This is a genomic window from Williamsia sp. Y721, from assembly GCF_059683565.1.
The window spans coordinates 1784653-1842323 of the sequence record NZ_JCASNH010000001.1 but is presented as its reverse complement, the minus strand read 5'-3'; the positions used below and the strand labels follow the sequence as shown (position 1 = coordinate 1842323).

The 57671-nt window shown below is 61.4% G+C and carries 47 protein-coding genes, 2 pseudogenes and 1 riboswitch (1 of these 50 running past the window's edge); of the genes and pseudogenes, 25 read left to right on the top strand and 24 right to left on the bottom strand.

Annotation, left to right across the window (positions count from 1 at the left end):
• Positions 1 to 520: 520 nt before the first annotated feature.
• Positions 521 to 901: a thermonuclease family protein gene (locus AC56PL_RS08220; protein WP_496327945.1), complete on the bottom strand. Its 381-nt coding sequence runs from the start codon at positions 899 to 901 to the stop codon at positions 521 to 523.
• Between the two features lie 1174 nt (positions 902 to 2075).
• Here AC56PL_RS08220 and AC56PL_RS08215 point away from each other — a divergent pair.
• The 3 genes from AC56PL_RS08215 to AC56PL_RS08205 all read left to right on the top strand — a co-directional run bounded on the left by AC56PL_RS08215 (position 2076) and on the right by AC56PL_RS08205 (position 6090).
• Complete coding sequence (locus AC56PL_RS08215) at positions 2076 to 2669, top strand: hypothetical protein (protein ID WP_497153490.1); 594 nt, start codon at positions 2076 to 2078, stop codon at positions 2667 to 2669.
• A gap of 97 nt (positions 2670 to 2766) precedes the next feature.
• Entirely contained in the window at positions 2767 to 2976 is a 210-nt protein-coding gene (locus AC56PL_RS08210; RefSeq protein WP_497153489.1) for a hypothetical protein, read from the top strand.
• A gap of 2001 nt (positions 2977 to 4977) precedes the next feature.
• Positions 4978 to 6090, top strand: coding sequence for a hypothetical protein (locus tag AC56PL_RS08205; RefSeq protein ID WP_497153488.1), 1113 nt, complete (start codon positions 4978 to 4980; stop codon positions 6088 to 6090).
• A 621-nt stretch (positions 6091 to 6711) separates the two neighbouring features.
• Here AC56PL_RS08205 and AC56PL_RS08200 read toward each other — a convergent pair.
• Together AC56PL_RS08200 and AC56PL_RS08195 are read right to left on the bottom strand one after the other, a co-directional pair.
• Positions 6712 to 7620: a DUF6924 domain-containing protein gene (locus AC56PL_RS08200; RefSeq protein WP_497153487.1), complete on the bottom strand. Its 909-nt coding sequence runs from the start codon at positions 7618 to 7620 to the stop codon at positions 6712 to 6714.
• A gap of 1337 nt (positions 7621 to 8957) precedes the next feature.
• Positions 8958 to 9407 (bottom strand): DUF2716 domain-containing protein, encoded by a 450-nt coding sequence (locus AC56PL_RS08195; RefSeq protein WP_497153486.1) that lies wholly within the window; start codon positions 9405 to 9407, stop codon positions 8958 to 8960.
• 214 nt (positions 9408 to 9621) lie between these two features.
• Between AC56PL_RS08195 and AC56PL_RS08190 the strand changes: the two genes are divergently transcribed.
• Positions 9622 to 10104, top strand: a complete 483-nt coding sequence (locus tag AC56PL_RS08190) for a hypothetical protein (RefSeq protein ID WP_497153485.1) — start codon at positions 9622 to 9624, stop codon at positions 10102 to 10104.
• A gap of 1133 nt (positions 10105 to 11237) precedes the next feature.
• Here AC56PL_RS08190 and AC56PL_RS08185 read toward each other — a convergent pair.
• Complete coding sequence (locus tag AC56PL_RS08185) at positions 11238 to 11894, bottom strand: DUF2716 domain-containing protein (RefSeq protein ID WP_497153484.1); 657 nt, start codon at positions 11892 to 11894, stop codon at positions 11238 to 11240.
• 221 nt (positions 11895 to 12115) lie between these two features.
• Here AC56PL_RS08185 and AC56PL_RS08180 point away from each other — a divergent pair, with 221 nt between their 5' ends.
• The 3 genes from AC56PL_RS08180 to AC56PL_RS08170 all read left to right on the top strand — a co-directional run bounded on the left by AC56PL_RS08180 (position 12116) and on the right by AC56PL_RS08170 (position 14611).
• The gene (locus tag AC56PL_RS08180) at positions 12116 to 12778 is read left to right on the top strand and encodes a hypothetical protein (protein WP_497153483.1); all 663 of its coding nucleotides are present in this window, start codon (positions 12116 to 12118) and stop codon (positions 12776 to 12778) included.
• Positions 12775 to 13311, top strand: coding sequence for a hypothetical protein (locus tag AC56PL_RS08175; RefSeq protein WP_497153482.1), 537 nt, complete (start codon positions 12775 to 12777; stop codon positions 13309 to 13311). Before AC56PL_RS08180 ends, AC56PL_RS08175 begins: the two co-directional genes overlap by 4 nt.
• A 172-nt stretch (positions 13312 to 13483) precedes the next feature.
• Positions 13484 to 14611, top strand: a complete 1128-nt coding sequence (locus tag AC56PL_RS08170; RefSeq protein ID WP_497153481.1) for a hypothetical protein — start codon at positions 13484 to 13486, stop codon at positions 14609 to 14611.
• A gap of 263 nt (positions 14612 to 14874) precedes the next feature.
• On the opposite strand, the gene AC56PL_RS08165 is transcribed toward AC56PL_RS08170, so the two are convergent.
• A complete protein-coding gene (locus tag AC56PL_RS08165) occupies positions 14875 to 15339 on the bottom strand; it encodes a hypothetical protein (protein ID WP_497153480.1) in 465 nt (154 codons plus the stop codon).
• 125 nt (positions 15340 to 15464) lie between these two features.
• Here AC56PL_RS08165 and AC56PL_RS08160 point away from each other — a divergent pair, with 125 nt between their 5' ends.
• On the top strand, positions 15465 to 16079 hold the full coding sequence (locus AC56PL_RS08160) for a cold-shock protein (protein WP_497153479.1): 615 nt from the start codon (positions 15465 to 15467) through the stop codon (positions 16077 to 16079).
• Between the two features lie 351 nt (positions 16080 to 16430).
• On the opposite strand, the gene AC56PL_RS08155 is transcribed toward AC56PL_RS08160, so the two are convergent.
• The 4 genes from AC56PL_RS08155 to AC56PL_RS08140 all read right to left on the bottom strand — a co-directional run bounded on the left by AC56PL_RS08155 (position 16431) and on the right by AC56PL_RS08140 (position 21088).
• Positions 16431 to 17018, bottom strand: a complete 588-nt coding sequence (locus AC56PL_RS08155) for a hypothetical protein (RefSeq protein WP_497153478.1) — start codon at positions 17016 to 17018, stop codon at positions 16431 to 16433.
• A gap of 195 nt (positions 17019 to 17213) precedes the next feature.
• On the bottom strand, positions 17214 to 17864 hold the full coding sequence (locus AC56PL_RS08150) for an SMI1/KNR4 family protein (protein WP_497153477.1): 651 nt from the start codon (positions 17862 to 17864) through the stop codon (positions 17214 to 17216).
• Between the two features lie 1239 nt (positions 17865 to 19103).
• The gene (locus AC56PL_RS08145; RefSeq protein WP_497153476.1) at positions 19104 to 20339 is read right to left on the bottom strand and encodes a DUF6924 domain-containing protein; all 1236 of its coding nucleotides are present in this window, start codon (positions 20337 to 20339) and stop codon (positions 19104 to 19106) included.
• A 215-nt stretch (positions 20340 to 20554) separates the two neighbouring features.
• Positions 20555 to 21088: a DUF6461 domain-containing protein gene (locus tag AC56PL_RS08140; RefSeq protein ID WP_497153475.1), complete on the bottom strand. Its 534-nt coding sequence runs from the start codon at positions 21086 to 21088 to the stop codon at positions 20555 to 20557.
• A gap of 326 nt (positions 21089 to 21414) precedes the next feature.
• A riboswitch (ZMP/ZTP riboswitch) is annotated at positions 21415 to 21491 on the top strand.
• A 19-nt stretch (positions 21492 to 21510) separates the two neighbouring features.
• Between AC56PL_RS08140 and AC56PL_RS08135 the strand changes: the two are divergent.
• From AC56PL_RS08135 to AC56PL_RS08125, 3 genes and pseudogenes are all read left to right on the top strand, one after another.
• Positions 21511 to 22358 (top strand): annotated as a pseudogene (locus tag AC56PL_RS08135) (bifunctional 5,10-methylenetetrahydrofolate dehydrogenase/5,10-methenyltetrahydrofolate cyclohydrolase).
• 247 nt (positions 22359 to 22605) lie between these two features.
• Positions 22606 to 23427 (top strand): MerR family transcriptional regulator, encoded by an 822-nt coding sequence (locus AC56PL_RS08130; RefSeq protein WP_497153474.1) that lies wholly within the window; start codon positions 22606 to 22608, stop codon positions 23425 to 23427.
• Positions 23424 to 24284 (top strand): hypothetical protein, encoded by an 861-nt coding sequence (locus AC56PL_RS08125; RefSeq protein ID WP_497153473.1) that lies wholly within the window; start codon positions 23424 to 23426, stop codon positions 24282 to 24284. Before AC56PL_RS08130 ends, AC56PL_RS08125 begins: the two co-directional genes overlap by 4 nt.
• 338 nt (positions 24285 to 24622) lie before the next feature.
• On the opposite strand, the gene AC56PL_RS08120 is transcribed toward AC56PL_RS08125, so the two are convergent.
• The 3 genes from AC56PL_RS08120 to AC56PL_RS08110 all read right to left on the bottom strand — a co-directional run bounded on the left by AC56PL_RS08120 (position 24623) and on the right by AC56PL_RS08110 (position 26692).
• Positions 24623 to 25090 (bottom strand): hypothetical protein, encoded by a 468-nt coding sequence (locus AC56PL_RS08120; protein ID WP_497153472.1) that lies wholly within the window; start codon positions 25088 to 25090, stop codon positions 24623 to 24625.
• 463 nt (positions 25091 to 25553) lie between these two features.
• A complete protein-coding gene (locus tag AC56PL_RS08115; RefSeq protein ID WP_497153471.1) occupies positions 25554 to 26030 on the bottom strand; it encodes a hypothetical protein in 477 nt (158 codons plus the stop codon).
• 20 nt (positions 26031 to 26050) lie between these two features.
• Positions 26051 to 26692 carry a hypothetical protein gene (locus AC56PL_RS08110; protein ID WP_497153470.1) on the bottom strand — a complete coding sequence of 214 codons (642 nt, stop codon included), beginning with the start codon at positions 26690 to 26692 and terminating at the stop codon, positions 26051 to 26053.
• Between the two features lie 94 nt (positions 26693 to 26786).
• On the opposite strand from AC56PL_RS08110, the gene AC56PL_RS08105 reads away from it, so the two are divergent.
• The gene (locus tag AC56PL_RS08105; RefSeq protein ID WP_497153469.1) at positions 26787 to 27419 is read left to right on the top strand and encodes a TetR/AcrR family transcriptional regulator; all 633 of its coding nucleotides are present in this window, start codon (positions 26787 to 26789) and stop codon (positions 27417 to 27419) included.
• A gap of 738 nt (positions 27420 to 28157) precedes the next feature.
• Positions 28158 to 29657, top strand: a complete 1500-nt coding sequence (locus tag AC56PL_RS08100) for an alpha/beta hydrolase (RefSeq protein WP_497153468.1) — start codon at positions 28158 to 28160, stop codon at positions 29655 to 29657.
• Positions 29658 to 30265: 608 nt separating this feature from the next.
• Here AC56PL_RS08100 and AC56PL_RS08095 read toward each other — a convergent pair.
• The 4 genes from AC56PL_RS08095 to AC56PL_RS08080 all read right to left on the bottom strand — a co-directional run bounded on the left by AC56PL_RS08095 (position 30266) and on the right by AC56PL_RS08080 (position 35664).
• On the bottom strand, positions 30266 to 31630 hold the full coding sequence (locus AC56PL_RS08095; RefSeq protein ID WP_497153467.1) for an FAD-binding oxidoreductase: 1365 nt from the start codon (positions 31628 to 31630) through the stop codon (positions 30266 to 30268).
• A gap of 65 nt (positions 31631 to 31695) precedes the next feature.
• Positions 31696 to 33273: an alpha/beta fold hydrolase gene (locus AC56PL_RS08090; protein ID WP_497153466.1), complete on the bottom strand. Its 1578-nt coding sequence runs from the start codon at positions 33271 to 33273 to the stop codon at positions 31696 to 31698.
• A 56-nt stretch (positions 33274 to 33329) separates the two neighbouring features.
• A complete protein-coding gene (locus AC56PL_RS08085; protein ID WP_497153465.1) occupies positions 33330 to 34040 on the bottom strand; it encodes a helix-turn-helix domain-containing protein in 711 nt (236 codons plus the stop codon).
• A 388-nt stretch (positions 34041 to 34428) separates the two neighbouring features.
• Positions 34429 to 35664: a hypothetical protein gene (locus AC56PL_RS08080; RefSeq protein WP_497153464.1), complete on the bottom strand. Its 1236-nt coding sequence runs from the start codon at positions 35662 to 35664 to the stop codon at positions 34429 to 34431.
• A gap of 590 nt (positions 35665 to 36254) precedes the next feature.
• Between AC56PL_RS08080 and bla the strand changes: the two genes are divergently transcribed.
• Positions 36255 to 37181, top strand: a complete 927-nt coding sequence (bla, locus tag AC56PL_RS08075) for a class A beta-lactamase (protein ID WP_497153463.1) — start codon at positions 36255 to 36257, stop codon at positions 37179 to 37181.
• Positions 37182 to 37585: 404 nt separating this feature from the next.
• Here bla and AC56PL_RS08070 read toward each other — a convergent pair.
• Positions 37586 to 38393 (bottom strand): annotated as a pseudogene (locus AC56PL_RS08070) (helix-turn-helix transcriptional regulator).
• 149 nt (positions 38394 to 38542) lie between these two features.
• On the opposite strand from AC56PL_RS08070, the gene AC56PL_RS08065 reads away from it, so the two are divergent.
• The gene (locus tag AC56PL_RS08065) at positions 38543 to 39322 is read left to right on the top strand and encodes an NAD(P)H-dependent oxidoreductase (RefSeq protein WP_497153462.1); all 780 of its coding nucleotides are present in this window, start codon (positions 38543 to 38545) and stop codon (positions 39320 to 39322) included.
• Positions 39323 to 39739: 417 nt separating this feature from the next.
• On the opposite strand, the gene AC56PL_RS08060 is transcribed toward AC56PL_RS08065, so the two are convergent.
• Entirely contained in the window at positions 39740 to 39886 is a 147-nt protein-coding gene (locus tag AC56PL_RS08060) for a hypothetical protein (protein ID WP_495515806.1), read from the bottom strand.
• A gap of 263 nt (positions 39887 to 40149) precedes the next feature.
• Here AC56PL_RS08060 and AC56PL_RS08055 point away from each other — a divergent pair, with 263 nt between their 5' ends.
• The 4 genes from AC56PL_RS08055 to AC56PL_RS08040 all read left to right on the top strand — a co-directional run bounded on the left by AC56PL_RS08055 (position 40150) and on the right by AC56PL_RS08040 (position 44931).
• The gene (locus AC56PL_RS08055) at positions 40150 to 40683 is read left to right on the top strand and encodes a hypothetical protein (RefSeq protein ID WP_495515805.1); all 534 of its coding nucleotides are present in this window, start codon (positions 40150 to 40152) and stop codon (positions 40681 to 40683) included.
• 1663 nt (positions 40684 to 42346) lie between these two features.
• Positions 42347 to 42778: a DUF6924 domain-containing protein gene (locus AC56PL_RS08050; RefSeq protein WP_497153461.1), complete on the top strand. Its 432-nt coding sequence runs from the start codon at positions 42347 to 42349 to the stop codon at positions 42776 to 42778.
• A gap of 21 nt (positions 42779 to 42799) precedes the next feature.
• Positions 42800 to 43963, top strand: coding sequence for a hypothetical protein (locus tag AC56PL_RS08045; protein WP_497153460.1), 1164 nt, complete (start codon positions 42800 to 42802; stop codon positions 43961 to 43963).
• A gap of 248 nt (positions 43964 to 44211) precedes the next feature.
• Complete coding sequence (locus AC56PL_RS08040; protein ID WP_497153459.1) at positions 44212 to 44931, top strand: hypothetical protein; 720 nt, start codon at positions 44212 to 44214, stop codon at positions 44929 to 44931.
• Positions 44932 to 45110: 179 nt separating this feature from the next.
• On the opposite strand, the gene AC56PL_RS08035 is transcribed toward AC56PL_RS08040, so the two are convergent.
• Positions 45111 to 45626, bottom strand: a complete 516-nt coding sequence (locus AC56PL_RS08035) for a hypothetical protein (protein ID WP_497153458.1) — start codon at positions 45624 to 45626, stop codon at positions 45111 to 45113.
• Between the two features lie 851 nt (positions 45627 to 46477).
• On the opposite strand from AC56PL_RS08035, the gene AC56PL_RS08030 reads away from it, so the two are divergent.
• From AC56PL_RS08030 to AC56PL_RS08020, 3 genes are all read left to right on the top strand, one after another.
• On the top strand, positions 46478 to 46936 hold the full coding sequence (locus AC56PL_RS08030) for a hypothetical protein (RefSeq protein WP_497153457.1): 459 nt from the start codon (positions 46478 to 46480) through the stop codon (positions 46934 to 46936).
• 230 nt (positions 46937 to 47166) lie between these two features.
• Complete coding sequence (locus AC56PL_RS08025; RefSeq protein ID WP_497153456.1) at positions 47167 to 48687, top strand: hypothetical protein; 1521 nt, start codon at positions 47167 to 47169, stop codon at positions 48685 to 48687.
• A complete protein-coding gene (locus AC56PL_RS08020) occupies positions 48684 to 50213 on the top strand; it encodes a hypothetical protein (RefSeq protein ID WP_497153455.1) in 1530 nt (509 codons plus the stop codon). Before AC56PL_RS08025 ends, AC56PL_RS08020 begins: the two co-directional genes overlap by 4 nt.
• Before the next feature lie 42 nt (positions 50214 to 50255).
• Here the strand turns inward: AC56PL_RS08020 and AC56PL_RS08015 are convergent, their stop codons facing one another.
• Positions 50256 to 50654: an ABC transporter permease gene (locus AC56PL_RS08015; protein WP_497153454.1), complete on the bottom strand. Its 399-nt coding sequence runs from the start codon at positions 50652 to 50654 to the stop codon at positions 50256 to 50258.
• A gap of 92 nt (positions 50655 to 50746) precedes the next feature.
• Here AC56PL_RS08015 and AC56PL_RS08010 point away from each other — a divergent pair, with 92 nt between their 5' ends.
• Positions 50747 to 51091 (top strand): hypothetical protein, encoded by a 345-nt coding sequence (locus AC56PL_RS08010; RefSeq protein WP_497153453.1) that lies wholly within the window; start codon positions 50747 to 50749, stop codon positions 51089 to 51091.
• Positions 51092 to 51285: 194 nt separating this feature from the next.
• On the top strand, positions 51286 to 51795 hold the full coding sequence (locus AC56PL_RS08005) for a hypothetical protein (RefSeq protein ID WP_497153452.1): 510 nt from the start codon (positions 51286 to 51288) through the stop codon (positions 51793 to 51795).
• Positions 51796 to 52507: 712 nt separating this feature from the next.
• Here AC56PL_RS08005 and AC56PL_RS08000 read toward each other — a convergent pair.
• Complete coding sequence (locus AC56PL_RS08000; protein ID WP_497153451.1) at positions 52508 to 53440, bottom strand: alpha/beta hydrolase; 933 nt, start codon at positions 53438 to 53440, stop codon at positions 52508 to 52510.
• A gap of 76 nt (positions 53441 to 53516) precedes the next feature.
• On the opposite strand from AC56PL_RS08000, the gene AC56PL_RS07995 reads away from it, so the two are divergent.
• A complete protein-coding gene (locus AC56PL_RS07995) occupies positions 53517 to 54047 on the top strand; it encodes a TetR/AcrR family transcriptional regulator (RefSeq protein ID WP_497153450.1) in 531 nt (176 codons plus the stop codon).
• A 289-nt stretch (positions 54048 to 54336) separates the two neighbouring features.
• On the opposite strand, the gene AC56PL_RS07990 is transcribed toward AC56PL_RS07995, so the two are convergent.
• From AC56PL_RS07990 to AC56PL_RS07980, 3 genes are all read right to left on the bottom strand, one after another.
• Entirely contained in the window at positions 54337 to 55293 is a 957-nt protein-coding gene (locus AC56PL_RS07990) for an SDR family NAD(P)-dependent oxidoreductase (RefSeq protein WP_497153449.1), read from the bottom strand.
• A gap of 720 nt (positions 55294 to 56013) precedes the next feature.
• The gene (locus AC56PL_RS07985) at positions 56014 to 57081 is read right to left on the bottom strand and encodes an NAD(P)H-dependent amine dehydrogenase family protein (protein ID WP_497153448.1); all 1068 of its coding nucleotides are present in this window, start codon (positions 57079 to 57081) and stop codon (positions 56014 to 56016) included.
• Between the two features lie 135 nt (positions 57082 to 57216).
• A protein-coding gene (locus AC56PL_RS07980) for a mycofactocin-coupled SDR family oxidoreductase (protein WP_497153595.1) crosses the window boundary here: on the bottom strand, positions 57217 to 57671 show its 3' portion. Its footprint extends 385 nt past the window's final position; the window shows 455 of its 840 coding nt (coding positions 386-840); its start codon lies off the right edge, out of view; its stop codon occupies positions 57217 to 57219.

The window sequence follows — 57671 nt, the reverse complement described above, 5'->3', positions numbered from 1 at the left end:
TTGCCGCCGCCGTAACCGATCTGGTGAGCGACAAACCTTGAGCGCCGTGACCGGACTGCCGACGCCACTCAGCACGAATCGAGCCCCCCGCTCCGCGCCCATCACGCCACTGAACGGATTTCTCACGGGCAGAGTTGTCCTGTGCCGAAAAGCCGAGGTTGGCCACATGACGGACCCCGGTCACCGACCCGCCTCCAAATCAGCCCTCGACAGGTCCGTGAGACCAAGAAGGCAATCACGCACAGCCGACGCCAGCCGCCCGATCCCCTAGCGTAAGCGGAGCACCGATCACCATTCGGCGAACCGCGACAGAATGCGACTGAGGCAACAAGCACATACGAAACCGGAGGCGAACGGATTCAAGGCGGCGCTGACGGGATGTGAGTTCTCTAATTCCGAGGCGACGTGATATCTCTTGTCGGCACGCGAACCAGATTGCATATCAACAGGTTTCGCGGGCTGGCGACGTAATCGCACTGCGCACTCAATTTGCTGCCGAGATCCCTGTGGCGTGCCCAGGTCAGCCGGGGGATCTGCATAGGCGCTCGTCCCACATCCCTACGTGGCTCTGTTTCGCTTCGTTTTCGTCGCTGACGTAGTTGAGTTCCTGTTTGTGGTAGTCGCCGCGATGAATCGTTTCGGCGTAGCCTGCGCGCAACTGTTCCGCCCCGGCCTGCGAGCCCGTGGCCAGGAGCCGCACGTGTGCAAACCGCCTGCCTTTGTCGTCCGTCCGCGATTGACTTGGGTCGAAGAAGAGGCGAACTCCGCCGCCTGCCTCCTTGTCCCGAAGATGCGCAGTCGACAGCCTCCCGAGACACTGCTCGACCGCATCGACCGCATCGACGCGGGGCGCCTTTATACCGATGATCGCAACCTCAACGTCGTCACCGTCGACAGTCACACGCAACGTATCCCCTGAAAGCACTTTCGAGACAGTCAGCGCGTCTGGGTCTATGCGAGCCCACTCACCCGACGCCGACGGGGACGCCGCCGGTGATGCCGGCTGCCGCGGCGGCTCACCTTGACTCGACGAGGTGCATCCGCTTACCAGAAAGCCAACTGTTAGAAGCACCAAAACGCGCTTTGTGCCCATGTTCTTCCCTACAAATCCAGGAACCCCAACCACAGTGTGCAATAGCTAGAACCACCCACACCTGAATGCTTAGTCAATCTTAGCAGCGTTAACCCGAGAATCCCTATCGTCGAGAATGGGTGTCCCCATTATTGGGGACACTAAGCAATAGTCGTGCGCCGCACTGTAACCCATGGCGACGGCGCTTTTTTAGATCGCCGTCCTCGATCCGAAAACCCTCATCCGCGGCTACAAGCTGGCCTCACTCCCCCGATGGCCGTTCCTTACGTCAACCAAAACACTGCATATTGCATCCGATGCATCACCGGGAGGATCATTCGCCCACGTGGCAAAAGCCCTGAGCTACATTTGCTGTGCAATGGTTTTGCGCATGGCCGCGAAGCCCTACAGGTGTCAATTGACTTACCAGGACGACTGCGGCTCCACATTGCGGCGACCTGCTGAACTGGGGTCTTGACGCCGGATTCGTCAGGCCGGACGCTCCCGAGGAGTTCGCCACACTCGTCAACGCTCTTCGCTGCGTCGATCGCCCCGAAAGCATTCTTACGTGGACGCGTTCGGAGAAAGTGCAGACCCTTCTCATCGCTCTGTCGACCGGCAGCACACCGATCACGCTGCGCAGCCCTGGCACGCCTACCCGGCGAGAGATCAAACCACGTCGGAACAGATCGGGTAGCCGTCACCCCCACACGACAACGGCGCCGGGCCTCGCCAGCCACGGTCGGCATCATGTGCAACCCGAATGTCCGGGATTCCCCGATGGTCGCCACGTAGCGTTCTTGATGAACACAGCGGCCTGGCACTTACTCCGGGCCGCGCCCTACACCTCCACCCACCAGCTGCATCGGCGTTCGTCCCGTCCTCCTGCGTGCGTAGACGCCGCAAATCAACTGCTAGATGCAGCAATCGAATACGCAGGGTTATCAAGTAACCCACTCAACAAGGGATGGCGCGGCGCCCTGGTCCGGCGCATAGTCGTGACATGCTGCGTTTTTGTGCCGATATGTCGCCCGCGGACTGGATCACGCGAAGTCATGACGCGTGGACGTCACTTGCGCTGTTCGGCCCTCCCGGGTTCGAGGCGTATGCGCGGGTTCGTTTCGTGCCGGATCCAGACCATCCTCGCCAGAGTTATCCCAGCGAAGACCTCACACAGACCGTCTATGCAGGATACGAACACGCCATCGTCGCAAGGGCGTGCAAAGCCCTCGCTGCGGCGACGCGCAGCTCCGACGCGTGCTACTTCGCGATCTGGGCAGGCTACTCAGGTGTCGTGTCTCCCCTACCGGGTGGACCCCGAATGCACATCCCCAACCGCGACTACCACCTGTATACCGGCACACTGTCCGACATCAAGGAGTGGGAAAAACCTTGGACGTCTGAGACTCCTGCGCTACTTCACAACCCGCCGGCCTTCGTATGGCCCGCCGACCACGCCTGGTGCTTAACCAGTGACACCGATCCACACTGGGCCGGGATCGGAGCCGACGCGGCCACCATCCGCGCTCTCACCACCCGCGACGACATCGATGTTGTAGCCGCAGACCGTCACGGCCGCCAACCGTTCTACGACTGACCCGCCGGTGCCCGACGCTTCACCGACCAAACCCCGCTCACTGGCCGTAGGTGTATCGCAGATTTGCGTTGATCAGTGTGCCGATGCGCTGACATAGATGACGGAGCTGACGATCATCCGGGGAGGGCTGCTCGGTGAGCAGCGTCCACCGCAGATCGGTACCACCGCGCCCGCCGCTCAGCTCCAAGACGACCTGAGCGTCCGGTCGCTTCGTCCACAACGACGACCACACCACACGCGTGGGTCGATCCGACTCGAGGACACTCGGCGCAATCTCATCGTCCAGAAGGTGAAGCCAAAGGCGTGAAGGTTGCCGATCTGGGCTGACGAGGTCATCGAAAACCACATGCGGCGGCGCCGGTTGGTTCTTCTCTTTTGACGCGACAGCTTCCACACGACAACACTCTCAATGCTTCGCGGTGCGATGCAACCTGAATATGCAGCGATGGAATATGCAGGGTTACCAGTAGGGTTGCAGACCGGCAAGACCTGCCCTGCCAGAGCGACGCCCTCACGGCCGATTCTGCCTCATTGAAAATGCAGCCCGGTACGCAGAGGGTACGCAGCAGCACCGAAACCTCCCACACTGGCTCAACATCGCAAACACGAATACCGCTCCCCCACTGCATCATTCGCAAACAGTCAACACCGCCAGCGATCTGCAAACATCCACGACCGCAGGTTCAAAACCCGTCCAGTGTCAGTTCGAGTCTGACCGGGGGCACAAAACCGCAGGTCACAGCAGTGCTTAGTCTGGCTAAGATAAAAGCTATACAGCCGGTACGCAGTGGGTACGCAGGAGATTCAGCAGTCAGCCCTGCCTCGGCGGCCAGATTTGCGATTCAGCGAGCGGCCATACCTCGGGGCGAATACGCCTCCTGGGCCGGATACGGCCGGGAAATGACGCCGCCGCAACCGATCTGGTGAGCGACAAACCTTGAGCGCCGTGACCCGACTGCCGACGCCACTCAGCACGGACCGAGCCCCGCTCCGCGCCCATCACGACACCGAACGGATTTCTCACGGGCAAAGTTGCCCGTGTGCCGAAAACCGAGGTCCGCCACATGACAGACACTGGTCACCGACCCCGCCTCCAATCAACCGGCGCCAGGTCCGCCACACCGAGACGCCAGCCAAGTACACCCAACACCAGCCGGCCGATCCCCTGGCTCACGCGGAGCAACGATCACCATTCGGCGAACCACCACAGGATGCAACTGAGGCAACAAGCACATCAGAATCCGACTTCGACCGGATTCAACGCAGTGCCGACGGGACGGGAACTCTAGCTTCCGGGGCGCCGTGGGGTATCTTATCGGCGTACCCATTTGCCGCACAACATATTTCGTCACCGATGACGAAATGTGCGGGAGTCCGCGAGAGTTGATGGCATGCTGAGGCCGCCTGACAATCAGATTCCCATCCGGGTACTCATCGACGGGCCTTATGGCACGAGCTGCGTGACGTTTTCCGTAGAGGCGACAGTAAGTTGGCGAAGCTCTTGCAGCCCTTTGATGGTGCTCACACCGCATCTGTCCAGAGGTTCGCGTGGGACCAGGCCAAGCCCGTCGACATTGATCAACCACACTTCGGGCCCGCGCCTGGCTGCAGCTGTGCACGAATCGTCGGGACGCTGGTCCCGTCCGGCGAATGCCTTGAGTGCGGCTGTGAAGTCGCCGCGGTACCGCGTTTCGGTGTAGGGCCCGGACGCGTGCCGGGGCGGTCCATTCTTCGCATCTGCGCACACGAGGGCCTCGACAGGAACAAAACTCCTCGGTACCAGGACATGTACGGGCGCTGGATTGCCTGTACACGCAGGCGGCGCTAATGCTACTGGCGTCGTCTGAGGTGGTGGATCAACATCTTCCGAACACCCGACGATAGAAGCTAACGCAGCAACGCCACATAAAACCGCCGCGACATGTTTCAACACCTTCCGGGGAAAAGGTCCTCGCTCGGTCACCATGCGCCTGTCCTTCCGCCCCACGCGCATTCCACGCAGCGAGTCGTACCAGCCTAACGAACTGGATTCATGACGGGGTGGTACAGGCAATAGTGTGGCTCGCACGTTCCCCAATCCTTCTGCGGTATAAGCGATACTGGCATTGTTAAACTGAGCGACCCACCCTCAATATTGAGGGACCGGCTCAGCGTGTGCCTCATCAGCAATACACAAGCAATACGCAGAATCGGAGAGCAGGATCACTGCAAGGCTGGTTCTAGACCAAATCGCGCGTGATCAACGGCGATGGCTTCCTCGTACGCGCCAACCAAAGAAGGACACCAACACCTAGTGGCTATAAAACGAATGCGCGTCACTCAGCCCCAGTACGTCGCGCTGCGGGCTCTGCCTGATGGGTGGCAGCCCGGACAGCTGCTGACGATCGGAGGGGCCTCAAAACGAGACACCACACCGTATGAGGGGTACCCACCTGATCATCCAATCTGGCAGCAACTGCCTGAACAGGGCCGACGGTACCTGGTGGTCGTGATCGGGGAAGAGCCCGATGAGGTCGACATCGAGGTCACAACCCATCAGGCCGCACCGCCCCTCGACCTCGACAGCTGGGACAGCATTGAAGAAGCCGGCGCCGAGTTCGAGCCAGAGACGATCGAAGCCCACAACCAGCTCGGTCTCGACTTCACCGAAGAACTACGCGACGTCCTCACCACGATCCCCGCCGGTTGGAATATGGTCCGTGTCAGCAAACGCCGCGTGACCCAACCGCCCATCGTGGATGTCCACATCGACATATGGCCCATCGACGGCCCCGCGGACCTGAACCGCATCAAACATCAACCCAAACCCCGCCGATCCCGAAAGGCCCACAGATCAGGCTTCGACGTCGAAACGCACTGGTGGCGCATCACTGGCATTCTGCAACGTGCCGGTGCAGCAACGCCCCTGGACTCTTCCCCCAATCCTCGACGCCAGAACCCCGGACACGTCCAAGACATCGCTGCGAGCACCGGTCAAAACTGGCCGCAAGAACTCACCCAGTGGTTCACGACCCTCAGCGGCTACCCCGACGATCGATGGACCACCCTGTTCCCTAGCTACAACCTCCTGACCGCAGAACAGTCACTACACAGCCGAAACACCTCACTGGCGGTAATGAGCCCCAACGACATTGACTACCCCTCCACTGCCGGCGAACCCGCCTACACCTTCATCCCCGAGTACATACCCATCGGCGAACGCGACGGCTACTCGCTCGTCTGCGACACACGCCCCGGACCGCGCCACGGCATCATCCTCACGTTCGACAAAGTCGACGCCGACGACGACGCCACCACATGGAAGAGCATCTCCCACTTCCTCGGCGACCTCGCAGACGCACTAGAGGACCGCCAACCCTTCCTGGGCTACAAACCCGAATTTCCCAAAAACACGCTGACATGGACCTACAACCGACACTGAACAGCCCCAGGCCCACTGGTTTTCACGCACGAGCAGCCGGGTGCCACCAGCGAGATCAGTTCGCAAGTCACGAAATTCAACAACCGAATGGAGTTACGACAAGACGGCAAGAGCATCTGCAGAAGAATCAGCGTCAGTATCGCCGCCGTCGCGTAGACGTTCGCGGTGGGCGCCGGAGATGCCTCCGCAGCTACAAAAATCAGCTGGGTTGCCCTGCTCGCCAGGGCAAGAGGGCAAATCGGGAATTGGCCTGCCGACTAATCGAGTTGGTCGACTGATCCTGCCCGTTACGCAGAGGGCACGCAGCAGCAGCGAAACCACCCACACTCGTCCAACGGGCGAACATGAATACCACTCCCCCACTGCATCATTCGCAAATCGCCCACAACGCCAACGCTCTGCAAACATCCACGACCGCCGGTCCAAAACCCACCCAGTGTCAGTTAGAGTCTGACTGGGGGGCACCACATTTGCGCATTTCACACGTAGTTTCACCACTTCGAATGTCATCTGAACGGTTCAAATACCACCCCCACGCTACCCACCGGTGTGGGCGCGTCTATTTGCGCCGCGCCCGAACTAGTTAGACTCCGCTACAGAGCGGCTCAATTCCTTGCGCAGCTACTGCTGCGGTGGAGGGGCTGGCATTTGCACCAGCATCGCGGCGAGGGGGCGGAGTGTGTCTTCGTCTACCAGGATCTGCCAGTGCCCTCGCGGCACAAAGAGTATGAACCACAACGCGGAATCAGCGGTCGCAGCAGCCGACAGATAGTCGTGACGGCCGATCACGTCAGCTCCGCCGGCATCATATTCGCTGATGTTCTTGTGGTGTTGAGTCAAGTCTCTCACCCGGCCTAGAGACCAGGTGAGATTCGCATCGAGCTCTTGCACTGTGTGGTGCAGGCGGGCCAGGGCTTCGGTGGACGTGTTCTGTGCGACGGCGTCGATGAGTTCAGCTGTAGTCAGGATGCGGGCCGGCGGCCTGGGTTTGGGTAAACCGCGGTACACCCCGTCGGGATCGGTGCCCCGGACGAAGTCATCGAAACCCGCATTGCTGATGGACAGGTTGTTTTCGATCGACCACATCTGTTCGGGAATGACCCGGATCGTTTGCCCACGTACGTGGGTGGTGTCCTCGGCCCATTCCTCTGGACTGGTGTCGACGGCGACGATGGGGTGTTCGGGATTGACGATGGTTTCGTGGTCTACCAGGAACACGTAGTGGGGCGGGCCGGAGCCGATCAACTCGAGAAGCTTGGGCAGGGTCAGGCCGTCGTTGTCAGGGTGGTCGATACATGTCAGATTGGCTCGAAACTCGGTGGCGGCGTCGAGGTCGTCGGGTTGCGGGGCCACGGCCGCTAACGCTGTCGCGCGCCAGGCAGCGTCGTCGGTGAAGTCGGTGCGGACCAACAGCGACGCGTACGTGCCGAGGTAGTCGCGGAGTCTGCGGCCAGTGCCTAGCGCGGCGGTCTCCTCGGCCTCCTTGGCAGCGAGTCGTTCGCGTTCGAGTTCGGCGCGTTGACGTTTCATTTCTCGACGGTATAGGCCACAGCCGTTGGGCGGCAATGCAGAATTGGCACAAAGCGCGGAAGACAGGAAAGCCTGGTCCCGGTGCTCGCGGTTGAGGGGGTGCGAGCACCCGTATGCGACGGGGGTGGCGCACAGGACCAGGCTCGGTGGCGAACGTTCGCAGCGTGTACGGATGTTGCGTCGTCGACCACTCAGTTTCGGCTCGTAGGCGGTCGGGACAAACGCCTTGGCTCTGCAATGTCAGCACGATTAGTCACGTGCGGGTACGCAGCTTGCTCCCGGTGGCGTGTCCCCAGTAGATGCATTACCGGCTTTAGAGTCCTTGCCACCCCACTGCCGAGAATTGCGAGAACGATAGGCATCGCCTCGGAGCCCGGCTTCTGCCGACGAACGGGCGTGGTCGGGTATCGGCGTGCCGACTAATGGAGTTAGTCGACTGATCCTGCCCGGTACGCAGAGGGTACGCAGCAGCACCGAAACCGCCCACAGTGGTTCAACGCGACAAACACGAATATCGCTCTCCCACTGCATCATTCATAAACCATCCGCAATGTCAACGATCTGCAAACATCCACGACCGCAGGTTCAAAACCCGTCCAGTGTCAGTTCGAGTCTGACCGGGGGCACAAAACCGCAGGTTACAGCAGTGCTTAGGATGGCTAAAGTAAAGGCTGTGCAGCCGGTACGCAGTGGGTACGCAGGAGATCTAGCAGACGGGCCGTCCGCCGCGGCCAGATTTGCGATTCAGCGAGCGGCCTTGCCTCGGGACGTGTACACCCTTTGGAGCGGATACGGCCGGGAAATCGCCACCGCTGTAACTGATCTGGTGAGCGACAAACCTTGAGGGCCGTGACCCCGACTGCCGACGCCACTCAGCACGGATCGAGCCCCTCTCCGAGCTCATCGCGCCGACTGAACGGATTTCTCACGGGCAAAGTTGCCCGTGTACCGAAAACCGAGGTTCGTCCACACGACGGAGACTGAACACTGACCCCTCCAATTCAGCCTTCGACAGCTCCGCGAGACCGAGGAGGCAACCAAGTACACCCGACACCAGCCGCCCGATCCTCTGGCGTACGCAGAGCAACGATCACCATTCGGCGAACCACCACAGGATGCAACTGAGGCAACCAGCACACCTGAATCCGACTTCGCACGGATTCAAGGCAGTTCCCGACGGGACGGGAATCCTAGCTTCCGGGCGATGGAAGGTATCTTATCGGCAGTAAATATGTTGCGCCACAATGCTTTTCGTCATGAGTGGCGAATTTTTCGTCGTCGTCCGCGGTTCACCGGGGGACTCCCAGTCATGTGGTCTCGAAACTCGACCCTGGCATCTAGACCGATTGGCCGTTGATCCGCTTCGTGGGCAACCATGTCGACAACGTACGTCCCAAAGTCTCGACCAGACGCGGTCCGAACACACACAACGTCCCCTCCCAGGGATGGCCGAGCGTGCCCTCGCTGAAATCGAGCCTGGCGAACGTGTAGTAGTCGCCATTGGGAAAGACCGGCACCCTCCACTCTGTGTCACGGGTGCTCGCGTGCACTGCGGCGTCAAGGCGATATCCGTCGTGCCGCCAATCCAAGACCACCCACCGCGGATCATCCTCAAACTCTTCGACGAAACACCGCAACGCCTCTGCGTTCACAGCGTCGATCCGAGCCGCAACGCTCTTCCCACTGCGCCCCAAATCAAATGTCACCGATGGAGACGGCTCAACTATCGCGGGCCAATCCTTCGAGTCCATTCCCGGCCTCAGTTCGCCAAATTTAGCAGCGAACATCGCCCACGATTCCGCACGATCAGCATCAGAGAGCACACTCCACCCAGCTGGAAGCGGATTGCCAAAGTCCCAAGGTTTCGCGCATCATGCCCGTCATCATGTCGCAACCCCGCAGCGGTTGCGGGCACAGACGTCATAGCGTGGGTGCCCCGCTCGGCGTCCCCCTCAGCGAATCATGTGATGAACTCAGACACTCGACAGTAAGGATGTCAGTGTGTGGTTTGTAGAGGACGAAACGATCGAGTTCGGCGACGTTCATCAGGCCGGCGGTCAGGAAAACGCCGTCTACTGGAGTGCTGACTCGCTGGGGCGGGCGTGGATCACCACATCGTGTCGGGTACAGCCGCACACCATGCACAACCTCGACTACTTCTCATCGTCGCCGGGGATGATGCTTCAAATTGCGGCCGCCTCGAGCTTCCCCGGTGTGCCAACGCCCCCCGAAATCGAGTCCGCTGCCAACACGACGCAGACGTCCGTCGATGCCGCGCGGATGCTTGCCGCGCCCCTAATTATTGATGGAACAATCTTTGCAGGGTCCTCGATCCAGCTCGACCACTATGTCTTTGTCGCCACCGTCTTCAGGGACAAATGGGTGGGCGCTCTACATCCGAAGACGATGTACCCGACCCGTCTACGCAGCGATCTCCACACATGGGGCTTCGAGGCCGGGTTCGAGACCTTGAGCTTTCACTGATGAAGGTGCCGACCGCATTGCGGTTCTTGCTTCAGTAGGCGGCACTTGGGCTCCTGATGGGTGTCCTGACGGCCCTTGGGTGGCGTTACGCCGTTCCGCGAATCCTCGTCGATACGACCCCACTGGCGTGTCCCCGGTAGATGAGGGAAGAACGATAGACATCGCGCCTCGAAGCCCGGCCACTGCCGGTGAACCGGCGTACTCGAGTATCGGCTTGTCGGCTGATCGAGTTAGTCAACTGATCCTGTCCGGTACGCAGAGGGTACGCAGCGGCACCGGAACCCTCCATACTGACCCAACGCCACAAACTCGAATACCTCTCCCCCACTGCGTAATTCGTAGACCGTCAACAATGCCAACGATCTGCAAACATCCACGACCGCAGGTTCAAAACCCGTCCAGTGTCAGTTCGAGTCTGACCGGGGGCACAAAACCGCAGGTCACAGCCGTGCTTAGGCTGGCTAAAGTAAAGGCTGTTCAGCCGGTACGCAGTGGGTACGCAGGAGATTCAGCAGTCAGCCCTGCCTCGGCGACCAGATTTGCGATTCAGCGAGCGGCCATACCTCGGGGCGAATACGCCTCCTGGGCCGGACACAAGTGGGAAATTGCCGCCGCCATAACCGATCTGGTGAACGACAAACCTTGAGCGCCGTGACCCGACTGCCGGCGCCACTGAGCACGAATCGAGCCCCCTCCGCGCCCATCACGCCACTGAACGGATTTCTCACGGGCAAAGTTGCCCGTGTGCCGAAAGGCCGAGGTCCGCCACATGACGGACACTGGTCACCGACCCGCCTCCAAATCAGCCCTCGACAGGTTCGTGAGACCGAGAAAGCAACCAAGTACACCCGCTCGTACTCTGGCGCACGCCGAGCGACAATCACGATTCGTCGAACCACCACCGACAGCTGAGGCAACGAGCACATCTGCAACCGACGTCAAACGTCTTCGAGGCAGTCCCAACGGGACGGGAACTCTATTTCCCGGGCGACGACGTAAGGTATCTTTTCGGCGTAGGACTAGGACGAGTTCATACAGATGAAAGTACTCGTCTCACTACGCCTTTCGCGCATCTCCGATCTTGCCTACGCTCGACGACTCCGAATCCCTCGGACCCGACGCTCGACTGACTTCTATACCGGTTGACCGTTGATTCGTTGTACCGGCAGCCAGGTCGCTAGGGTGCGTCCCAGAGTCTGCACCAGTTGCGGTCCGAACACGCACAGGGTCTGCTCCCAGGGGTGTCCGAACGTGCCCTCGCTGAAGTCAGGTCTGGCGAACGTGTAGTAGTCGCCGTCGGGAAAGACCGGCACCCTCCACTCTGTGTCAGGGGTGTTCGCGTGCACTGCGGCGTCAAGGCTATATCCGTCGTGCTGCCAATCCAAGACGACCCACTGCGGGTCATCGTCAAACCCTTCGACGAAGCACCGCAACGCTTCTGCGTTCACAGCGTCGATCCGAGCCGCGATACTCTTGCCGTCGCCGCGCCTTAGATCGAAGGTGATCGACGGAGACGGTTCAACGATCGCCGGCCAATCTTCCGAGTGCAGTCCCGGTCTCAGCTCACCAAACTTGGCATCGAACATCGCCCACGACTCCGCGCGGCTGGCATCGGAGAGCACACTCCATCCTGCTGGAAGCGGATTGCCGAAGTCCAAGGTCGCACGCATCATGCCCGTCATCATGGCGCACCCGCAGCAGTCGCGGACACGTACGCGGGCGGTTGATGAAGACATGGAAAGACTGCCCGCACAAGTATTTGCGCGCCCACGCTGGACGGCCGTGGCCACCGGACGTACAGTCGTTGTTCAGGTGCACTGGGACCCGCTGCCTTCGCGCTGCGGATCGTCGATCTCCCGGTGGATTCGTGACACTGCCCCCGCCGCCCTCGCTGACCGTTCGAGTAGCCCCGTTCGAGTACGGATGCTGCCGCACACCACCCGAGGTGGGCGCCGCAATATCTGGCACCCTGCTCGCCCACCCCACCACACCTGACCAATCTCCTGTCCGCGTGACAGATTGGGACCGCAAGCGAGACCTTGTCGTTGTTCACGGCGGCCAGGCGCGATGGGATCCGAGCTATGGCGACCCCTTCGAGCGGCCTGTCGGGATCTGGCTGTCCTGGCACGGCGACGGGGCGCCCGGTGTCGAGGTAACGGCGACCATCGACAGGCTCGACCAGATCTATCTCCGATCGCCGGCCGACCCAACCTCCGGAGAAACTTTCGTCCCGGCTGAGCGGGTCGAGAAGTTCCCTGAGCCATTCCTGACCCCCGAAGGGTTATTCGAACCCGGCGGTGCCGTTCTCACGCTGACCAACCTGCTACTCGTCGCGCCGACCGCTCAGCAAGTCGCGGACTTCCGCATGCAGCAAGAACGCGCGCGGCGCACCGTTCACATCACGGCTCCCCCGATACTGTTCGGACTCACCGTCCCCCAGGTCGGTGACCGCATCACCGTCGACCTCGACGAGCCGGCCACGACCATCAGCAATGGGCCGGCCGAGGCGCGCGGGATTGTCACCGGCGTCGTCACGCAAGTGAGCCAGGCGTTTCCCCACGCAGGGTTCGGCCTCGTCGGGATCACCACCTACAGCTACGTCGAAGCCCGCACCCCCGCCGCCGACATCGACCGGGACCTGTTCGTCGTCCTCGTGCTCGACGAGCCGCTATGACCCAGCTGTGGCTCCTCGAAGATCTCGAGCCGTTTCCTGACCGCCCCGAACCCGGTGACCTGTTCACGCCCACGACCTTCTGGGTCGATTCACGCAACGCCATCCTCGACAACCAACCACTACCCGCAGCAGTGTGCTCACACGTCCCAGCTGTCATCCGCCCAGCCAGCGACAACGGTCCCGTGGAATGGGTCGCCCACCTCGGCGACGGCTTTTCTACGATGCTCCCCGGCGACCACGCAGCTGGCCAGGCGATCCTGCACGGATGCTTAATGTGGGATCGGTACCTGTGGCTGGACTACCGCACACAACCCAACGGTCAGGTCCGCCTCGTCCACCGCGCCGGACACATCATCCAGCGCCGACACCACACACCCACCGCACAACCCGGATGGTTCAGCATCCACTACAGCGGATCACCGCTCCACACCCCCGCCGGCGACATCCCCGATGAACACGACATCCGATTCAACACCCTCACCGTCGACACTAAAACTGTCGACCAGAAAGCAGGACCCTATTTTTCTGCATAAAACGTTGTGTCACCAATTAATTCGTCACCAAAGACGGAGCATCCGGGTATCAGCCGCCGGGCGTGGGATCGATGCGCGCAGGATCACTGCAAGGATGGTTACACCGGATCGCGCGTAATCAACGGTGCCGGATTCCTTGTACACGCACCCTAGAGAGAGGACACCAACACCTGTGGCTATAAAACGAATGCGCGTCACTCAACCCCAGTACGTCGCGCTGCGAGCTCTGCCTGATGGGTGGCAGCCCGGACAGCTGCTGACGGTCGGAGGGGCCTCGAAACGAGACACCACACCGTATGAGGGGTACCCACCTGATCATCCAATCTGGCAGCAACTACCAGAACAAGGCACGCGCTACCTGGTGGTCGTGATCGGGGAAGAGCCCGATGAGGTCGACATCGAGGTCACAACCCATCAGACCGCACCACCCCTCGACCTCGACAGCTGGGACAGCATCGAAGAAGCCGGCGCCGAGTTCGAGCCAGATGCCATAGAAGCCCACAACCTCCTCGACATCAACTTCACCGACGACCTACGCGACGTCCTCACCACGATCCCCGCCGGCTGGAACATGGTCCGTGTCAGCAAACGCCGCGTGACCCAACCGCCCAGCGTGGATGTCCACATCGACATATGGCCCATCGACGGCCCCGCGGACCTGGACCGCATCAAACATCAACCCAAACCCCGCCGATCCCGGAAGGCCCACAGATCAGGCGTCGACGTCGAAACGCACTGGTGGCGCATCACTGGCATTCTGCAACGTGCCGGTGCAGCAACGCCCCTGGACTCTTCCCCCAATCCTCGACGCCAGAACCCCGGACACGTCCAAGACATCGCTGCGAGCACCGGTCAAAACTGGCCGCAAGAACTCACCCAGTGGTTCACGACCCTCAGCGGCTACCCCGACGATCGATGGACCACCCTGTTCCCTAGCTACGACCTCCTGACCGCAGAACAGTCACTACACAGCCGGAACACCTCACTGGCGGTGATGAGCCCCAACGACATTGACTACCCCTCCACTGCCGGCGAACCCGCCTACACCTTCATCCCCGAGTACATACCCATCGGCGAACGCGACGGCTACTCGCTCGTCTGCGACACACGCCCCGGACCGCGCCACGGCATCATCCTCACGTTCGACAAAGTCGACGCCGACGACGACGCCACCACATGGAAGAGCATCTCCCACTTCCTCGGCGACCTCGCAGACGCACTAGACGACCGCCAACCCTTCCTGGGCTACAAACCCGAGTTCCCCAACAACACGCTGACATGGACCTACAACCGACGCTGAACCGCCCCAAGGCCCATTGGATTTCACGCACAAGCAGCCGGGTGCCACCAGCGAGATCAGTTCGCAAGTCACGAAATTCAACAACCGAATGGAGTTACGACATGACGGTCAAGAGCATCTGCAGAAGAATCGGCGTCAGTATCGCCGCTGTCTTGCTAGCGTTCGCGGTTGGCGCCGGAGACTCCCCCACGCTTCAGTCCATGCTGACGTAATCGATATTCCCGGCGATAGCCCAGCTGTAGGAACCGGGCCGTTCCTAACTCTTAATCGCGCACGAGTACATCGGCGCGGCGAGTGGCTACGCTGATCGCCGCCGAGCCAAGGACGGCGAAGGTGACCGCGATCGCGAACGGGACGGCAGTGAGGAAAAGTCCGAACCCGGGCATGCACAGCTCGGCCTCACACTGGAATTGGTCGCCGTATTCGAAGATCTGGGATACAGAGTAAGCGAGTGCGATCACCCACATGACCGCAAAAGGGACGGTCGCGGCGACACTGCGCCCGGAAAGGCGCAGCCGCACCGTACTCAACAGCAGTACACCTGCGGCAGTCGCCGCCATCGTGTGGAAGTCCGCAACAAGGTCGGCTTCTCCCGTAATCGTTGGCGGCTGCGATCCCCAGTAGTAACCAGCCAGCAGCCACGGAACCGTGACGGTCGCCGCCACGTGCGCCACCTGCCACACCCGAAGGGGCGTCACCCCCAGGCGCTCACGGTCGTGGTCCTCCATAGGCGCATCCTGCCACGATGTTGCCCCGACGGTCGATGGAGCGCGCGTGCCGCTACGCGGGCGTCTGGCACCGCCTCCGGGTGCACCATAGGCTCAGGTTGGCCCCCAGCGGTTACTGTTGCGTCATGTCGTCAACCGGAGTTGTGCGGGTATGGCATTTCAGTGAGGAGTGGGGGGTCCTCGACTCGGATGACACCCCGGGCGGGGCATACGCCACGCGATTCTCGCTCAAAATCGAAGCTGTGGCTGATCTAAGCCGACCAGGAGCGTCGATGGGCTTGCGGCCGGGTACCGAAGTCGAGTTCGAGTGGTCGGAAGTTGTCGAACCGATCGAGGGTCTGCGCTACTCCGTACAGAAGGTATGGCCGCGGGGCGCGGCTACTGCGCCGCTGTCCCAGCCGACCCGGGCATTTTCCACCAGCTTGTGGGACAGCGTTGGCGATCCCGGCCCCGACGGGCTGACAGTCATGCGAGAAGTAGTCCGCGACAACGCCAAAACACCAACCATCGAACCACCGGACCTATACACCACCGTCGGCACGGTGCGGCTCTGGGCCGATGAAGAAGGCTGGGGGGTGCTCGATTCCGACTCGACCCCGGGTGGTACCTGGACGCACTATTCGGCAGTCGTCGGCACAGGCTACCGCCGACTCGATCCCGGACAGGCCGTCGAATTTACCTACGAGCAGGCCAAACAGGACGGGTATGAGTTCCGTGCAGTCTCGGCCCACAGTCTATGACGCCGACCGAGCCACCCCGATCAGGATGAACAGGAACAACATCACCGGAAGGCAGGGGCTTTTCGTTCAAAAGTTCCGTCGATGCGGAGACAACGTTAAGTCCCCATCAGGGTCGGTGAACGTCGCGTCTGCCATGGGGCCCGGCCTGGTTCTTGTCGGACGCGGGATTTGCTCGCAGACATACTTTTATCAAGAGCACTGCGCGAATCTGCCTCTCTTACAGGCGTTTCGCGCTTCCACCGGACAAGACTGTTACCCATATTCGGGTTATTGGTTCGCGGAGACGTCGACGGGGCTGCGAGCTATGCGAGGCGGCGGACTCCGAGGCCAACGTAGGCGAAGGGTAGGCCGCTAATTGGATGCAGAAGCGCTGGTGGCATTGGACTCCTCGGCCTGAGGGCACAAGATCGTTCTAGCCTTGATGTAGATTCGGCGGTAGGTATCTTGAACCTTCTTCATGTTGCCCACGTTCGCTTCATCGGACGAATGGCGCTCGATCGCGCAATCATTGTAGCCGAAACCCAGTGCAGCGGTGACTAGTTCAGGCGACTCTAGAATGCCCAGCGATGCAAGGTCGGAGCAGACCTCGTAGGCGAATTCTGCCTGTGCCCCGGGCGGGCTCACCTCAATGAACGTGCGATGGAGCGCGAACTCGGCTTCTGCAAGCTGGGCCGGGGAGACCGGCGAGTATGCCGGTTCAGCTCGCCGGTACTCGATTCGTGCGAGCCTGTCCTCTTCTGCGGACATATTGGCACCGAGTTTGGCGTCGGCACATTCACTGGCATACGCGTTACCGGCATCCGATTCGGTGGCGCCACCGGTTGCTCCCTCATTGCCGCCGCATGCAACCATCAGCGAGGCGAGAGTTGCAAGACCCATTCCGAGCACGCTGGGTCGCATCACCTGATAGCTGTTCGGGGTCGCGGCGGCAGTCGCCATTGAGCGATTCTCCTGATTGAGGTAGCCAACACGTCCCGCGCCCGTCAGTAGGAGCGTAGACGCTTCTGGCACAGTTCCACGGTCTTGAGTTATTCGCGCCCAGCGCGATAACCAATCTACAACCCCACGCAATCTGCATTATCGACGTCAATTAGTGCGCAATACTTTCGGCACCAGTGACGAAATTACAGGCATTCAAGGGCTGTCGGCGGGGATAGCTTCTTCCGAATCGGGTGGACCGCCAGGGTTCCAGGCCAAGTTGCCGCCAAAGGTTGTCGGCCACCACCCAGCCGAGCCGGGAAACTCGATCAACGCCGCGTCCCCGGTGATGCTCACGCGTACCGCACGAATCATGTCCGCGATCGAGGGCCAACTCAGTCCGGCAGGGTCGGCTTCATACTTGCCCCACCAACGAATGCACCCGCTGTTCGGCCCTGGCCGGGTATCGCAGAAGAACAACCATCCGTCTGCCCCGCCGATGGGAATGTATGCCGGCAGGAACACACCAGCCTCGGTCCCGGCCAGGTCTGCGGCACCCTTCGGCGAATAGTACTCAGGATCATGCTCGATCCACTGTTGGCCGATCTCGACCATCATGCGGTGCTCCTCAAGCATCCGCCCGAGTCCGAACAACTCTGACATCGGCAGCAGCTCACCGAAGTCATCCGCGCTCTGTCCGCCGTGACACGAGTGAAACTCGCGCAAATGGTCGGGCCACGACGCAGCGGTCAACGATTCGGCCCGCTCCACTTCACTTCTCGCCGGCGCAGGACGAAAGGACAGCGACACCGACGGTGCACGCTCAAGCACTCCCAGGAGGGCAGACCATTCTTCGGTAACCGACATTCATGCACCGTAGCAACCCTAAAACCCACCCACCCACGGTGAAGTCAGTTAACTCTCCCGCACGCCAACGATGGACAAACCGTGAAGGGCGAGTTCATCATCAACGGTTCCTCCCCTTTGGTCGCGTATTGCGGAGTTCACTCAAAGTCTCCGGATGCCAGGCTGACGATTCCCCAGATGTCAGCCAGTATATTATTCCGGGTTGGGGATCGCGGGGGCCCTACTCCTCGCGGTTCGAGCACTGAGTACATAGCTATCTCCTTGGCAAGTTCCGTGTCGGACTGTTGCATGTCAAGGATCGGCGATGAAAGATCTCGGTCTAGGCCCATCCGTATCGAAGAGGTTTCGTAGACAAACAGCAACCGATCATCCTCGCTCCACGCATCAATCATTTTGAGCGGCCTATCACGCATAACGTGCCAATTATCGCGGACGTATTGCACTATGAAGTCGACAGCGCGATCTTGTCTACTCACTTAATTTGCCTAATCCCTCACGACGAACCACTCTTTTTGCAGCACAACGTCGCTGCACGTAGCCAACAACAGTCAAGACAGCCCCTACCGCGGCAACCACGATGACCGACCACAGCCCTAGACCGGTTGGCCAGTTGCCCTCAGTGGGGCTACATGAGTTCCCATCACAAGCGAGGCCGCTAGCGGGATGCTGGAACTGCCCCACAACTCCAATCATCACCACTGCTAAAGCCACTAAACAAAGACCTAACCTAAAGACTCTGCGACCCGCTCTACCTGCTGGATGTCCGACCATGAGCCACCGTATCCCTACCAACCAAACTAGTTGTAGTCACCGTCTCGTCACCAGTAAAGTAGGACGAGTTCAAGCTGACGAATCACCAGTCTCACTACAGTTTTCGTGTCTCGACGCACGCTATGCCCGCGATGCCTCGGGTTCAGAGACGGGGCCGTCGAGCCTTTCGCCGATGCCCTTCGAAACTGTCGAGCATCTGACGGGTGACCGGACCCACAATGGCATCTGCCTGGAGTTGAAACTCCTCCTGGATGCCCCGAACGGCCTGGGAAGCGCCCGCACAACTACACCCTCGTCACCCAAACGGGACACCACAGAACCCCCTTTACGGCCGCAAAATTTAGGCGAGCCAAGCAGCCCGGACCGCCTTCAACCGCATTCCACACTCTACTCGCCTCGCTCCACCACGTCTCGTTACCCGCTCATATTGCAGCACAACGTTTTTCGTCAGCCGACCATGCCCAACTGTCACTCTGAGTCCTCAGTCCCCCCAATGTCGAAGTGCTCCCCCAGTTGCCTCAATAGATCCGGGGCATGTTGGCCGAAGGTGATGCACGCCGCGTGGAGCGTCCGGACCACACTGATATCGGGGACGGGGAATGCGGCTGCAGCTATGGCAAAAACAGCGGCCATCGCAGCGTTTCGCGGAGGTCCATACGGCCCGGCAATTCGCTCAGAGGAGTCCCATGGGTCGTTGGGTGTGGGATGGTCGACGAACTTGCTGGCGAGCTCCTTGGTGGAGTGGGTCGCGTACCACTCTGCTCGCGGAGAGGTAATGGCGTCGACAACGTCGGGGTCGTCCGCGATGCCCCCACGTTCTAGGGCTTTGTGAAGCAACCACTGCGCAATTCGTTGTTGCTCGTCTCGGGGCAACCGCACCACAGCTCTGATCAGGGCTGGGTCTAGTTCGTTGAGCTGCGCGATCTCAGGGGCGATCTCGGCTATACGCTCGAGCTCTTCATCACCACCAAGGCCTTCTCGCAGGCGGGCTTGCCGGTCTTGCCGGCGTTGCATAAATGAATTGGGCCGGGCCGCCGGCTCCCCCGTTTCCTGGCCGTGAGGCGAAGGCTTCCCCTTCCGCTCTGCACTTGTCTGTGTCCGCCTTCGTCTTGCTACTTCCGCGGCCAGTTGCGCGACGTGGCGGTGACGATCCTCGCGCCCGGTCAGCTCATCCGTTGGAAAGCGGGCGGGGTCCCGGTAGCCGTCGATGCTCTGACCGGGCACAGATGAGTCTGGCGCGAGCGAGATACCGCCCGCGGGCCAGAAGTAGACGCCATCAATGGCGCTCTCGACATACTCAGACAGAGGTTTTCCCCCTGACATGTTGTTCTCAATAACCCACAGGGAGTTCACCAGCACCCGCAAGGTTTGTCCCGCTTTCAGGTCGACGGCCACGACCGGGTACGGCCGAATCAGAGCTGTTTCGTCGACCAGGAAGGCCACTTGCCCCAGGCTCCAATCGGCGCCTGCAGCAACCAACTCGGCAGCCTCCAAACCTTCGAACTGCGAGTCGTCGACGACGTGCACGTCGGCCAGAAACTCATCACCCCCAGCGACCAGTACCGGGGCCGACGCACGACGACGGATATCGATCCACGCCTGCTCATTGGAGAAGTCAGTCCGTATCAGTAACGATCCATAATTCCGCGTCCGCAGCTCGCGAAGAACCTGCATGCGCCCGGATTTACTATTTGAAGCCTCCATAACAAACAAAGTACGGGTGACGGGTGCCGACTACGGGATGTTGTGGCCCTGCCGCCGCGCCCAGTCGCGGATCCCCTGCGTCTGTTGAGCTGCTGCGTCGGCCGCCGACGGTCGGGGCCGGCGCGCAGTCGCCGCGGGGGTACCCGGCCTGTTGACGACCTCGACAACGGTGAACGCTGCACCGCGCAACAATTGCGGCGTCAGACGCAGACCGGTCAGGTGTCACAAAGCGCGAACGTCGCCTCGTCATGGTGAAACTCGGTGCGTTCTACGTCGGGATCGAGTTCGAACCCGCCGATCTGACGCATCGCAGGCACAAGCTCATCAGGTGCCGATCCCTGCCGCCGGGAGGCGAATAGCGTTTCAAACCACGTCCGGCGCACACCGTCGACGTACCAATAGAAGTAAGAATTCTCGCTGCCATGATGAACAACGACTTCCCTACCAACCGAGAGTGGTTGTATCAGTTGATCACTGGCTCCGATGTAGCCATTGTGCTCATACATTACGGTCCAGCCGCCGTGCTGGAAGAGACCAACCAAGAGATTGTTGTCGCTGATCTCGTCCCACGACTCCATCGATCGAGAGATGAGGGTTTGGAGGTCGCCCTGCTCGGGCTGACCGACCGTAGGAAGAGCGTCGATCACCTCCGCCACCCGTGCGTTGCTGATGTACGTCAAACAGAACGCACGGAACAGGTCCGAGCCCTTCTTAGTCCATCCATAGTCCCGGTACGTCACAACGTCCATGGCAGTCATCCTAGACAGCTCGGATCTCCATAAGTCTGGCATGATCCGAGCCACGTCGACCTTTCGTGACTATCTGTGGACGAAAGATGAGCCGTCCTATGGGTGAAAATTATTGTGCAGCAATCCTTCCGCCACTAGTGGCCGTTGGGAACAATAAGCCACACTGCATCGCGTCCCGTTACCGGTTCATTTACTCGCGGTACGTTCATGGCATGTTCCCCGTAGGTGAGTCCACGTTGTTTTAGAGTCTTTGTTGCCCCGACCTGGGGTTCCCCTACCGGAAAGCGTCGACCGCCGATAGACACTTCACCCCGAGGCCCTCTACGCTGACGGAACACGACTGGCGAGGGTAGAAAACTACCGGGGAGTGAAGTCGAGAGCGTCGTCCGCCTGGGCGTTCTCCGCACCGAGCGGAGAACGTGATGACAGCGCAATTACTCGATGGTGCCAGCATCGCAGCGCAGACATTAAGTCGCGTGGCCGAGGGAGTATCCGAGTTCATGGCGTCGGCAGGGCGGAGACCCTGTCTAGCAACGGTCCTGGTCGGCGACGACGCGTCCTCACACGTGTACGTGCGGATGAAGGTCAATCGCTCGCAGAAGGTCGGTATCGAATCCCGGCGAGTCGACCTCCCCGAGAGGACTGCGACGAGTGAACTCGTCGCAGTCCTCGACGCTCTCTCTGCAGACCCGACTGTCGACGGGATTCTCCTTCAGCATCCGGTGCCCGCACACGTGGACGAGCGAGCCGCATTCGAGGCAATAGATCCGGGCAAGGACGTCGACGGCGTGACTCGAACGTCGTTCGCGCAGATGGCTTTCGGAGAGCCAGGGTTCACTTCTGCGACGCCGGGCGGAATCATGCGGCTTCTCGATGCCTACGGCGTCGCGGTTGCAGGCGCTTCCGCCGTCGTGATCGGCCGCAGCCCGATCCTCGGCAGACCGGTGGGGATGATGCTTCTCGCTGCTGATGCGACCGTGACGTTCTGTCACTCCCACACGCGAGATGTCGCGGAGGCGGTCAAGGCTGCGGATATCGTGATCGCCGCGGTCGGGCGCCCGAGGTTGTGCGGGGTGAGTGGATCAGGAAGGGAGCGGTAGTTGTCGATGCCGGATACAACGAGGGCAACGTCGGTGATGTCGAGTTTCAGGCCGCCTGCGAGCGCGCGCGCCTGATCACTCCGGTTCCGGGCGGGGTGGGTCCGATGACGATCGCAGTCCTCTTGGATCAGACCCTTACTGCCGCGAAGAACCACGCAAAGACGCAGTAGGCGTCAGTCGCGTATGGATGGGACCCCGGCACGACGTTCGCGAACGCCATGCCGGGGCCTGTCTCACGTTTCGGTACCCCAGAAACGGCCGATTCAGAGACATGGAGGAACGGAGAGCTCCTCGCTGTTATCGACGAGCACGCCAAGGGAGTGGGACGGCCTTCGGGCTAGGTTGTGGCAGAAGTGAGGTTTCCCGCCGTGCAGCTCTTCTTGACCCTGACGTTAGGTCATAGTTGACACTTGGACCATGCAAATTGGTCAGCTCGCCGCCGCTGCCGACACCACACCGAGAACGGTCCGCCACTACCACCGCCTCGGGCTACTGGACGAGCCACATCGTCGCTCAAACGGCTACCGCGAGTACACGATGAGCGACGTTGTCCGCCTGATGCGGATTCGCTGGCTCGCCGACAGCGGAGTCCCACTCGGCTCGGTGTCCGCGATACTTTCGCAAGATTCGTCCGACAAGGACACCGACGATACGATCGCCGACCTCAATTCACTGATTGGTGTGATGCGCGCCGAGCACGCGAAACTCGCGCGTCGACTCGTCAGGCTCACCTCAATGCGCGCGGATGTAGACAACGGTCGTCCGATCTCCGCGCTACCTGTCGATGTCGCAGGTTTGTTGGCTACCGCCATCGACACCGCACCCACACCTGCGGTACGGACAGCACTCGAGCGTGAACGCGATCTGCTCGAAGTACTCGCTATCTCCGGCAACGTACCCGAGGAGTTTCTCTCTTCATACGCGGCGTCGATAGCCGACGATGAGCAGCGTTCCCGCTACTTCGCGTTTCTCGCCCAGTGGTCGAATCTGGCTGGGCGCACACCGGATTCAGTGGAACAGGAAATCGAGCTACTGTCCCGGAACTTGCTTGCGCAGTTCGAGGATGCCGGCACATACACCGACATGGATTCCGATACCGCCCAGTGGGGAGACGCTGGCATGCCGGTATCACTCGACGATGTCATTCCCGACCCGGCTCAACGAGAGGTGGTCCTACGCGTGCAACGCGCGCTCACGACCTCGACGGGCTCGGCGGGCTCGGCGGCGATTGCGGAATGAACAGCCTCACCGCCAAGGCCTTTCATCGGGTCACGCAACTGGTGACAGTGGCTGTCCTCGTCGTCAATGCCGTCCTACTCGCGTTAGGTGTTCTCGCACCCAGACAAGCACTGTTCTTGTTCATCGCCGTCGAACTTCCCCTGGTCGTGCTCGTGATCATCGGGTTCGTGGCACGTTTCAGAGTTCACTGGTGCCGCGGAATTGGCAGATCGGAGGCCGTAAATGCGGCGTTCGCTGATTCGCCCTTTTGGCCGATAATTCGGGCGGAAATCCGTGCGTACATGGCGCTGTGGTGCTGGGCGCGCGGCCGCGATGCCGGCATCGAACCCGGCGCGCTCGTGTTCCGGTCGAGCCGTGGATCAATGGTTCTGCCTGTAGCGTTCGGTATCGCCACCCTTGTGGAAATCGGTGTGCTGCACTTCGTCCTCCCGTGGTTGTGGCTTCGCGTCACACTTGCGGTGCTGTCCGTATGGTCGTTGCTGATGCTGCTCGGATATTTGGCGGTTCACCGTGTACATCCGCACTACCTGACCGATTCGCATTTCGTGGTGCGGCAGTCCGGCACGATCGTCGCCTCGATCCATCGTTCGGACATCACGTCGGTGGCGCTCTCTCGCCGGTTTTCCGAGACCAATCCGATGGTCGTCGACAATCGGTTGTACCTGCCGAACATCGACGGAACAAACGTCGATATCGCTCTTACTCAATCGCTCTCGATTCAACTACCTGCGATGCTCCCGCGATTCCGGGAGACCTCGTCCGTCGATTACGTCAGCATGTATGTCGATGACGCTGCTGCGCTCGTGACCGAACTGAGGAAAGACGTGTTTCTGCGTCGCGCTGATGGGCAGTGCTGATTCAGTAGCCCTGGTCATCGGGCCACCTAGTGTCAAGCAAACCAGCAATGTCTCACGAATCAGTGCCTCAGGAACGGCCGAGGGAGAGACATCGATGTGGCGCTTGACAAGCCCAAGTTCGAGTACCTCCGTCTGGAACTTACTCAGGGCGCCCACTGGCCGCAATGAAGGTTCAATGCCGGCAGACAGATCGGTAGACGAGGGCCGCCTCTCCACCACAATTGTCCCCATCGGCACACATCCCCGACCTAACGTCACCCTCGGCCAGTACCCTGTGATTGCACCTGTGGTAGTCGTGTGGGATCTATTGCAGTAGTGCATATTCGGGGCAGTACGCTTTATCCCTCCGAGAGGGACCCGATTTCTGCGGCCACTTCTGTCGTGGACAAATCCACCCACACAGCTACCCCATCCCGCACCCCCGGCGCCAACATTCGCCAACCGTCAGACGGCCACTGCACGAACTCATATCCAGCCAATTCGTCCTGCACCGTCGAGGCCACCCACACAGTCGCCTGGGCTGCTGACGCATCGAGGGTGAAGCACTGACCCATCAAACAGCCACCGATTTCAGCACCCGCACCAGCCACGATTCCGATCCACACGGAAAAGTCATCGTTTACCCGCAGCTCCCATCCCACGTGGTCGAACGCGATCGACCTGCCATATCTGCGGTACCGCAGATCGCGAGCCACCGCCAAAAATGCCTCAGTCCACTGGTCCGGCACATCGTCCGGCGCATCCTCTGCAAACAACGAGAACCGCCAGACCAGCTGATCGGTCGTATAGAACTCCGAAGGGGGCATGCGACCACTGTTCCAACAACCGACGCGAATGGCCAGGACGTTTGCCGTCGGCGTCGGGTACGTACGTCAAAAGATCGTCAACCTACATAGGTTCGCCGCATCAATGAGCGGTTTGATGTGTCCGCCAATATCTACGGTTTCGATAACGTGCACTGGATCGGTGCCTGTCTCATCGTCAGTGCGACGCATCCACATCGCCCAATTCACCCGTGTGGCACCCCACTTCGACGGGTAGACGACCCCATGGGGGCGCGTTCCATCGTCGAGAACGATGGAATCGCGAAGCCATGTCGCTATCCCCGTAGTCAACGGCTTCATCTCGTTTGATGAGCTTGTGGGCTCGCTCAATGTCAAACGATTCAGTCCACAGTCCTCGAGCAGGGAACTAAGTTCGTGACCTATTGAGGAGATGGAGTTCGCTCCCGCTACATCTACGAACCAACCAGTCGGCGGGAATTGCAACTCATAGAGCCGTCGCGGCTGACGCCAGCCTTTCGAAATCGATCGGTACGACATGGCTCCATGCCCCGGGCAGCTCACTCTCGATCTGCGCATCGAGGGTGATTGCGTCGTCTGGTTCGACATCATCGAACAGGTCAGTTAGCGCGATCTGCGGCGGCGCGGGTGTTATGTACTCGAGCACTTCAACGAGGGCACCTAGCTCTGTTGAGCCTCCATGGATGGTGCGGCCAGGGGTATCCCAGCGTGACCACTCATGCGGTACCGGGTCGTCGCCGACGCCGCGAGGGCGCGGGCTCATTGGACCGTACTTTGCTTGCGCGACCCGGTAAATGGTGCGGCTGCCGCTCGCAGCAAGGTTCAAACCTGTTGTGGCGCAGACACGGGTAACGCCAACAGCATTGCGAGCCGCAACGCTCTTCCCCGCGCCCAAAATCAAAGGTGACCGATGGCGCATCCAGTCGAACGTGTCTGCCTTCATGTTTGGTTCGTTTCGTGTGTTCAGTTGGCGAGTTCGTCGATCCAGCTCGATCGCATCCGCAGCGCTCGTTCCATGCTGCCGATGACAGCCGCGAGCCCGAAGAGCAGGTCGATGTGGAGGGGCAGTTGCACGGGAGAGGTGAAGATTCCGATCGAGTCGGCGATGGGTGGAACCTGGGAGATCGACGCGATGATCTGCGGCACCGTGACACACACGCCGGCGATGACGAGCACGGTCGAGATGATGCCGATGACGTGGCTCGGACCGGGGTGATTGTGGTGCAGCCGGGCTCGACGTCCTTCAGCGGAGGCAGGATCGGGAGTCAGCGGCTGCTCGGTGCCGTCCGGACGCACGTAGTGGCACCGTTTGAGCCCGAAGCCGTTGATGGCAACTTCGATGTGACCTCCCGGGACCGGTAAGCGCGCCGGCATCTTCGAGTACGAGTGCATCGACCCGTTCACGTATAGGCGCGCACGGATTACGCCGTCCGTCATGTCGCCGGCGTGACGAACATCGACGGCATAGGTAGACGGCGTGCCGTCGGGCAACGGAAGCGTGATGGTTCGGAGAGATCGCCCGAACATCTGCCACCAGCGGTACCGACGCAACGGCGCCCCCGATCCGGCGCGCACGCGGCGGTTGCCCCACTCTTTGAATCCCATCTTCCCATCCTCGATCCGTGACTAGTACAGCGTGATAGTAACTGGGGAGAGAAGCTAGCACGCTGTGATATACAGTCACCATGGGAGGGCACACATGGACGTAGAAGCCAAGACTCCGGGCACGCGCGACAAGATTCTGATCGCTGCAGCGACGATGCTCGGAGAAAACCCCACCGCACGGTTGAGCGTTCGGGCGGTTGCCGCTCGCGCTCAGGTGAGCACAGGCTCACTACGGCACTTTTTTCCCACGCAGCGAGACCTCGTGGACACTGTCGTCGCCGGGATCTACGACGTCGACATCCCGGACGATCCGATCGACAATCGCGCACTGACGCCAACCGACCGACTCATCGCGTGCTTGCAACTGATGCTCGCGCAAATAGGGGTCGGCGATCGCGCCCGAAAGCACTGGGGAGCACTGTACGAGGCGTACGTGGCATCTCCTCCGGCCGATGACGATGCGGCCACCTATCTCGCGCTCGAGCGAATGGGTCGCCACCGCATAGAGCGTTGGTTGACCACCCTCGTCGACGAGGACGCGATCCCTGCGGGCAAGATTGAGCAGCGAGCGCGATTCCTCACCACCGTCATCAGCGGGCTCATGGTGGAGCGGGTCCTGCCCGCAGAGGCGATCGAGGTCGAGACTGAAACGGAAACGCTTCGCCTCGCGGTTCACACCGCGACAAATGCATGGCCTGCGGCATCATCAGCACACTCTCGATCTTGACCATCGTCGTCGGAGTGGCTGAGCGCTGCGGGGCTGGTTCTCGGGTCGAGAACTGCGTTACTTCGCCGATGCAGTTGATGGCGAACGAGGCTTCGAAGGCATCAGCGTATTGCCCGGTTTCTGAACGGTCGTAGCATCCGTCGCTGCAAGCGAATATGGCGTCGGGCCTCCCCCTTTGCAGTTCGGAGAGCCCTGCGATGCTGGCGGGCCAGCTGGCCCCTCGACGCACTGGTCGGAGATCATGCCTTCGCTTGCTGCGAGGTTACCGATCTCTCGGCCGTCGACGTCAAGCTGCGGCTCATCCCCGAGCGGCCGGAGGAGCGGGTGCTGTTCTCCGGCTGACGAATCCGTGACCCTCGTCCTCGAATACAAAGTAGTCGACGTCGACGCCCCGTGACCGGAGTCGCTCGACGACGTCGCCCGATTCCGCTTTGACCACCCGGGATCGTTGGCCCCAAGGGCAATTGGGCAATTAGCAGAGGTGCCATCACGTCGTCGAGCTTGGAGATGGGCGATCGCGCGAGCATGCCTGCCACCTGCGGCGGATCGGCGGTCGCCCACGAAGCGGTACCAGCTGTTGATGATTCCCGGGCCGATCAATGCCGGTTGCGGCCATGACAGATGTCCTATTCGGAGCTCTATCACACCGTGTTAATACAGTGTGCTAATGTTGCCAACCATGACGATAGTACGGCGTGCTAGTCGGTGTGACAGCGCCGACGACAAGGAAGGAACACCATGAAACTCCGGTCGTACCGCCAGTCGGCAGCGGCAGTGGCGGTGATCGGCCTACTGGTGACCGGCTGCTCTCAGCCGTCCGCGCCGGGTACAGCAGAGCCAGAACCGGCGCCGATCCTCTCGTGGGGTACCTGCCCCGCTGGCGTCGAAAATCCCGCGGACGGTCCGGCTCGGCTGCAGTGCACCACCCTGCCCGTGCCGCTGGACTACGACGATGCCGAAGGGGAGCAGATCGACCTCATGATCTCGCGATTGCCGTCGAGCAATCCCGAGCAACGTCGAGGTGTGCTGTTGCTCAATCCTGGTGGCCCCGGCGGCACCGGACTCGATCAACCCAGATTTCTCGAGTCCCTGGGTATGCCGAAGGACGTTCTCGGCAGCTACGACCTGATCGGTATGGATCTGCGTGGCGTCGGACATTCGGCTGCGATCAGTTGCGGGTTCACCGATGACCTGCAGTATTACGGCGCAGTGCCGCCTTTTGCATACGATGAGGCAGCGTTCGACGAGCAAGTGGCGACCTCGAAGAAAGTAGCCGAGCGCTGCGCGGCCAATGATGTCGATGGTCGACTTGAGCACATCAGCACGGCCAACATCGCCCGGGATCTGGATCGGATTCGCGCCGCGTTGGGTGAGGAGAAGGCGAGTTTCCTCGGCTACTCGTACGGCACTGCGCTCGGTGCCGCCTACGCGTCGATGTTCCCGGATGCATCGGACCGGATCGTCCTCGACAGCAATGTCGGTGACACTCACCTCGACGGCGAGGGCATGCGCCGGTACGGACTGGGTATGGAGGAGACTTTTCCGGATTTCGCGAAATGGGCTGCAGAGCGCAATGATCGGTTCGGCCTGGGTGCGACGCCAGACGAGGTGCGCAGCACGTACTTCGAGATCGCCGATCGGTTGGATAGGGCTTGGTTCGAGGGCACGAATGGTCGGGCATTTCGGCTCGCGACGTTCGCATGGCTGTACAACCCGCGCTCGTACGAAGGTGCCGCGCAATTTTGGCAATCCGCTCGGAATGCGCCGGATTCGATGCTGGTGCCTGAGCCACCGACGTTCGATTCGACGCCCTCTGTGGGCGACAACAGTTGGTCGGTGTTTCTGGCGGTGACGTGCAACGACGTTCAATGGTCGGAAGACATCGCCGATTACCGGCAAGCAGTGGCCGAAGACAGCCAGAGGTACCCGTTGTTCGGTGCGGCGACCGCGAACATCATGCCCTGCGCTTTCTGGAAGAGCGAGCCTGCCGAGGCACCGATTGCCGTCGAGACCAAGGGACCGAGCAATGTCCTCATCGCCCAGAACCGACGCGACCCGGTCACTCCGCTGCGTGGCGGCGAAATCATGCACCAGAAATTCGGTGATCGATCAACACTTCTCACCGTCGACGGCAGCGGACACGGGGTCTACGTTCTCGGCACCAACCCGTGCGCACAGGACGCCATCACCGAGTTTCTGGTTAACGGCACCATGCCCGAGGAGGGCACCATCTGCTGAGGTCCATCCCGCGTTGCCCTGGGTGCTCGCTGATCGGGGTCCATTGCACCATCGCATTGTGCAGCAACGTGATTGCCGACGCCGCGATGGCCCGAGCCCGGACTTCGCGGCGTTCGGCAAACCGGCCCGCACACTCATCAACGTCGCGAGCCCGGGTCACGCTCGCAGGGTCAGTCTCGTCCAGCAACACTCGCCCCTCGCGAGACGAGCGGCCAATGTCGTTGTGCTGTATACGCACTTTTCGGACGAGACCGTGGTCCGCTGCGTTGACGGTTCGTGATGCGGCAGAGAAGGCGGGCCGCGACCCCTCTTCGATTCAGATCTGGTCGTGCTACGCAACGGTCCCTGACCATCTGACGAAATACAGCCCAAAAGACCATTGCCCGGCTGGGCAACATATCTACAGACCTACGGAGACCTAACGGTGAGGACGAACCGCTGGGGTCCAGCGCACTGAGGGACTCCAGCCGGTCATCCATTCCTATGCAGGGTTGACGTGCCAACCACAACGGGTCCGCAATGCATCGCACCGTCGCAGATCCGGCAAGCACCTGCCAGAACTCGACGTCACCGCTCTTATCGGGGGTGAAGCCCGACCGACCATTGTCCTATCGGCTGGAGGCGAGGCCGATTGGGATACCGGAGAACCGCCCGGTCGGGTCCACGTCGTGTTTCACCGAGTGCAGCCGGGAGAGGTTATCGCCAAAGGTTGCCGCGGCACGCTCGCCATCACTGTGCTGCAACAGGTTCGGGTACGCCGCAGGCAGACCAAGCGGCTCCAGTTGACTCAGCAGCTCGTCCGCCCAGGCAACCTGCTCGTCGTGACCATCGGCATCCGTGGTTGTCGCGATCATCTCCACCATGAGGTGCGGCTCCCGAAATGCCCAGGGTGAGACGCCAGATTCGGTACGAGTGGCGGCACCGTGGAAGTGATGGATGTTCACAGCGCTGAACGGTGACGTACGGCCCCGCTCGCCGTCCTCCAAAGCGTCGATTGCCGCAGGGGTCAGACCGGGCAACGACACCGTCCGAACCGTGTAATGCTGTCCCGCGGGAAACATCCCGTCGAGGGCATGCAGCGCCTGCGCGGGCGTGGCCGAGTGTACTTCGGACATCAGCGGCGTTCCGAGCTTCTCCGCAGCCTGCACCCACGGCGCCCCCTCCCGGGCATCACCGCTCCACTGCACCGCCATGAGCAACGCAGGGTTGCCGTCAGGGCCGCTCGTGATCGCGGGGCGCAGTGCGAGCTCGTCCGGAACGCTGGGAAGCAACCGATCGAACCCGGTGAGGACTTCTCGGATCTCGGTCGTACCGAAGGCGATGACACCTGCAAGAACTTCAGGCAGTTCGGTGAGGCCAATCTCGAGCGACGTGACGACACCGAAGTTTCCGCCCCCGCCCCGAAGCGCCCACAACAGGTCCGCGTTCTCGTCCGCCGATGCCCTCGTGATCGATCCGTCAGCGAGCACGACGTCTGCGGAGATGATGTTGTCGGCCGCAAGACCCATGGTGCCAAGGTAGGGCCCGTAGCCCCCGCCCAGCATGAGCCCGGTCACGCCAACCTCATTGACCGTCCCGACCGCCGCAGCCAGACCGTGCTCGCCGGCAGCGTCCATCAAATCATCCAGCCGTGCACCGCCTTCCACGCGAGCGATCCGGGCGTCGACGTCAATCTGAACGCCACGCATCTGCGACAGGTCGATAGTGATCCCACCCTCGGCGTGCGCACTGCCCGCCCAATCGTGCCCGCGACCGCGGATGCCGACGGGGGCTGCCAGAGGGGTCGCCTGCAGAACGCGCTGCACATCCGGGGCACCGGCCACTCGTGCAATGAGTGCGGGACGGCGCTGCGGGCGTGCGCTCCACAGAGCAGCACTTCCCTCGAACGCTTCATCAGCGGGCGCAATGACCTGCCCATCAATGGATGCGCTCAGCGATGCTGCCAGCTGGTCCCAGTCATGTTCTGCCTGCATTGTCTCTCCTATCATCCTTGCGCCGCGGCGGTCGCGGCGCCGGCCGAATCGTGTGACGCGGGGCGTCACAGACTGCACTTTGTCTGCTCTGGAGGCGACTTGAGGTCAACGAGATAGTCGGCGACAATGCCGTCGACACACTCGTTGGTTCCGTCGACAGCGATGGTGTGCTGCTCACCGTCGACGGTGAGCAGGCTGCCGCCCAGGGTGTCGGCAAGGCTCACGCCGCCGTCGTAGGGCGTGCTCGGATCACCGGTGATCGAGATGGTGAGCGTGTCGGGTAGTCCACTGATACCGGTGGCGTACGGGTAGTCCAGATCTGTTTCAGCGGGCCACGATTCGCAAGCATCACGCGCCCCGTCGGCGCCGAGTCCGGCATCAGTGAACGGCGCCACCTCCTGGATTCTGCGTTTGAGTTCGACTTCCTGTTCCGGCGTGTGGCGCTGCTCGTCCATACAGTTGATCGCAAAGTTTGCTTCGGAAGAATTGGGGTAAACGCCATCCTCTCCGCGTCCGCCGAACACGTCGCTGATCTGCAGCAGCGTCCCCGGTGATCCGTCGCGCAGTTCACCGATTCCCTTGGTGATGACCGGCCACACCCTGGAGTCGAACAGGCCCGCGGTCACCGCGCCGTAGGCGGCGTCGAAATCCATCCGTCGGCCGTCGGCCGTTACAATCGGATTCTCGATCAGTGGGCGCGCGATGCTGTGGAAGACCTCGACGGCTCGGCTCGGGTCGGTTCCGAGCGCACAATCCGGCGTCGACGCGCAGTCGACTGCCATGTCGTCAAAAGCTTTTTGGAACTGCTCAAATTGCGCCACTCGGCGTTCGGCCGTGCCCAGATGCGGGTCGATGCCGCCGTCAAGCACCATCGCCCTGACGTTGGCCGGGAACATCTCGGCGTACACCGCGCCCAGCCTGGTGCCGTAACTACGTCCTAGGAAGGTGAGCCGATCGTCACCGAGCACTGCGCGAAGGACGTCCATGTCGCGGGCAGCGTTGCGGGTTCCGACCGCAGAGAGGACGTCGTCTCCGCCGGACCGCTGCGAGCACTGTTCCACGATCGTCCGGGTGTTCGCTTCGGTCCAGGACCCGGATCCGGTCAACACTGTCGTAGTGCCCTGTCCCGCATCGATTTCCGCGTCCGTGAAGCATTCGATCGCAGGTGCGGACGCCGCGACCCCGCGAGGATCGAAACCGACCAGGTCAAATTTCTCCGTCACTCGGCTCTGGCTCAGCGACCCCGCTGCGAGCGCAGCCATGCTCATGCCCGCTCCCCCAGGGCCGCCGGGATTGAGTACCAGCGACCCGATGGGTTCACCCCTGGCGGGCGCCTTCAACAGCGCGATCGACGCCGTCTTCCCTTCTGGATCGCGGTAGTCGAGTGGCACTGTCATACGTGCGCATTGCAACCGGGGGTCGAGGGTGAACGTGCCCTGGTCAGTGGAGTTCGTCGCATATCCCTCGCACGCCTCGAAGGTCAGGGTCTGGTCGTAGAACCGTTGCAGCTCGGTCGACGGTGCCGGTTCGGGGCTTTGTGCGCCCGTGCCCGCTGAGCCGGAACTGCACGCGCCAAGAGCCACGCACATCGTCGACGCTATCGCCACCGTGACAGCCGCGAGCTTTCGTCGGGATTTGAACATGGGTGAGGAACTCCAATCAAGGGAGACAGGGTGAATCGTGCTGCGTCGGGTTGTCGTCAGTCGCGCAGGCCGAGACCCACACGGCGCAAGACGTCGAGCTGGGCAGGGTTGTAGAGCTCGGACATCACATCCATGACGTCCTGCATCGTGCGTTGGCCGCCGGCGGTGAGTCCTGCGACCACGCCGGGGTGCTTGTCTGTCAGTGCCGCCACTTCCGGAATCATGCGGACAGCGAGGTCGGCCCGCGTCGATTCGTCGGCGTCGGTTGGCAGTTCGTCGAAGTCCTTACCGGTGGGCGTCGCGGGGGTTCGTAATATTTCGTTGTACGCGTCAAGAGCGGGCGGGCTGAGTACTCTGCTCAGGTAGGTCGCGAAAGCCCGGTCGGCATCGGTCAACTCACTGTTTCGATTGGCCAGGGCGATGTCCGGGGGCAGGTCTGGTCGGGCGGAATGCCGCAAGATCGAACTCAATTCCATCCGCGCCCGCTGCAACCGTTCGATCGTCGCTTCCAGTTCGGCGTCCAGCGCGCGGAGGGAGTGCTCGGGATGATTGATCTCGTCGCCCATGGCCGCGACCTGGGCCAGCGAGAATCCGAGGTCTGTCAGACGCTTGATCTGCAACACCCGGACGAGATGCGCGACACCGTACTGCTTGTACCCATTGGAGGCCCTAGCCGGCTGGTCGAGGACACCGATGTCGTGGTAGTGCCGGACTGCCTTCACCGTGGCCCCCGCGAGTTCGGCGAGTTCGCGAGTGCTCCATCCCATCGCCTCTCCTGTCCCTTGTGCCCGTCGCTCTGGAGACAATTCTGAACCGTGCCCTTGGGGCACAGTCAACCGCTCTGCGTTGAGGGAGCTGACGGAGGGGCACGGTGTCTGGTTCGTGTCGGCTGGCCACGCAATCGATCGGAGTGCGATATCCCCACGGCCACCGCACGATTCGCTGTCCGCGCGGCTCGAGGTCCAGGAGTTCTTCGCCGACCCGCCCTTTCGCCGCGGCCGCGATCTTCCCTTCGGCCGGCGCCTGGCCCCGGATCCACGGCCAGCAGAACCTCTAGGTGCCCGCCGTCGACGTGACCTGATGGGCGAAGTCATGATGTCGATGAACCGGCGCCTCGGTGGTCCACGCCACCCACGATGGACGCTGCACGGCACATCAGGAGACGGCGGCGGTGAGCTGAGCGACGATACCTGCAAGCAAGCCGGCCACTACCCGATGACTACTCAAGGTCATGCGCAGCCGGCCGCCATGGGTGAGGACTCCAAGGATCTGTTCACCGTCGACCTGGGTGCTCATCACTGGACCCCAAAACGACTGCGCCAGCGCCACTTTACCTCCTGCATCAGATATTCCGAGATTGGTGATCTCGATGTCCGCGCTCGTGGCGGCGAGCATGGCCTGCTCCGCGTCGTCGGCGTCGGCCAGGGCCAGCGAGGCCAGAGCAAGGACCGAATCACGACTTGCCTCCCGAGTGCGCGCCGCCGCTAGCTGGGCGGCAGCGGCGTTGGCAAGTTCCCAGAACTCCTGCGGTGACGGGCGAGTGAGAACGACGGAGGTCGCCGCGAAACGAATAGCGACCTCATCCTCGAGGCCCGCCGCGCGGCGAAGATCAATCGGCACATTGATCCGGACGCTTTGCCGGTCCGACAGTTCGAACAGGGTCGACGCAGCGGCAGCGCACAGCATCGCTTGCACGGTGCAGGAACGAGAACGAGCACCCTGCCGGATCCGGCACACTGTCGCCTCGTCGAGTTCTGCATAGTCCACAGCAGGCGGCGTGTTCTCGTCGAACGGCCGTAGGGCCGCCCGAGCGGGGGGCTCAAGATGTTCGCTGCCTGCGGCCTCGTCCGGACCGGTCGGGGCGGGCTGCGTTTCCAGCTGCCGCATCAGGTCCTCCTGGGCACCCGGTATGTCCCGAGCACTTATGTCACGACCGCCCACAACGGCGAGCAAATCGTGCATCGCGCGCAGAGCCCCACGCCCGTCCGCGATCTGGTGTGAGAACGTCAGCACGATGGTCGTGCACCTCGGAGCTGGAGCGTCGGGCAGAAGAACTGCCCGCACCAGGGGTCCCGGTGACGGCGGGATGGGCACAGTCTGCTCGACAGCGGCCTGCTCGTGCCACGTCGAGTCGAGCGCGATGCGCAGCGCAACGGTGCCGTCGGCAGACCGGAACACCGGCCGATCTCCACTCCGGTCAATCATCGCGGCGAGCAACGGGTGCACCGTCTGCAGACGACGCAGCGCCACCTCGATCTCGTTCTCGGTCACGACACGACCACACTCGACAGCGAGCGAGAACTGCACGGGATTACGGTGCATGTACAGGTCGATGATGCGCTCGAACGCACCCAGCGGACGTAAGACGCGCCCTGATACAACAGTATTCATCGAATGATCCCTTCATTGGCGCTCGGCGCAAATCGGTTGCGCAAGAACATATTCATCGGTGACGACGAGACAGTCGCCCCGAGAGCGGCGGCGACGGGACCGTCACCGCCATCGAGCTCAGGACAGCTACAGGTGACATCCGCGTCCGACATCGCACTGCGGCCGCGAGAGCGCTGTGGCGGGCCTGTTGGTGACCGGCTGCATCCAGTCAGCAGCGGCATCGACGCTCGAGCCCACTGTGAGGTGGAGCGCCTGTCCCGGCCGGGTCCGGAACTCCGAGGACGGACGACCGCAACCGAAGTCAGAAAACGCGGGCGGGGGTTCATCGAATTCCCTTCCTCCGGTGGCATCGATCGCCGATGTTGTGGCGTCGAGAACGACTTATTTGCAGCGTATTTCACTTCGCGGTCCATTCCAGACCGTGCCCTAAGGGCAGGGTCAAGCCCATCCCCCGGTGCGTCACTCGATCCCCCGGCGACCCGACAGCAGGATCGGCGCCGACGGGTATCGTCCGAACCATTGCGCCGACGAGCGAACGCTTGTTGTGCCGCTGTAGATGTCGAGCGTTCGGAAAGGAAACAGTCTCTGACATGCACTCCCTCACCCGTCCCATCACGGCCGTCGCCGCTGCGATCGCTCTGACGCTCACAGCCTGCGCCGAACCGCACGCCGATCGAGCATCCGCCCCCGCGCCGTCGGCTGCCCTCGAGAGCCGTACTGTCCCCGAGGACATCACGACCGACATCCGGAGTATCGAAAGGCGTTTCGACACGAGAGTCGGAGTCAGCCTGTTCGACACCGAGACCGGCAAGACGATCAGCTACCGCGGGTCAGAACGGTTCGGCTTCGCATCGACAGTCAAGGTGTTCGCCGCGGCTGAATTCCTACGTCGCACCTCGGCCGACGAACGAAATGAACTCGTGCGGTGGACCGAGTCCGACATCGAACGAGCAGGTTACTCGCCGGTCACCACCGAGACACTCGATACCGGACTGACGGCCGCCGAGCTCGCCGAAGCGGCCGTCCGAGACAGTGACAACACCGCCACGAACCTCATATTCGACCGCATCGGTGGCGCCTCAGGTCTCGACGCCGCCCTGGAGAAGCTCGGGGACAACGTCACCGAAGTGGTCGACGTCGAACCAGACCTGAACACCATCGCACCCGGCTCGACCGCCAACACGACCACCCCGGAAGCGTTCACCAAGAACCTGGCCACTCTTGGACGAGCCGGCTCTCTAACCGAGAGCGACCGCGCGATTCTGCTCAACTGGATGAGCGGAAATGCCACCGGCGCTCCTCTCGTGCGCGCGGGTGCACCCGAGGGCTGGTCCGTCGCAGACAAATCCGGTGGAGCCGGGCCCATTCGCAACGATATCGCCATCGTCACACCACCAGGACGCGCACCGATCCTCCTCACCATTCTGACCGAAAACAACAACCCTGCAACACCATTCGACAATGTCGTGGTCAGCGAAACCGCCGCGGCCGTGCTCGGGACGCTCGAGGTCAGCTGAGGTCGAGAAACGACGCCAGTTTCGAGTGCTCGGCAACACTGGACTCATGCCCTCTGTCCCCTCGCCATGCTCCCCATGTGGGCAAACCACCGACAGGGGATGGCTGGGCATTCGAAATGAAATGGGATGGGCAATGTGGGCTCACCGAAATACGATCTGACACAGCATGATTGTTCAGCCGCAACGCGAACGATATCAGCGGTAGCTACCCGGAGTTGGTTACCGGAATCCCTGAAGCACTGGGAATGCGGGCCGCGGTCCTCGATGTGCACGAGCTCGATTGCGTCGGCAATCGATCGGCGGGCAAGGCCCGGAAGTTCATGCACCTAGGTAAGACGTCGCCCCACGTTTTGGTGGCTATTCGACCTTGAGCGGGCAACCCTGCCAAACCCTGCCCCGGACTCCTAGTCGTCGGCTGGTGTTGTCACGCACAATGACTGGACACCGCGGCCCTTCACGGTCACAGGTGTTTCCAGGCTTTCGAGTAGACGCAGGCCGTCTGCGGTGGGGCTCTCGGGGGTGGCGGTGAGCACGATCAGTTCCATTCCGGGCTGGTCGGGTAGCGCGAAGTTCTCTTGATGAAATTCCAGTAGTCCGACGAGCGGGTGCTGGTATGCCTTGCGTCCGTGTGTGCGGGCGCGTACGTCTGCGCGGGACCAGAGGCGGCGGAATCGTTCACTGCCGATCGCGAGTTCACCGATGAGCGAAGCCAATCGTGGGTCATCGGGGTATGTTCCGGCGGCCAGGCGCAGATGCCCGACGACGTCGAGGGTGCACGTGTCCCAGTCAGCGTAGAGGCCACGTTCGGCTTCGGCGAGCGAGCTGGTTTGCGGCGAGCACGTCGAGGCGGTGATTCATGATCAGTGCGGGTGCGCTGGCGGCCAGATCGAGAACGCTGAGCAGTTCCGGTCGGAGCTGTCCGCTCGGTGTCTTCGCGGGCCGTCGACGTTGCCGGGCGAGGCGATGCAGGTGTCCGCGTTCGGTGTCGTCGAGTTCGAGGACGCGGGCGAGTGCGTCGAGGACCTGCTCGGAGGGCTGGGTCGCGCGGCCCTGCTCCAAGCGTACGTAGTAGTCGACGCTGACTCCGGATAGGTGTGCGACCTCTTCGCGGCGCAGCCCTTCGACCCGACGACGACTGTCGGAGGGAATGCCGACGGCAGCCGGGTCGACCCGGGAACGCCGGGTCCGCAGGAAGCCCGCAAGATCGTCCATGCCCTCAGTATGGACTCGGTATGGCCTAGGTAGTGCGGATGAAGGTGGTCCTGCCAATACCAGGAAGTCCCATCCGTTGGTAAAAGCGCCCCTGAATGTCAGGCGCCGCGGCACCCAGAATCGAAGGCACCCGACACGAAGGAGTTTCCATGAAGACACTCATCATCTACGCCCACCCGGAGCCGACGGCGCTTAACAGCTCACTCAAGGACCTTGCAGTCTCGACGTTGGAGAGCGCTGGACACGAGGTACGGGTCAGCGACCTGTACGCAATGAACTGGAAGGCCGTCGTCGACGCCGAGGACTTCGGCCCCCACGCCTCGAGCCCGCTGCAGGTCGCCCGGAACTCGGGTGGGGCGTTTGACAACGGGACGCTCACACCGGATGTTCTTGCGGAGCAAGAGAAGTTGCTGTGGGCCGATACGATCATCTTCCAGTTCCCGCTGTGGTGGTACACGATGCCCGCGATTCTCAAAGGCTGGGTAGATCGGGTATTCAGCTTCCACTTCGCATACGGCGTCGGCGAACACAGTGACACCAAATACGGCGAACGATTCGGTGAAGGCACTCTCGCAGGCAGGAGAGCATTGTTGTCGGTGACAACCGGCGGACCGGAGTCGCATTACACCGCACGCGGAATCAACGGTCCGATCGAAGACCTGCTGTTCCCGTTCCAGCACGGCATCCTCTATTACCCGGGAATCGAGGTGCTGCCACCGTTCGTGCTGTACGGCACGGACCGGATGAGCGACGAGGACTACCCGGACGTAGCGAAAGCATTCGAGCAGCGCTTGCTCACCTTGCATTCGACGGAGCCAATCGGGTTCCGGCGGCAGAACTTCGGTGACTACGAGATCCCCTCATTGCAACTGAAGGAGGGACTCGAGCCGGCGGGCCACACCGGGTTCGGATTGCACGTACGCAGCTGAAAGCTGCTCCCGCTACCCAGTGGCGGGACACAGTTGCTCAGGGCAGCGGAGACTATTTCTCCACTCTGACAAGGACACCCGTTTGGATGCAGAAGCGCTGGGGGCATTGGACTCCTCGGCCTGAGGGCACAAGATCGTTCTAGCCTTGATGTAGATTCGGCGGTAGGTATCCTAAACCTTCTTCATATTGCCCAGGTTCGCTTCATCGGGCGAATGGCGCTCGATCGCGCAATCGTTGTAGCCGAAACCCAGTGCAGCGGCGAGTAGTTCAGGCGACCTTAGAATGCCGAGCGATGCAAGTTCGGAGCAAACTCGTAGGCGAATTCTGCCTGTGCCCCCGCCTCCACGTTGCCATCGTTGTCCCCTTGACAATTACCCTCGACGGCACCGAATACACCTGGGCCAGACCAACACGTTCTACGAAGACGCCACCGTCACCGATGTCGACGGCACCTCGGTGACCTTGAGTCCGACCGGCGGCAACGATCGATGCACGCTCGTAGTGGCCAACGCCAGCTCCGACGACGCGGCAACTCCGATCGCCCGATGACCGCCGAAACGCACGACCAAACAGCATAAATGAATACGTCTGTCCGGCCTGCGCGCGCACCCCTCACCAGCACATTCCCGGCTTGCAGGTGACGTAATATCCGCATTGGGTTGCTTGTTGTCGCACAACCCTTTTCATTAACAGTGACGATATGTAACGCGATCATGTCCGCGCTCACGCCCACAATCTTGGACGAGTCCCTTTTGCGCCAGCGTGTCACTGGAACGCCTCTGGGGCAAAACCGTCGAAGTGTCTGGCTCGTGACTACTCTGAGTTCATGAGTGCGAGCGGTTTCACAGCGGTCGAGATGTCGCCGCGATGGGCTCATGTGGTCTGGGGTCTGTCACTGGCGACTGCGGCCGTTGCCGGCGCGGTCTTGGGCGGCGAGCTGACCACCACCGTTGCCGGTGCCGCTATGGGAGCTTTCATGGCGCTGCCTGCCGGGGCTCTCGCTGCGTTGACCCTGTGGTCTCTTGGATCAGTGTCACTACGAGCTTTCGCGCCGGATCTGCCCAGCTGGCGCCGACGAACTCAAGTGCTCAGGACCGTATTCGGGGTGCTGGCCGGCGGTCTCATCGGGTTGGAAATCGCGATCGCCTTTGCCGTCCTGGGCGGTGCAACGCGGGAATCCATCGTGTGGGTCGCGGTACCGACAGTCACAGTTGTTGCCGCAGGGATCCTCTACCCACCGAGACCAAACCCCGCCCCCTGCAAGCAAAAGAGAAGTCCACAACCGACATACTATCTATCATCAGCGAAACAGTTTGCCCGCAACGCATTCCGCCACAAGCGACAAGAGGCGCCGAAGTAGTCGAGCGCGATGGCGACATACTATCGCGGCGACTCTGTATCGAGCCAGGTCTCGCTATCATGGTGAAATGCACGGGGTTCCGGTATGACTAAGCCATGACCCGGCATCGCGTGTTCGCGCTCACCCGTATCGTTGGCCATAGTGCGTGGTGGGTTTTCGTAGTGGTGACTCTTTTCGCGGGCGGTATCACGTGGACCGGTGCCAGTAGCCATCTCGGCGCCAGCTCTTTCTCCGGGTGGTCGGGGAATTGGGCGGCCTACCGCCCGATCCCGACGTCACCGGTGGCAATCGCGAACTTCACGGGCTCGTCGTCGTACGACGACCCATGGACCGAGCTTGAGCTATGGTCCGTGATTGCCATTGCAGTGGTGCTCATCGCTGCGCTTATCGAGGCAGTATCGGCACGTCAAGTATTGCGGGGGACGGTAACAATTGCGGCCCCGTGTGTGGCATTTGGGCTGTTGTTGTTAGGTACTCCCGGTGTCCTCGACAACCTTCATCTCGGCACTTCCCAAACCCTGGGTGTGGTGCTAGTCGCCGTCGCGGCACGCGAGGTATGGGCCCGCGGTTTCGCGCCCCGGCCGCCAGTCCCACAAGAGAAAACGGTTCTGGCCGAACCAATAACGAATGACAACGGGCACGGGTAGAGGTACGGTCGATCGCGTGACGTGCTCGGATCCTCAATTCACAGTGGTCGGTACATCTAACTCCGCCAGCCAATTGCGCCGGTAACATTGTTCGATGACGCATACTAGCGGTAATGGGAATACTCAACGCAGAGTCCAGTTGGGTTACATCGACGATGTGCCCGAGTCCCTTCTTGATCCGGCTGTGCCGGGATCAGATTTGGATGATCTGCTGTCCTACGCAGACAAGGACTTTCCGCCCAGCAAAAACACGGAGACGCTTCCCGCGAGCGGCTGGCGGATGATCAGCAGCACGACGTCCGGGCCTTCCCTAACAGAGAATCAGGCATGGGTCGCGTCAGGAGCGGATGGGTCCTGGCACCAGCTGAATTTGGTCACGTTAAGACGTGATGGATCCAAACGTATTCAAACCGCGCCTTATACACTCCGGGCGTTCCCCTGTAGGTCATTTCGTCGGAAACCGCTCCACCTCGACTGGGTCGACCACAACACCACACTGACAACGACTGACCTACAGGATCATCAGTTCGAGCTCAAGCTCACGAACACAGGTTCCATCACCTGGGTCAATGAAGCAGACGACAAAAGCACCCTAGATTTTCGTTATCCCGAAAGGAGCCCCGGATTCACACAGTTGGTCGTCGGCATCGACCTGCCCAATATTCCGGCGTCCCAGTCGGTGATCTGCTGCTGCGAGTGGACTCACCCAATCGGAACATGCCTGGTTCGCTGCCTCTGGCACTGTCGACCAGGGCAGAAATCCGAAGTGGTGTAGAAGAATCGGCCAGCGGTATCTGACCAACCTTGGTCAAACTTTCATCGCTCGCCACCCGAGTAACTCCCAACCTTTCGAAGTTTGTGCGAATTTCCTGCTTCTTCAGAGGGAGTAGCAATGCATCTATTAACAACGTCATAGAGTGGGTATAAATATCCGCCGAGTGCCCGCCGATGATGGGTGCAGGCTTTCTGTCGAATCCTGATGGGATAGACCCCGATACAGCGAGAAAGGCACCCGCTTGCCACCCGCCCCGCTTCCCGAGAACGTCTCACTGCTCATACGGACTGACTTCAGCGACGATGAAGCCTGGGTCGAGGTGACGACTGCGGCACAGGCAGAGGAACCGATCGACGGGTTTGTCGCTGATCTCACCCCGGTCGAGGACCCCGCCTGGGAAGGCCTGGTCGGCGACAAGCTCCTGGAAACGATTGGTGAACCACCACCGTTCTACGTGTTCGTCGTCGACCGCGAGACGCTGACCCACCCGGAGCACCCCATTCTCGCAATCGACTGCGCCGGCTCGGACTACCCGCACGAGCGTGGCCGCACTGTCCGTGTTGTCCCCACCGCCATGGCAGCGATCGAGAACAACCTGTCGCTAGGCAACATGGACTTCGACGAGTTCATCGAAAGCGCCGACGCAGACGGTATCGTCCGACAGTTCTCATGAACCAGACAGGACGAAGTCTTCATGGCTGAGGTTCACCTTCAAGGCAACAGAACCAGATCCATCTGGTTTCAGTGCTTGCCGGACGTTATCTATCGCAGCGAGTTGCTGGACGGCGCGGGCGACATCAAACGCAAGAACATGATGGCCGACCTAGAAGCCAAACTAGGTCCAGACAGTCCCATGCTCGCCCAGTTCGACGAGATGACCCCGCCGCAAGGACCAAGGTACGTGGTGGTGCACTTCGGCGGCTCCGGCGTCATCGACATCCGGATCCGCACCCACGACGCCGAACCACCACTGGAACTCGATGACTGGGAAACCATCGAGCAAGCTGGTGCCGAGTTCGGTGAACTCGAGGCCACCGCCGAGCTCGACGACTCCGTCACGAAAATTACCGACCCCGGTCTAGACCGGCTGATGCAACAAATTACTCACGGGTGGAACATGATTCGCGTGCACCGCCGCGGATTTCGGCCCCTCAAACCCGGCGGGGCAATCCTCGTCGACATCTGGCCCATAACAGCGCCGTTCAACCAAGAACAGATCAAACATCAACCCGTCACGCCCGTAACGCCTAAAGTTCCACCAGGCTTTGGCGTCTACGAACAGTGGGTCCGAATCACCAGTTGTCTGCAGCGGGCCGGCGCAGCAGCCCCCATCGCAGACCTAGCGAAGCCTCAATACTTCGGCTTCTCCGAACAGGTCATCGCCGCATTCACCGAAGCCGCACTAGACCCTCGCCAACCACCGGCCGAGTGGTTTAGCAGCCTTTCGCTCTACCCAGACGGCCGGTGGACCCGGCTCATCCCCGGATACCGCCTGCTCACCATCGAGCCATCTCTACGAGCACGCCAACAGGCCCTCGACACCTGGGGACGCCGCGGCGATACCCACTCTGGACAGGAAGGCGCACCGACGAGAACCTTTCGTCCCGAGTACATTCCACTCGCCGAAAGCGACACCCACCTCTTAGTACACGACGTCCGACCCGGGCCCGACCAAGGTCTGATTCTGGAACTTTCGAAGACTGACTCCAACCAAGAAATCACAACCTGGAAGTCACTCGTCCACTTCCTCGGCGACATCGCCTTCGCACTAGAAAACCGCAAACCGTTCCGCGGCTACATCCCCGACCTCCAAGGCAACACGCTGACCTGGGTCACTCAGCACCACGACGCCGGCTGAACGAACGTTCCCCCGCGCCACCAATGCACAACAACGTCACACCGCAATAAAAGATCGTAGATATGGAATTCCGAACAGCTGGCGCGCCCTCGACATAGACAGAGGCAACCCTAGAGGCAATGGACGTTGCCGCACAGGTTCTTCGGACCTGCATCGGACAAACAATGCTCGGGCCGCCAGCGACGTGTGTGCGCCAACGGTGATCGGCGCAGTCCATCTCGGTGGCCTTGATCTGACAGACTCGTAGTATGCGACGCCCACCCGTCAACGAGCTACCCGTATACGTTCCGATCTCTGGTGTTCTGAATCGAACCGAGGACATAGTCTTTGCGCTGACCTCGACTGTTGTCTACTCCGGCGGCGTCAAATGGGGAATCGAGATCTTCAAGCGCGTTCCCACGGTGTCGATGGGATCGCACGGATTCGGCCGGCCTGAAACCGGCAGGTCTACCAGCGCTCCGTTCCTGCTCGGCTTCGAATGGTCCGACGGAACGATCTCGTCAAACATGCCCATGCAAAACGATGGCGGACTACACCACGTCGGGGGAGGCGGAGGCTCACAACACGTGCAGGTCAATCTGTTCCTCGACCACCTGCCGCCCGCGGGCCCGTTCTCGATCATCACGGCATGGCCCTTCTTCGGTATCTCCGAACAACAGGTCAGTTTTGACGGCGACATCATCTTGAATGCGGCGAAACATGTTGAACAGCTGTGGGAACTCGTTGAACTCACTCCTCAGACCTTCAAGGACGGACAGCCCCGCGTAGCTCCGGAGGAGGCAGTGCTAGTTATGCCTCGCACCGGCTGGTTCGGCGACCACTTCGACCCCACACCGCCACCACCGCCCCTGGACGAACACGGCAACCCAATGACCTTTCGCATGGTTACCTCCGACGCCGAGGGAAACGCGAGACCACTGCAGCCAGCAGCACCTCGAGGATGGCGTCTCGCGGGACCAGAGGAGTAATTATTCGTCGATCACGCGGCGGCCGAGAAGAGCAGGTCCTGAACCGCCCGCTGTTCGTCTCCGCGACAATCCGGTCCCAGCCGGGTCGACTGTTGCGTTCCGAGCCTGAGCGACGGACATAGGTAGACTGTGCAACCCTCGGCGGTCGCATACGTAGAGCCAGAGTCTGCTACCGCAACCTACGACACCGCAGGCCATACATCGATGCGAAATTGCTGAATCAGCTCGTCCGGGGATTTCTCCCGCTCTGATGCTGTAGGAGCATTGTTGTAGATGAACCTCTCCTGAGAGTCCAGCAGCCCCTTGGCCCGTACGTGGAATGTGTACGTACCCTCTTCGAGATCGAGGCAGTCCTGCAGTGCCCAATCGACATCGGCACCGCCGCCCGCGAGCGAATCTCCCACCATAAAGAACGGCGGGGCCGTGAAGGTGGCGCTCACAGTAGCATCGCTTTCCCAGACCGCGTCGTCCTCAATCTGATCAGCTGAGGGTTCTCTGTCGTGAATCGCAAGTCGGACACCTGCCATGGTTCCGTTGCTGACAGCCCCGATCAGGACGTAGTTCTCGGTGGTGGCCGCAAGTTCACCGTCCAGTTCCGGAAAGTCTTCATACTCGCCATTGAGAATCGAAATCGACGAACTCTCGATTCGAATCTTTCCGTATGCCTCCGAAGGCCGGTCATTGCCGATCGTCATCATGAAATCCGAGATCGCAGCCCGTTGTCGCTATTCATGAGACCAACATAAAGCTTGCACAGGTCCCTCGGACCTGCATCGCCTCCGGCTCTGCCGATGGGACGGCCTGCGGCCGTGCTTGACAAAACCTATTGAGATTCCCTTCTGCCGACTGCACGAGCTCAATCCACCGATCCACGCCTTCACCGATGAACTGTTGCCACACCGACCGGACAAGGCTTTCCGAGACAACCAGTCCCAACGCAGACCTACCGAAGCCCTCAGCCGCACTGGCCTGCGCCAACGTCGACGACAACCTGTCATACAGCGTCTGCAATACCTCTCGACTGGTCATCGTCGCAAACGGCTCATCAGATTCGGGATAGTCCAGTGCCCCAACACGATTCTGCGAAATCAGATCCGCAAACACCGACTCGCTGCTACCCCACCGCTGCACCACAACATCGCGTGCAACCCCCGCTTCGTCCGCCAACTGCGTCAATAGCGCCGGGCAGCCGGCTAGTCCCTAAGCCAAGTATCCGCGTGCTGCATCGAGCACCCTGCGCCGCTCTACGCCGTCCGCCTCAACAATTGCCATGCGCCACGCTCCTTCTGATCAATGCCGCGCCGAGACCTCCACACACCACATATCGTGGCTGTCCGCCGCTGAACCATGGAGCACCGGTGAAATGCCGATCATTCCACCTTCGCAGGTTTCATCTTCCTCGGATCGAACATAGCGTTCGATCCGACAAATCATGGGCCGAATCCCCATCGCAAGACACGACGTGTCTGTAGTGCGGTGGGCTCGGTTCCCCCGTCGCCCGTACGCTGTGGTCACAGCACGATCAGTCGGCGACGAGGAGCCATAGGTGCGCGATGCCTGGACGTGGCTTGTATGCGGAGTTGTCGGAGCGGTCCTCCTAATCGTTGGAATCGCATTCATTCCACGGACGTTGCACCACGACCCGTGTGAGTCGGCGCTCCCATACGCGACCGAGCTGGGGCTAAAACTCTCCGACGACGACAAGGTTGTCTCCTGCGAATGGCACCCCAACTTCCCGGACCCCTCCGGAAAAGTTCTGGTGCATACAACAACGCGCGATACACGAGCTGTTCTACTTAAACAATCAGGCGTCACCGAGCAGACCGAACGATCCACAATGAGCGTCAACGACGGGCCCTTGCAAGAACTCGTGCACAGACCCAACCTCGAGCGCAGCCTGCAGGTCTACACCGCTGCCGCGACCGGCGGCGACCAGCTGACGATCAGCTACGACGAGCGCGTGGAGTCTGGGCTCCTACTCACGGTGTGGGCGCTCGAGATTTGATCTCACGATCGCTCTGCGGCAGCCGACCTACCAGCCATCGGCACACTGACGCACAACTCGAACACCGTAATCGACAACGGCAAGCTCAACTTCAGTCGCAGCAGAACGCAGACCATTGGTTCGACCGCCTGCCGCGCGCCCGCTGCTGCCTTCGATGGTCGGACCTGAAAGTCTTCGACCGCTGATGGCATTTGCTAGTGTGCTGACATGTCGAGTCTGCAGAAAGGCGCATGAGGCGCCGTCGTAGTTTGCTGGTCCGCGTTGTCGAGGTGTCTCTCGGTGACGGAGCATTGGCACCACCGCGAGTCGGGGCGATCACTAACTTCCCACTGTCCTTCTCCGAGCCCGGTCCACCGTTTTCCAGCGACGATCGGCGCGACGCCGAACTCATGACGGTGCGCGGCGTGCTCGAACTCGAGAACACCCAACCCCATGAATACCGCGATGACCGTACGGGCGGATCGTGGTGGTTGTGGCGAGGCCTGCTTCGCGGTGATGGCTGGACCCCCACCTGGCGCGGCGAGCGACCCTTGACCGGACCGGTCGAGTTGACCGGCCATTTCACCTCGTCGTTGTATGTCGACCCAGGACACGTCCGCGGACGCATCACTCGTGTCCGGATCATCTCCGAGGCACCCTCTCGATACCGTGATGTCGGCACTGCGCCGCAGTTCCACGGTGACGACCACACCATCGACGACGACGGAACCTGTTACCGAGACACCGCAACCTTGATCGATCTCGATCTCGACGACGTACCGCCAGAGACGTTGCGTCCGCGGCTGATTCCCGGTCACCTCTCGGCCGACGATGATGACGCGGTGTGGGTGCTCGACACCGAACTTCCCATCGTCAGCCGCCTCGACACCACCAGCAACAACGCCGTCGAGTACGTCCTGCCGGCACAGGCCTCGCAGGGCCGTTGGGTCGCGGCCACCCCCACCGGATGCTGGGTGGCTGGCGTAGACGGCTTGTATCGCATCACCACCGGCATGGGTGCGTACCGAGCCGCAGAAGGAGCTACCTTCCCCGCAGCGGTCAGCGGTGAGACGCTCCTGGCGCATGACGGCAACAACAACTGGGCATTGCACATGCCGGACCTGCCTGCGCAACCACTCGACCTTCCCGACGGGGAGCTCTACTGTGCCGGCATCGACCGCGAGACAGGCGATTTCGTGGTCGTACTCGGCACCGCCACGCGTCCGCAGCGACAACTACAACTCGTGCAGATCACTCCGACCGGGCAGGTCCGTTGCGGACCAATTCTCACAGGGCCCACCCGCCGCGGCCAGCGACCGTTTCTTGCCGGCACCCCGATGCGCCTGTTCTACGGCGGCGCCGTCGCCACCGTCACCCACGACCTCACCCTCGACCCAGCCACCCAACAACCCAAGAGCCATATAGACGGCGGCCCGCTCGGTGACCTCGCCTGGATTCTCACCTACCGCTCCAGCGCAGACCCGATCACGCATTGGTGGCCACTACCCGAACCCACAGATCCCGCCAGCCCTCTACCCCGCATACCGATACTCAGCATCGTTGAACCATCAACCCTCACAGTGCAAGCCAGCTGGAGAGTCAACAATCTCCGCTCGGTGACCACGCAATCATCCATGTTGTGGGTGAGCGACCGAGACCAGCTGTACCGGATACCTTCCGGCCGGTCTCCGAGCCGCCCAGAGCGGGTCGACATCACCGCCGCGATCACCGACTCCATCGCACCAACCTCCGATTGCAGGCGTGACCGATGAGCAACAACGTATTTCAAGGTACGACCGATCGTCGCACGTTGACCGTGTTGGTCGATGAGCTCGCGATCGAGGACGGTCAAATCGATCCGCCCGAGGTCGGGGCGGTTACGTCGTTCCCGCTGCTGTTCACCGAGACCGCTGCCACGGCGCCCGATGCGGTCACAGTCCAAGGCACGCTGGAACCGTCGCCACGTCCACCGAGGCACCGCCGGGGCCGCTGGCAATGGAGCGGGTTACTACGCGGGGACGGGTGGACGGCCACCTGGCACGGTCCACGCCCGTTGACCGGTCGAGTCGAAGTGACCGGATGCTTCATGGGCGTCATGAGTATCGACGCCACCGGCTCGGTTCGCGGCCGAGTAGCCAGCGTCCAGATCGTCAGCATGTACTGGGAACGCGTGGACACCCGCGAGCGGTGGGCACCGGTTCCCGATCGTCGCGACTACGGGACGGTAGATCGGTCCCCTCGCTTCTTTTCCGACGAACGCATGTTCAACGACGACCCACCCCCGCTGTCCCGTGCCGAGATCGGGGTTCTGATTACGATCGATCTCGATGATGTTCCCCCGCTGCCGCTTCGGCCGAGCTTCGTTGCCGGCGACGTCTCGGCCAGCGGCACCCAGGTATGGGCCCTGGACCGGGCACTTCCCACAGTCATTCGGCTGGGCGCCAACGGTGTTAACGCAACGCATCTGTTTCCCGCAGCGGTGGCATCGCACCGGTCGATCTGGGCCACACCCACCGGCTGCTGGATCAGCGGACCCGACGGCACCTACCGGATCGATGCCACCACCGAGACCGGCCGCCAGATCAGCACCGCCGCAGCCACTGTCGGCGCCGTACAGGGCGAGGTATTCCTCGCCTGCACCACCACACGGCCGTGGCTCATCCACACCCCCGACGGCGACCCGATCGAAGTCGTCAACACCCCGCAGGGTTCACCAATCGACGCCGTCGCCGACGCAGACACCTTCGTCGTTCTCCTTCGCCTCACCAATCCCACCAAACCCCTGCGCTTCCAACTGGTCCGGATCGCCCTGACCGGCACATGTCAGATCGGCCCGCCACTACCAACCGCCAAGGACGCCTCCGCGTCCGACTTGTGCCTGCTCGGCGATCCACTGACGATCGCCCGCGAGGACACGTTCACCGACATCACACCTGACCTGACCGCCGGCACCACACGGCACATCCCGCGCCGATTCTTTCGCGCTGGGGCCCTCGGCGATCACATCTGGACCATCGGCCACCCACCCGACAAAACCAGTCGCTCATGGTGGCCACTGGACGGCCCCACCGTCTACGACCGCAGCCGCGGACAGTTCTGGCTCCTGACCATCCTCAACCGTGACACCTTGCAACCGGTACACACCGCACCAGTACTCACAGCCCAACCCGAGCTGACGCACGACGACCACGGAACAATCTGGCTCACGACTTCCGGAAAGCTCGAGAAAATCGTCGAACTAGGCGGCACCACGACGTGGCCAGGGACCGTCGATGTGACTGCGACAGAACAGAACTGACATTCCCACGCCGTAGTCGGCTCTGCGGCAGGATAGCTCAAGCTATGGCGCCAGAATACGTTTCGAGTGCACTCCGGGCGAGGAAACCTGCTGCACAGTGGCGACGACCAAACCAACGAGCGCCATCGGGGCAGCGAACCCGAGAGAGATCCAGAATGACGACCAGTTCGCGATAGCGACGAACGTCAATACGAAGAATGTTGCGACCACAAGCCACGAAACCCAGCATCGCATCGCAAGAGCTGCCACAACCGGAGGCACCGCCAGCAGCAGCCCAAGCTGGACCAGCGGCCACACACCCAGCACGTGGACGATCGAATCCTCGCACTGCAACGACGCGCGGTCGCCGTCGAGTCCCAGCTCGCCGGTCTTTGAACACGGTAGCGACACAGCGGATATCGGCGACGTCGAATTCCAGACGGTGGCCGCCACCGCTGCCATGGCTAATCCCCACCACACTGCTCTCAGCACCGACACGCCTGCAGCTTATAGCCACGTCTACCATTGACGCTCCGATCACGACGGTGAGCGTGGTGGGCGTTAGCCGATCATCGCTGAGCCAGCAGGACCCGCAACTGCTCGCGCAGTGCGGTATCTCTGTCACCGGATGCAAGGCAGGCTTGGTGCACCGCTCCCACGGCTGCCCGAAGCGCTGGATTTTGTCCTGCCGTCGCAATGGCGGCGACGGTGTCCATCTGAGCCTGCACGGCTACCTCACCACCCCCGGCGTCGCAATCCCCCTGACCAACAACGACGGCGCAACCGTCCTCGCCGGCGAGAATCCAGATGCCACCTGGTGGCTCAACAGAAATGTCACCGTCACCGATGACCAACCGGCGCTGTGGCAACGGCACGACGACGGATGGGCACAGAGCTAACAAGTCCTTCACCGCCTCAGCTCTTCGGCATATCGCGCTCTGCGTCGTAGACAATCCAATCAACCCACGGCCAGTAGCTTTCGACGATGGCTGTTCGTTTGATACCGGACGAGCTCATGAGTTCGCCCCACCCCACCACCCAACCCGCTTGCCGCTCTCATTCGCCTCACCTGTGGAGATGGCACACTGAACCCATGGCCGACTTCATCGATCGCCCTGGCCGTCCGCAAGTCACCAATGACGGCTACGAACGAGTATTGACCGGCACCTGGACCCAGCAGCACAGCGTCCAACTGGCGTCCTCGGACCTGCCCGACACCTGGGCCAACGCGCTGCACCGACTCGGCCGCGATCTCCATGTGCGCCAGTACGGTGGAGTGATCGAGCGAATCGACTGGGTCGCCGATTACGACCCCGACGCTGGCGCAGTCCTACTGCTCAGTGACGTCACCGTACTCGGCCGCAGACCCGACGGATTAGGAATGAGCGGACCAACTAATCGGGTCGACGACCCCGAGGAACAGATCCTCGCCTGCATCGCTGAACTCGTTCAAGACCAAGTCGCCCGCGCCCACGTCGCCTGGCCCTGGGGGGACACCGGCGGCTTCATGTCACCCCAACTCGAAGACTTCGCCATCTGGTCCGACAAAGGTCACCACATCGCGATCGGCACACTCTCTGAACCACCGAACGCCCCGGGTTGAGACCATCCACCACCTGGCGAAGCTGATCTCCAACCAGTCCAACTAGTACGCCAGACCGCCCCGGTATGCAGAGGGTATGCAGGAGTTTCAGCACGCAACGCTTCCGAGGCGGCCAGATCTGCGATTCAGCGAAAGGCCATACCTTGGGGCGAATAAGCCTTCTGGGTCGGATACGGCCGGGAAATTGCCGGCGCCGTAACCGATCTGGTGAGCGGGTAACTTTGAGCGCCGCGACCCTGCTGCCGCGCCACTCAGCACGGATCGAGCCCCCTCCGCGCCCATCACGCCACTGAACGGATTTCTCACGGGCAAAGTTGCCGTGTGCCGAAAACCGAGTTTCGCCCACATGCCAGACACTGGTCACCGACCCGGCTCCAATCAACCGGCGCCAGGTCCGCGAGACCGAGACGCCAGCCAAGTACACCCAACACCAGCCGGCCGATCCCCTGGCACACGCGGAGCACGATCACGATTCGGCCAACCACCACAGGATGCAACTGAGGCGACGAGCACATCCGAAGCTGACTGCGAACGGGTTCAACGCAGTGCCGACTGGACTTCTCTAGCTTTCGGGCGATGTAGTCTCTATTGTCTGCGTACCTCGTTGCGGCTCAATCTTTTTCGTCACCAATGATGAAACCGTACCCCGAATCGCACACTCGGGACGTTGGGTCCCTGAGCACCGAAGGGCAGGTCGGCAACGCCTATACCCTCACACCTGTCGAGACCTGACGGGCACGGTCTCAACCAGAAACTTAAGTTGGTCGGTGACCACGTTGGGAAAGGCGGGATCGATGTAGGGATCGAAGTGGCCGCATTCATAACGCAGCAGCGTCGACTCTGGGATGGCGCGGGCGGCCTTCACTGCCGCCGTGGCCGGCGCGATATTGTCCGACAATGCCACCTGGATCAGCACCGGACAGCTGATCTTTCGGGCAGTTCGAGCAGGAGAGTAGAGCCCGATCTTCACCAGGATCCGCGCGGCCACGGTCTCCGGGTAATCCCCACGCCGAATGCTCGATTCGGCAATCAGCCGCTCGAACGCGGCCATCGCGCCCGGGGCAGCGAGGGCTGCCACGGCGTTTTCGGGCCCGACCGCCGCGACGTATCGAGGCGGTTGCCGAAGGAAAGATCCGACGAGGTCGGCTAGACCTACCGGCGCCAGTCGCAGCACTTGCCACAGACCCGTGGCGCGCACCGCCGCCGGCCCACTGACGTGGGGAACCTGAGCGATGACCGCCGCCAATCGCTCACCATGGCCGGCCAACGTCAACACATGACCTCCGGCAAACGATGTTCCCCAGGCAACGACACGTTCGGCATCGGCGAACTGCAGAGAACGGGCAAACCTGATGGCGGCTCGCCAGTCGTCGAGTTGCGATCGGACATCAAGCAATTGGCGTGGCTCACCCTCGCTGTCGCCGAAATAGCGGTAGTCGAACAAGACCACGGCGTATCCCGCGGTCGCGAAATGTTCCGCGTAGGCCGGTAACCGAATCCCCCGCGTCGCGGCGAAGCCATGAGCCATGACGACCACCGGCACCGGGCCCAGCGGAGCGCTCGGTTGATACACCGTCGCGGCGCACCGGACCCCGTCGCTCGAGAAGAACTCTTCAGCCTGGGTGTACTGGTTGCCGCTCGACACGGTCGCCCCCTGTTTTCTTGATTGGTATTCAAGGAATCTAGCGTCTTCTTGAACGCCGATCAAGTAAAGTGGTGTTATGCCCGCCAATCGTCGTCCACGAGCACGGGCAGAAAAGCGGGACGAGATCGTCACCTCCGCTCGCCGACTCTTTGTCGAGAACGGCTACAACGACACGGCGCTGAGCAAGATCGCCGCCGACGCCGGGGTCACCGCGAACACCGTCTACTGGTACTTCCCCGACAAGGACCACCTACTGGTGGCCGTCCTGGAAGAACTGCTCATCGAGGCATTGGCGCGCTACGAACCGATGGCACAGCGTCCGCTGGCGGACAAGATCATGTTCGTGGTCGAAGAGTTGTCCGCAATGCGCACCCTTGTCGACACCGTCCATTCGCGGCGCGCCGCCTCGCCAGTAATAGATCGATGGCACAGCAACTTCCACGCGATGGCCGATGCACTCACCCGCGCCGATCTCCCGCCCGATCATGCGCAACCGGCGAGCCACATCATCGCGTTCGTGGTCGAAGGCCTACTCACACATCCCGGCGACGAAGCAGAGCAACGGGCAATCATCGATCTACTCGTCGACCGCATCACCCAGCGCTGATCGCCAGGTTTGGTCCACCCTTCACTCGGGAAGCAACCGTTCCCTTCGGCCACCTGACGTAATATATACCGTCGGCGTAAACCGTTGTGCCCCAATATGTTTAGCCCCCAGGGACGAAATGCAACAGGAAACGCGGCCCGGCTGTCTCGGTCTTCACCGTCTGCCCGCATATCGGCGAGCATGACACGTAGGCAGGCTTGATGCCTCAGGTCACAGGCGGATCGGCCATGACGTCTAATGAGCCGCATATACGTCAGGTAGAGGGACCCGCGGCTATAAGGCGTTCGCGCTAGATCGCGCCGAGCGGTGTCGACATGGCGCCATCGAGTCTGATCGTCTGACCATTCAAGAATGGGGTTGAGATGATGGCATTCACGAGATTGCCGTAGTCCTCGCCGCGACCGAATCGCTTAGGGAACGCAACGGCGCTCACGAGATGATCGAGGAGTTCTTCGGACGCACTCGCGAGTCGGGGTGTCCACATCGGACCAGGAGCGATGGCGCAGGCGCGAACAGCTACGTCAGCCAGATCACGCGCCATTGCCAGAGTCATTCCAACAATGCCGGACTTCGCAGCTGAGTAAGCGGTCTGGCGCGCTTGACCGTCGTAGGCCGCAGTTGAAGCGGTGTTGATGATCACGCCCCGCTCACCATTTTCGTCGAGTTCGTTCAAAGCGAACGCTGCGGCACTCAGCCGTGACATGTTGAACGGTCCAAAGAGATGCATGGCGATCATCTCTTGAAACATCAGCATGTCGTGGGGAACACCGTCGGCAGTGGTCGTACGGGGCATTCGCAAAGTAGCTCCAGCCGCGTTCACATTGACTGTGAATCTACCCTGCCCCTGCGCGATCTCGATCGCCGCCCGCACGTCGTCAGCGTTGTTGTGGTCACCCGCCGCAGGCACAGCCCGCTCACCCAGACTCTCCGCAAAGTCCGTCGCACGCTGCTCATCCGGCTCGAAAACAACCACGCGGAACCCGCTTTCTATGAGGCGGCGCGATGCGCCGCCTCCGAGCCCCCCTGCCCCACCACTGACCAGAGCGGAATGTCCTTCAAACCTCACCGGGATCGACCTTTCGTTGATCGCCAGACGGTGACAAAAGCCGCCCGGAAATACGATTCTCTCTGAGAGAGAACTAGCATACCAAGCAGCTTTCAGCTGATCTGGTAAGGCTCGACAGGAGCCAGCGCGTACCTCGATAAACGGTATCCAACCTTCACCGATGCGGGCCGGCCGGAACATCTGTCACGGTCACTCGTAATAGATGTTCCGACGTCACGACGGCGAGGTGACGGCCACTCTGCGCGTCCTCGCCGACCACGACCCGGTTACATCGGCCGGGTGGCGACAGCGACCATCGCACGGGGCCGCGGCTAGCAGACCGCCCCGGTAGGCAGAGGGTATGCAGACACCGCGAACACAGCCCCGAATCACCAACACCAGCTAACGCCAATACCGCTCCCCCACTGAACAATTCACAAATTGTCGGCAACACCCAAATCCAGCAAACATCCACTTCCGCAGGTTCAAAACCCGCCCAGTGTCAGTTCGAGTCTGACCGGGGGCACGCCAACAACACCCCGTACCTGGGCAATCAGGTACGGGGTGTTTCGCTGTCCGGGTCCGAATCATCCCCGATCCCCCACAAACCCCCGACATTGCCGAGCTTCTCCAGAAGCTCTGTAAGGTCCGGCGCCACAGTCGGTTTCGCTTCGACGTAGCGCTTCGACGTCACCTTTGGCGACGCGTGTCCGAGCTGCGAAGCGGCATCATCCACCCCATTTACACGGTCGATGGCGGTCGCAACCGTGCGCCGCATCGTCCGCAATTCCACCCAGTCGTGGGATGCGGGGATCGGACAGCTAATCGGCCCAGCGCGGGCAGCCCGAGATAGCGCCCGATCGCTCGTCGCTCGCTCGCGAGCAGGCGGCATCCCGCAACCATAGAGGCTTGTGTCGGCCTTCAGACCGTTGCCGACCGACCCTCGCTCCGTTCTTTGTCCCAGATTCCTGCGGGCGCGCACGGCAAGCCCACATCCTTGAGGGTCAGAATCCCTGCCGGCGCGGCGGCGACGTTGAACGCAGCGTTGACCGCCGGCATGGCGGTCATCGTGTCCCACTCGTGGTTGCCCCAGTGCTCGGGCGGGATGAACCGGATGCGGGTCTGGATTTCGGGTTCACCCTTGATGACAACCTTGTAGTGGTCGTCGTCGAAGACCCAGTTCCCGTTGAGCTTCGTGGTGAGATACCAGGCGACGTTGGACTGGACGACCGTCTTTCCGTTCACCTTGCCATTCCACCCGGCCCGGATCGCGGCGATGGTGTCTTTCTTCATCAAAAGCCAACCGAGATCCACGTCCTCCGACGCGGTCTGGTGTTCGATGAAGAACTCCATGTCGTCGAGGTCGTAGTCCAACGCGAGTGCCATGCGCCCGACAGAATCGCGGAACGTGCTCAACCACATCTTCGCCATCTCCAGCACCTCGACGGACGCCTCAGGCAGCGAAAAGCCCAGCGCCTGCCAGGTTTCGGCCGACTCGTAGACCGAGCAGTCCGCCGACTCGAAGAGCGACACTTGCTGAACGTCACGGCACACGGCAGTCATCGCCGTCACCATCGTGTTGATCCAGCCTGGGTTGACTCCGGAGATGTAGAGCGAACTGTTGCCACGCTCGCACGCGGCGGCAAGCTTCTCCTGTGTGTCGCCCGCGATGCCTCCGACGTTGAGGAACAGGTTGGTGCTGATTACGTCGAGTCCGCTCTCGAGCAGACGGACCACGTGGTCGAGGTCGGCCATGAATGGGTTGTAGAAAACGGTGTCGGCACCCAATGCGATGAGCGCGTCGATATCGGTGGTGGCGAGGACACCGGTGTCAGGTCGTCCGCACAGTGGTCCGGCGTCGGTGCCCGCTTTGTCCTCTGAATAGGCGTAGACACCGACCAATTCGAGTCGCGGATCGTCAAGAATGCCTCGCAGACTGAGCTTTCCGACCTTGCCAGTAGTCCATTGAATTACGCGCAACTTGTCCATGAGTTCCTTCGGTTTGAGGCCTGTCGGCTGATCGGGTCGCACGGGGCGATGTGTACGTTTCGAGTCACGAATCGTTGGACCGGCTCGGTCGAGCCGTCGAATCTCGCCATTCCTTCTCATAAACTATCCACCCCACTATTTGAGGAGACTCCCTGCATCGACGGGGAGCGTGATGCCAGTGACAAACCGTGCTTCATCAGAGGCGAGGAACAAAACCGCATTGCTGATGTCCTCCGGCTCGACACACCCGGTGGGCAATACATGCATCATCTGCGAGACGGCCAGCATATCCTCGGGTCCCGGATTTTCGAGGTCAGGTCGGAACAGTCGCATCGTGGCTTCGTTCATGAACATCGGTGTGTTCACGTTTGTCGGCGCAACTGAATTGACCCGGATCGAGTGTTCTCCGAGTTCCATCGCGAACGTACGCATGAGGCCGATGACGCCATGTTTGGCGGCAATGTAGTGCCCGGTGTTGGGGTACGCCTTGAGGCCTCCGACCGAGCTTGTAAGGACGATCGATCCGCCGCGTCCTCCAGAAATAAGGTGCGGGACACCGGCTTTAACGGTTTTCCATACTCCCGCCAGGT

What these genes read in the sequence shown, in the direction of transcription:
- AC56PL_RS08110 (WP_497153470.1), bottom strand. Translation starts at nt 26,692, where the DNA reads ATGGGATTCAAAGAGTGGGGCAACCGCCGCGTGCGCGCCGGATCGGGG.
- AC56PL_RS08040 (WP_497153459.1), top strand. Translation starts at nt 44,212, where the DNA reads ATGCGACGCCCACCCGTCAACGAGCTACCCGTATACGTTCCGATCTCT.
- AC56PL_RS08150 (WP_497153477.1), bottom strand. Translation starts at nt 17,864, where the DNA reads ATGTCGGTTACCGAAGAATGGTCTGCCCTCCTGGGAGTGCTTGAGCGT.
- AC56PL_RS08195 (WP_497153486.1), bottom strand. Translation starts at nt 9,407, where the DNA reads ATGTTCGCTGCTAAATTTGGCGAACTGAGGCCGGGAATGGACTCGAAG.
- bla (WP_497153463.1), top strand. Translation starts at nt 36,255, where the DNA reads ATGCACTCCCTCACCCGTCCCATCACGGCCGTCGCCGCTGCGATCGCT.
- AC56PL_RS08045 (WP_497153460.1), top strand. Translation starts at nt 42,800, where the DNA reads ATGGCTGAGGTTCACCTTCAAGGCAACAGAACCAGATCCATCTGGTTT.
- AC56PL_RS07985 (WP_497153448.1), bottom strand. Translation starts at nt 57,081, where the DNA reads ATGGACAAGTTGCGCGTAATTCAATGGACTACTGGCAAGGTCGGAAAG.
- AC56PL_RS08080 (WP_497153464.1), bottom strand. Translation starts at nt 35,664, where the DNA reads ATGAATACTGTTGTATCAGGGCGCGTCTTACGTCCGCTGGGTGCGTTC.
- AC56PL_RS08210 (WP_497153489.1), top strand. Translation starts at nt 2,767, where the DNA reads ATGACGGAGCTGACGATCATCCGGGGAGGGCTGCTCGGTGAGCAGCGT.
- AC56PL_RS08020 (WP_497153455.1), top strand. Translation starts at nt 48,684, where the DNA reads ATGAGCAACAACGTATTTCAAGGTACGACCGATCGTCGCACGTTGACC.
- AC56PL_RS07990 (WP_497153449.1), bottom strand. Translation starts at nt 55,293, where the DNA reads ATGTTCCGGCCGGCCCGCATCGGTGAAGGTTGGATACCGTTTATCGAG.
- AC56PL_RS07995 (WP_497153450.1), top strand. Translation starts at nt 53,517, where the DNA reads ATGCCCGCCAATCGTCGTCCACGAGCACGGGCAGAAAAGCGGGACGAG.
- AC56PL_RS08085 (WP_497153465.1), bottom strand. Translation starts at nt 34,040, where the DNA reads ATGGGATGGAGCACTCGCGAACTCGCCGAACTCGCGGGGGCCACGGTG.
- AC56PL_RS08115 (WP_497153471.1), bottom strand. Translation starts at nt 26,030, where the DNA reads ATGAAGGCAGACACGTTCGACTGGATGCGCCATCGGTCACCTTTGATT.
- AC56PL_RS08130 (WP_497153474.1), top strand. Translation starts at nt 22,606, where the DNA reads ATGCAAATTGGTCAGCTCGCCGCCGCTGCCGACACCACACCGAGAACG.
- AC56PL_RS08025 (WP_497153456.1), top strand. Translation starts at nt 47,167, where the DNA reads ATGAGGCGCCGTCGTAGTTTGCTGGTCCGCGTTGTCGAGGTGTCTCTC.
- AC56PL_RS08160 (WP_497153479.1), top strand. Translation starts at nt 15,465, where the DNA reads ATGTCGTCAACCGGAGTTGTGCGGGTATGGCATTTCAGTGAGGAGTGG.
- AC56PL_RS08005 (WP_497153452.1), top strand. Translation starts at nt 51,286, where the DNA reads ATGGCCGACTTCATCGATCGCCCTGGCCGTCCGCAAGTCACCAATGAC.
- AC56PL_RS08105 (WP_497153469.1), top strand. Translation starts at nt 26,787, where the DNA reads ATGGACGTAGAAGCCAAGACTCCGGGCACGCGCGACAAGATTCTGATC.
- AC56PL_RS08155 (WP_497153478.1), bottom strand. Translation starts at nt 17,018, where the DNA reads ATGGCGACTGCCGCCGCGACCCCGAACAGCTATCAGGTGATGCGACCC.
- AC56PL_RS08125 (WP_497153473.1), top strand. Translation starts at nt 23,424, where the DNA reads ATGAACAGCCTCACCGCCAAGGCCTTTCATCGGGTCACGCAACTGGTG.
- AC56PL_RS08215 (WP_497153490.1), top strand. Translation starts at nt 2,076, where the DNA reads ATGCTGCGTTTTTGTGCCGATATGTCGCCCGCGGACTGGATCACGCGA.
- AC56PL_RS08015 (WP_497153454.1), bottom strand. Translation starts at nt 50,654, where the DNA reads ATGGCAGCGGTGGCGGCCACCGTCTGGAATTCGACGTCGCCGATATCC.
- AC56PL_RS08200 (WP_497153487.1), bottom strand. Translation starts at nt 7,620, where the DNA reads ATGAAACGTCAACGCGCCGAACTCGAACGCGAACGACTCGCTGCCAAG.
- AC56PL_RS08055 (WP_495515805.1), top strand. Translation starts at nt 40,150, where the DNA reads ATGAGTGCGAGCGGTTTCACAGCGGTCGAGATGTCGCCGCGATGGGCT.
- AC56PL_RS08175 (WP_497153482.1), top strand. Translation starts at nt 12,775, where the DNA reads ATGACCCAGCTGTGGCTCCTCGAAGATCTCGAGCCGTTTCCTGACCGC.
- AC56PL_RS08165 (WP_497153480.1), bottom strand. Translation starts at nt 15,339, where the DNA reads ATGGAGGACCACGACCGTGAGCGCCTGGGGGTGACGCCCCTTCGGGTG.
- AC56PL_RS08065 (WP_497153462.1), top strand. Translation starts at nt 38,543, where the DNA reads ATGAAGACACTCATCATCTACGCCCACCCGGAGCCGACGGCGCTTAAC.
- AC56PL_RS08035 (WP_497153458.1), bottom strand. Translation starts at nt 45,626, where the DNA reads ATGACGATCGGCAATGACCGGCCTTCGGAGGCATACGGAAAGATTCGA.
- AC56PL_RS08205 (WP_497153488.1), top strand. Translation starts at nt 4,978, where the DNA reads ATGCGCGTCACTCAGCCCCAGTACGTCGCGCTGCGGGCTCTGCCTGAT.
- AC56PL_RS08090 (WP_497153466.1), bottom strand. Translation starts at nt 33,273, where the DNA reads ATGTTCAAATCCCGACGAAAGCTCGCGGCTGTCACGGTGGCGATAGCG.
- AC56PL_RS08095 (WP_497153467.1), bottom strand. Translation starts at nt 31,630, where the DNA reads ATGCAGGCAGAACATGACTGGGACCAGCTGGCAGCATCGCTGAGCGCA.
- AC56PL_RS08145 (WP_497153476.1), bottom strand. Translation starts at nt 20,339, where the DNA reads ATGGAGGCTTCAAATAGTAAATCCGGGCGCATGCAGGTTCTTCGCGAG.
- AC56PL_RS08120 (WP_497153472.1), bottom strand. Translation starts at nt 25,090, where the DNA reads ATGCCCCCTTCGGAGTTCTATACGACCGATCAGCTGGTCTGGCGGTTC.
- AC56PL_RS08140 (WP_497153475.1), bottom strand. Translation starts at nt 21,088, where the DNA reads ATGGACGTTGTGACGTACCGGGACTATGGATGGACTAAGAAGGGCTCG.
- AC56PL_RS08100 (WP_497153468.1), top strand. Translation starts at nt 28,158, where the DNA reads ATGAAACTCCGGTCGTACCGCCAGTCGGCAGCGGCAGTGGCGGTGATC.